The 57,671-nt window shown below is 35.3% G+C and carries 62 protein-coding genes (2 of these 62 only partly in view); 20 read left to right on the forward strand and 42 right to left on the reverse strand.

All coding sequences use genetic code 11. The annotated features are described in order from the left end of the window. From GWK10_RS05190 to GWK10_RS05210, 5 genes are all read left to right on the forward strand, one after another. Window positions 1–15, forward strand: partial view of an outer membrane beta-barrel protein gene (locus tag GWK10_RS05190; RefSeq protein WP_164029898.1) — the 3' portion only. Its footprint begins 582 nt before the window's first position; 15 of the gene's 597 nt are visible here — the last part of the coding sequence; the start codon falls outside the window, past its left edge; its stop codon occupies window positions 13–15. 29 nt (window positions 16–44) lie between these two features. Then, complete coding sequence (locus GWK10_RS05195; protein WP_164029900.1) at window positions 45–1,127, forward strand: DUF6544 family protein; 1,083 nt, start codon at window positions 45–47, stop codon at window positions 1,125–1,127. Window positions 1,128–1,310: 183 nt separating this feature from the next. Next, on the forward strand, window positions 1,311–1,787 hold the full coding sequence (locus GWK10_RS05200; RefSeq protein ID WP_164029902.1) for a hypothetical protein: 477 nt from the start codon (window positions 1,311–1,313) through the stop codon (window positions 1,785–1,787). Between the two features lie 31 nt (window positions 1,788–1,818). Beyond that, on the forward strand, window positions 1,819–2,025 hold the full coding sequence (locus GWK10_RS05205) for a lipid-binding SYLF domain-containing protein (protein ID WP_164029904.1): 207 nt from the start codon (window positions 1,819–1,821) through the stop codon (window positions 2,023–2,025). A gap of 80 nt (window positions 2,026–2,105) precedes the next feature. Next, a complete protein-coding gene (locus GWK10_RS05210) occupies window positions 2,106–2,372 on the forward strand; it encodes a YSC84-related protein (RefSeq protein WP_164029906.1) in 267 nt (88 codons plus the stop codon). A gap of 19 nt (window positions 2,373–2,391) precedes the next feature. Here GWK10_RS05210 and GWK10_RS05215 read toward each other — a convergent pair whose 3' ends face one another. The 9 genes from GWK10_RS05215 to GWK10_RS05255 form a co-directional block, all read right to left on the reverse strand. Continuing rightward, window positions 2,392–2,856, reverse strand: a complete 465-nt coding sequence (locus tag GWK10_RS05215) for a phage tail protein (RefSeq protein WP_164029908.1) — start codon at window positions 2,854–2,856, stop codon at window positions 2,392–2,394. 1 nt (window position 2,857) lies between these two features. Next, window positions 2,858–3,289: a phage tail protein gene (locus GWK10_RS05220; protein ID WP_164029910.1), complete on the reverse strand. Its 432-nt coding sequence runs from the start codon at window positions 3,287–3,289 to the stop codon at window positions 2,858–2,860. A 181-nt stretch (window positions 3,290–3,470) separates the two neighbouring features. Next, a complete protein-coding gene (locus GWK10_RS05225; protein WP_164029912.1) occupies window positions 3,471–3,878 on the reverse strand; it encodes a DUF2541 family protein in 408 nt (135 codons plus the stop codon). Between the two features lie 136 nt (window positions 3,879–4,014). After that, complete coding sequence (locus GWK10_RS05230; RefSeq protein ID WP_164029914.1) at window positions 4,015–4,569, reverse strand: NUDIX hydrolase; 555 nt, start codon at window positions 4,567–4,569, stop codon at window positions 4,015–4,017. Between the two features lie 50 nt (window positions 4,570–4,619). Next, window positions 4,620–5,927, reverse strand: a complete 1,308-nt coding sequence (locus GWK10_RS05235; protein ID WP_164029916.1) for a hypothetical protein — start codon at window positions 5,925–5,927, stop codon at window positions 4,620–4,622. Window positions 5,928–5,972: 45 nt separating this feature from the next. Beyond that, the gene (locus tag GWK10_RS05240) at window positions 5,973–6,440 is read right to left on the reverse strand and encodes a nuclear transport factor 2 family protein (protein ID WP_164029918.1); all 468 of its coding nucleotides are present in this window, start codon (window positions 6,438–6,440) and stop codon (window positions 5,973–5,975) included. 12 nt (window positions 6,441–6,452) lie between these two features. Beyond that, entirely contained in the window at window positions 6,453–7,685 is a 1,233-nt protein-coding gene (locus GWK10_RS05245) for a serine hydrolase domain-containing protein (protein ID WP_164029922.1), read from the reverse strand. Window position 7,686: 1 nt separating this feature from the next. Further along, window positions 7,687–8,901, reverse strand: a complete 1,215-nt coding sequence (locus GWK10_RS05250) for a DUF6596 domain-containing protein (protein WP_164029924.1) — start codon at window positions 8,899–8,901, stop codon at window positions 7,687–7,689. After that, entirely contained in the window at window positions 8,894–9,238 is a 345-nt protein-coding gene (locus GWK10_RS05255; protein WP_164029927.1) for a YciI family protein, read from the reverse strand. Before GWK10_RS05255 ends, GWK10_RS05250 begins: the two co-directional genes overlap by 8 nt. 237 nt (window positions 9,239–9,475) lie before the next feature. On the opposite strand from GWK10_RS05255, the gene GWK10_RS05260 reads away from it, so the two are divergent. From GWK10_RS05260 to rlmF, 3 genes are all read left to right on the forward strand, one after another. Then, the gene (locus tag GWK10_RS05260) at window positions 9,476–9,733 is read left to right on the forward strand and encodes a MarR family winged helix-turn-helix transcriptional regulator (protein ID WP_164029929.1); all 258 of its coding nucleotides are present in this window, start codon (window positions 9,476–9,478) and stop codon (window positions 9,731–9,733) included. Between the two features lie 152 nt (window positions 9,734–9,885). Further along, complete coding sequence (locus tag GWK10_RS05265) at window positions 9,886–11,316, forward strand: serine hydrolase domain-containing protein (protein ID WP_164029931.1); 1,431 nt, start codon at window positions 9,886–9,888, stop codon at window positions 11,314–11,316. A 223-nt stretch (window positions 11,317–11,539) separates the two neighbouring features. Next, window positions 11,540–12,412 carry a 23S rRNA (adenine(1618)-N(6))-methyltransferase RlmF gene (gene rlmF, locus GWK10_RS05270; protein WP_164029933.1) on the forward strand — a complete coding sequence of 291 codons (873 nt, stop codon included), beginning with the start codon at window positions 11,540–11,542 and terminating at the stop codon, window positions 12,410–12,412. An 80-nt stretch (window positions 12,413–12,492) separates the two neighbouring features. Here the strand turns inward: rlmF and GWK10_RS05275 are convergent, their stop codons facing one another. Together GWK10_RS05275 and GWK10_RS05280 are read right to left on the reverse strand one after the other, a co-directional pair. After that, window positions 12,493–14,988, reverse strand: coding sequence for an ABC transporter permease (locus GWK10_RS05275; protein WP_164029935.1), 2,496 nt, complete (start codon window positions 14,986–14,988; stop codon window positions 12,493–12,495). Between the two features lie 50 nt (window positions 14,989–15,038). Then, window positions 15,039–15,725 carry an ABC transporter ATP-binding protein gene (locus GWK10_RS05280; protein ID WP_164029937.1) on the reverse strand — a complete coding sequence of 229 codons (687 nt, stop codon included), beginning with the start codon at window positions 15,723–15,725 and terminating at the stop codon, window positions 15,039–15,041. 54 nt (window positions 15,726–15,779) lie between these two features. Here GWK10_RS05280 and GWK10_RS05285 point away from each other — a divergent pair, with 54 nt between their 5' ends. Both GWK10_RS05285 and GWK10_RS05290 read left to right on the forward strand, forming a co-directional pair. Continuing rightward, window positions 15,780–16,499, forward strand: coding sequence for an arylesterase (locus tag GWK10_RS05285; protein ID WP_239540705.1), 720 nt, complete (start codon window positions 15,780–15,782; stop codon window positions 16,497–16,499). Window positions 16,500–16,631: 132 nt separating this feature from the next. Continuing rightward, window positions 16,632–17,312: a TonB-dependent receptor plug domain-containing protein gene (locus tag GWK10_RS05290; protein WP_164029941.1), complete on the forward strand. Its 681-nt coding sequence runs from the start codon at window positions 16,632–16,634 to the stop codon at window positions 17,310–17,312. Window positions 17,313–17,450: 138 nt separating this feature from the next. Here GWK10_RS05290 and GWK10_RS05295 read toward each other — a convergent pair whose 3' ends face one another. From GWK10_RS05295 to GWK10_RS05310, 4 genes are all read right to left on the reverse strand, one after another. Beyond that, window positions 17,451–19,565 (reverse strand): serine hydrolase domain-containing protein, encoded by a 2,115-nt coding sequence (locus GWK10_RS05295; protein ID WP_164029944.1) that lies wholly within the window; start codon window positions 19,563–19,565, stop codon window positions 17,451–17,453. A 77-nt stretch (window positions 19,566–19,642) separates the two neighbouring features. After that, the gene (locus tag GWK10_RS05300) at window positions 19,643–20,737 is read right to left on the reverse strand and encodes a helix-turn-helix domain-containing protein (RefSeq protein ID WP_317164665.1); all 1,095 of its coding nucleotides are present in this window, start codon (window positions 20,735–20,737) and stop codon (window positions 19,643–19,645) included. A 192-nt stretch (window positions 20,738–20,929) separates the two neighbouring features. Then, window positions 20,930–21,466: a DinB family protein gene (locus tag GWK10_RS05305; RefSeq protein WP_164029946.1), complete on the reverse strand. Its 537-nt coding sequence runs from the start codon at window positions 21,464–21,466 to the stop codon at window positions 20,930–20,932. Between the two features lie 51 nt (window positions 21,467–21,517). Then, complete coding sequence (locus tag GWK10_RS05310; RefSeq protein ID WP_164029948.1) at window positions 21,518–22,621, reverse strand: MBL fold metallo-hydrolase; 1,104 nt, start codon at window positions 22,619–22,621, stop codon at window positions 21,518–21,520. 183 nt (window positions 22,622–22,804) lie between these two features. Between GWK10_RS05310 and GWK10_RS05315 the strand changes: the two genes are divergently transcribed. After that, window positions 22,805–23,416, forward strand: a complete 612-nt coding sequence (locus tag GWK10_RS05315; RefSeq protein WP_164029950.1) for a DEAD/DEAH box helicase — start codon at window positions 22,805–22,807, stop codon at window positions 23,414–23,416. 66 nt (window positions 23,417–23,482) lie between these two features. After that, window positions 23,483–24,493: an aromatic ring-hydroxylating oxygenase subunit alpha gene (locus GWK10_RS05320; protein WP_164029952.1), complete on the forward strand. Its 1,011-nt coding sequence runs from the start codon at window positions 23,483–23,485 to the stop codon at window positions 24,491–24,493. A 13-nt stretch (window positions 24,494–24,506) separates the two neighbouring features. On the opposite strand, the gene GWK10_RS05325 is transcribed toward GWK10_RS05320, so the two are convergent. The 5 genes from GWK10_RS05325 to GWK10_RS05345 form a co-directional block, all read right to left on the reverse strand. Next, complete coding sequence (locus GWK10_RS05325; RefSeq protein WP_164029954.1) at window positions 24,507–25,307, reverse strand: hypothetical protein; 801 nt, start codon at window positions 25,305–25,307, stop codon at window positions 24,507–24,509. 2 nt (window positions 25,308–25,309) lie between these two features. Further along, window positions 25,310–25,729: an ABA4-like family protein gene (locus tag GWK10_RS05330; RefSeq protein WP_164029956.1), complete on the reverse strand. Its 420-nt coding sequence runs from the start codon at window positions 25,727–25,729 to the stop codon at window positions 25,310–25,312. A 274-nt stretch (window positions 25,730–26,003) separates the two neighbouring features. Beyond that, window positions 26,004–26,465: a cold-shock protein gene (locus GWK10_RS05335; protein WP_164029958.1), complete on the reverse strand. Its 462-nt coding sequence runs from the start codon at window positions 26,463–26,465 to the stop codon at window positions 26,004–26,006. A gap of 86 nt (window positions 26,466–26,551) precedes the next feature. Next, complete coding sequence (locus GWK10_RS05340) at window positions 26,552–26,803, reverse strand: DUF1456 family protein (RefSeq protein WP_164029960.1); 252 nt, start codon at window positions 26,801–26,803, stop codon at window positions 26,552–26,554. Between the two features lie 59 nt (window positions 26,804–26,862). Further along, window positions 26,863–29,034, reverse strand: a complete 2,172-nt coding sequence (locus tag GWK10_RS05345) for a DUF5916 domain-containing protein (protein WP_164029962.1) — start codon at window positions 29,032–29,034, stop codon at window positions 26,863–26,865. A gap of 425 nt (window positions 29,035–29,459) precedes the next feature. Here GWK10_RS05345 and GWK10_RS05350 point away from each other — a divergent pair, with 425 nt between their 5' ends. Together GWK10_RS05350 and GWK10_RS05355 are read left to right on the forward strand one after the other, a co-directional pair. Beyond that, window positions 29,460–30,308 carry a sensor histidine kinase gene (locus GWK10_RS05350; protein ID WP_164029964.1) on the forward strand — a complete coding sequence of 283 codons (849 nt, stop codon included), beginning with the start codon at window positions 29,460–29,462 and terminating at the stop codon, window positions 30,306–30,308. Continuing rightward, window positions 30,305–31,012, forward strand: a complete 708-nt coding sequence (locus tag GWK10_RS05355) for a LytR/AlgR family response regulator transcription factor (protein WP_164029967.1) — start codon at window positions 30,305–30,307, stop codon at window positions 31,010–31,012. The genes GWK10_RS05350 and GWK10_RS05355 overlap by 4 nt, the downstream gene beginning before the upstream one ends. 6 nt (window positions 31,013–31,018) lie before the next feature. On the opposite strand, the gene GWK10_RS05360 is transcribed toward GWK10_RS05355, so the two are convergent. The 7 genes from GWK10_RS05360 to GWK10_RS05390 all read right to left on the reverse strand — a co-directional run bounded on the left by GWK10_RS05360 (window position 31,019) and on the right by GWK10_RS05390 (window position 37,817). Continuing rightward, window positions 31,019–32,374, reverse strand: a complete 1,356-nt coding sequence (locus tag GWK10_RS05360; RefSeq protein ID WP_164029969.1) for a DEAD/DEAH box helicase — start codon at window positions 32,372–32,374, stop codon at window positions 31,019–31,021. A gap of 42 nt (window positions 32,375–32,416) precedes the next feature. After that, a complete protein-coding gene (locus GWK10_RS05365; RefSeq protein WP_164029971.1) occupies window positions 32,417–32,632 on the reverse strand; it encodes a VF530 family protein in 216 nt (71 codons plus the stop codon). Window positions 32,633–32,659: 27 nt separating this feature from the next. Further along, a complete protein-coding gene (locus GWK10_RS05370; RefSeq protein ID WP_164029973.1) occupies window positions 32,660–34,120 on the reverse strand; it encodes a nicotinate phosphoribosyltransferase in 1,461 nt (486 codons plus the stop codon). Then, complete coding sequence (locus GWK10_RS05375; protein WP_164029975.1) at window positions 34,117–34,572, reverse strand: nucleoside 2-deoxyribosyltransferase domain-containing protein; 456 nt, start codon at window positions 34,570–34,572, stop codon at window positions 34,117–34,119. The genes GWK10_RS05370 and GWK10_RS05375 overlap by 4 nt, the downstream gene beginning before the upstream one ends. 4 nt (window positions 34,573–34,576) lie before the next feature. After that, a complete protein-coding gene (prs, locus tag GWK10_RS05380; protein ID WP_164030553.1) occupies window positions 34,577–35,395 on the reverse strand; it encodes a ribose-phosphate diphosphokinase in 819 nt (272 codons plus the stop codon). A gap of 111 nt (window positions 35,396–35,506) precedes the next feature. Next, a complete protein-coding gene (locus tag GWK10_RS05385; RefSeq protein ID WP_164029978.1) occupies window positions 35,507–36,190 on the reverse strand; it encodes an NUDIX hydrolase in 684 nt (227 codons plus the stop codon). Window positions 36,191–36,230: 40 nt separating this feature from the next. Next, window positions 36,231–37,817, reverse strand: a complete 1,587-nt coding sequence (locus GWK10_RS05390; RefSeq protein WP_164029980.1) for a class I SAM-dependent methyltransferase — start codon at window positions 37,815–37,817, stop codon at window positions 36,231–36,233. A gap of 186 nt (window positions 37,818–38,003) precedes the next feature. Between GWK10_RS05390 and GWK10_RS05395 the strand changes: the two genes are divergently transcribed. Further along, entirely contained in the window at window positions 38,004–38,732 is a 729-nt protein-coding gene (locus GWK10_RS05395) for a head GIN domain-containing protein (protein WP_164029981.1), read from the forward strand. A 334-nt stretch (window positions 38,733–39,066) separates the two neighbouring features. Here the strand turns inward: GWK10_RS05395 and GWK10_RS05400 are convergent, their stop codons facing one another. After that, entirely contained in the window at window positions 39,067–39,630 is a 564-nt protein-coding gene (locus GWK10_RS05400; protein ID WP_164029983.1) for a DUF4251 domain-containing protein, read from the reverse strand. Between the two features lie 144 nt (window positions 39,631–39,774). Here GWK10_RS05400 and GWK10_RS05405 point away from each other — a divergent pair, with 144 nt between their 5' ends. From GWK10_RS05405 to GWK10_RS05415, 3 genes are read left to right on the forward strand one after another with little or no spacing between them, the layout of a single operon-like run. Continuing rightward, on the forward strand, window positions 39,775–41,328 hold the full coding sequence (locus GWK10_RS05405; protein ID WP_164029985.1) for a M20/M25/M40 family metallo-hydrolase: 1,554 nt from the start codon (window positions 39,775–39,777) through the stop codon (window positions 41,326–41,328). Window positions 41,329–41,344: 16 nt separating this feature from the next. After that, window positions 41,345–41,857: a hypothetical protein gene (locus GWK10_RS05410; RefSeq protein WP_164029987.1), complete on the forward strand. Its 513-nt coding sequence runs from the start codon at window positions 41,345–41,347 to the stop codon at window positions 41,855–41,857. A 9-nt stretch (window positions 41,858–41,866) separates the two neighbouring features. Then, the gene (locus GWK10_RS05415; protein ID WP_164030556.1) at window positions 41,867–42,466 is read left to right on the forward strand and encodes a pseudouridine synthase; all 600 of its coding nucleotides are present in this window, start codon (window positions 41,867–41,869) and stop codon (window positions 42,464–42,466) included. Between the two features lie 17 nt (window positions 42,467–42,483). Here GWK10_RS05415 and GWK10_RS05420 read toward each other — a convergent pair whose 3' ends face one another. The 9 genes from GWK10_RS05420 to GWK10_RS05460 form a co-directional block, all read right to left on the reverse strand. After that, on the reverse strand, window positions 42,484–43,086 hold the full coding sequence (locus GWK10_RS05420) for a carboxymuconolactone decarboxylase family protein (RefSeq protein ID WP_164029989.1): 603 nt from the start codon (window positions 43,084–43,086) through the stop codon (window positions 42,484–42,486). Next, window positions 43,086–44,576, reverse strand: coding sequence for a malate dehydrogenase (quinone) (gene mqo / locus GWK10_RS05425; RefSeq protein ID WP_164029991.1), 1,491 nt, complete (start codon window positions 44,574–44,576; stop codon window positions 43,086–43,088). The genes GWK10_RS05420 and mqo overlap by 1 nt, the downstream gene beginning before the upstream one ends. A gap of 29 nt (window positions 44,577–44,605) precedes the next feature. Then, on the reverse strand, window positions 44,606–45,367 hold the full coding sequence (locus GWK10_RS05430; RefSeq protein ID WP_164029993.1) for an SDR family oxidoreductase: 762 nt from the start codon (window positions 45,365–45,367) through the stop codon (window positions 44,606–44,608). 38 nt (window positions 45,368–45,405) lie between these two features. Next, window positions 45,406–46,341 carry a pyridoxal-phosphate dependent enzyme gene (locus tag GWK10_RS05435; RefSeq protein ID WP_164029995.1) on the reverse strand — a complete coding sequence of 312 codons (936 nt, stop codon included), beginning with the start codon at window positions 46,339–46,341 and terminating at the stop codon, window positions 45,406–45,408. A 44-nt stretch (window positions 46,342–46,385) separates the two neighbouring features. Beyond that, window positions 46,386–47,360 carry a type I phosphomannose isomerase catalytic subunit gene (locus GWK10_RS05440; protein ID WP_164029997.1) on the reverse strand — a complete coding sequence of 325 codons (975 nt, stop codon included), beginning with the start codon at window positions 47,358–47,360 and terminating at the stop codon, window positions 46,386–46,388. After that, window positions 47,361–48,494: a glycerate kinase gene (locus GWK10_RS05445; RefSeq protein WP_164030000.1), complete on the reverse strand. Its 1,134-nt coding sequence runs from the start codon at window positions 48,492–48,494 to the stop codon at window positions 47,361–47,363. It abuts the gene before it with no gap. Between the two features lie 9 nt (window positions 48,495–48,503). Further along, entirely contained in the window at window positions 48,504–50,108 is a 1,605-nt protein-coding gene (locus GWK10_RS05450; protein WP_164030002.1) for a sodium:solute symporter, read from the reverse strand. Between the two features lie 25 nt (window positions 50,109–50,133). Further along, complete coding sequence (locus GWK10_RS05455; RefSeq protein ID WP_164030004.1) at window positions 50,134–51,444, reverse strand: amylo-alpha-1,6-glucosidase; 1,311 nt, start codon at window positions 51,442–51,444, stop codon at window positions 50,134–50,136. An 83-nt stretch (window positions 51,445–51,527) separates the two neighbouring features. Beyond that, window positions 51,528–52,040 (reverse strand): hypothetical protein, encoded by a 513-nt coding sequence (locus GWK10_RS05460; RefSeq protein WP_164030006.1) that lies wholly within the window; start codon window positions 52,038–52,040, stop codon window positions 51,528–51,530. Between the two features lie 138 nt (window positions 52,041–52,178). Here GWK10_RS05460 and GWK10_RS05465 point away from each other — a divergent pair, with 138 nt between their 5' ends. Continuing rightward, window positions 52,179–52,802 carry a TMEM175 family protein gene (locus GWK10_RS05465; RefSeq protein WP_164030009.1) on the forward strand — a complete coding sequence of 208 codons (624 nt, stop codon included), beginning with the start codon at window positions 52,179–52,181 and terminating at the stop codon, window positions 52,800–52,802. Here GWK10_RS05465 and GWK10_RS05470 read toward each other — a convergent pair. The 5 genes from GWK10_RS05470 to GWK10_RS05490 form a co-directional block, all read right to left on the reverse strand. Further along, window positions 52,792–53,718, reverse strand: a complete 927-nt coding sequence (locus tag GWK10_RS05470; RefSeq protein WP_164030011.1) for a hydroxypyruvate isomerase family protein — start codon at window positions 53,716–53,718, stop codon at window positions 52,792–52,794. The genes GWK10_RS05465 and GWK10_RS05470 overlap by 11 nt on opposite strands. A 134-nt stretch (window positions 53,719–53,852) precedes the next feature. Next, window positions 53,853–54,659: a DUF4097 family beta strand repeat-containing protein gene (locus GWK10_RS05475; RefSeq protein ID WP_164030013.1), complete on the reverse strand. Its 807-nt coding sequence runs from the start codon at window positions 54,657–54,659 to the stop codon at window positions 53,853–53,855. Between the two features lie 10 nt (window positions 54,660–54,669). After that, window positions 54,670–55,539: a DUF4097 family beta strand repeat-containing protein gene (locus GWK10_RS05480; protein ID WP_164030015.1), complete on the reverse strand. Its 870-nt coding sequence runs from the start codon at window positions 55,537–55,539 to the stop codon at window positions 54,670–54,672. A gap of 71 nt (window positions 55,540–55,610) precedes the next feature. Beyond that, window positions 55,611–56,393, reverse strand: a complete 783-nt coding sequence (locus GWK10_RS05485) for a HEAT repeat domain-containing protein (RefSeq protein WP_164030016.1) — start codon at window positions 56,391–56,393, stop codon at window positions 55,611–55,613. A 3-nt stretch (window positions 56,394–56,396) separates the two neighbouring features. After that, complete coding sequence (locus GWK10_RS05490; RefSeq protein WP_164030018.1) at window positions 56,397–56,951, reverse strand: RNA polymerase sigma factor; 555 nt, start codon at window positions 56,949–56,951, stop codon at window positions 56,397–56,399. 424 nt (window positions 56,952–57,375) lie between these two features. Between GWK10_RS05490 and GWK10_RS05495 the strand changes: the two genes are divergently transcribed. Further along, window positions 57,376–57,671, forward strand: partial view of an SRPBCC family protein gene (locus GWK10_RS05495; protein ID WP_164030020.1) — the 5' portion only. 130 nt of this gene lie beyond the right edge of the window; only the first 296 of its 426 coding nucleotides appear in the window; its start codon is at window positions 57,376–57,378; the stop codon falls past the right edge of the window.

The raw sequence follows: 57,671 nt of genomic DNA on the forward strand, positions 1-57,671 counted from the left end.
GCCAAAATATTCTAATCAAACAAGTTTCATTAAAAATATTTAAAATGAAATATGTGTTTAGTTTTTTGGTTTTGCTTCATGGCCTAATTCATTTTATGGGTTTTGCCAAGGCATTTCACTTCGCGAAGATTGAGCAATTAACCAAAGATATTTCTAAACCAACGGGAGTACTTTGGCTGATTACCGGTGTATTGTTTATTGTTGCTATGCTGCTTTATCTGTTTAAGAACGATTTTTGGGCGGTATTAGCAATTCTAGCAACGATAGTGTCCCAAATCATAATTTTCTTTTTCTGGAAAGACGCAAAGTTCGGTACCATAGCCAACTTTATTATTCTTGTAGTAAGTATTATTTCTTGGGCAACCACCAATTTTGAAAACTCATATAAAAAAGATGTAGTCATAGCAATGTCATCTATCCCAAAAGAAGTGGAATTGATCACTACTAAAGATCTTCAACATCTACCAGTATCGGTAAAAAAATACTTGAACTATGTAGGAGTAGTTGACCAACCCAAAGTCTACAATTTTAAAATAGTTTTTGAAGGTGAAATGAGAGAAAAAGGTAAAGACTGGTTTTTATTTACATCGGAGCAGTACAATTTTATTGAGACTCCTACCCGACTTTTTTTTATGAAGGGAAAAGTTTCAGGCTTACCTACAAACGGTTACCATAAATACCTAAAGAATGAAGCGAGTATGACCATTAAAGTGTTATCGCTATTTCCTGTTGTAAAAATTGATAGTCCAGAATTATTCCAAACCGAAACAGTAACCTACTTTAACGACCTCTGTCTATTTGCTCCAGCTTCACTAATAAATAAGAACATTCAATGGGAGGAAATTAATGAACGGTCTGCCAAGGCAATTTTTACTTCGAACGGTATTACGATCTCAGCTATTTTACATTTCAATGAAAAGGGACAATTAATCAATTTCGTTTCTAACGATCGCTCTGCTGTATCTGGTATGAAACCAATTCCTTTTTCAACCCCTGCAAAAGAATATAAGAGAATTAATGGTTTGCTTATCCCAACATATGGAGAAACTATTTGGCATTATCCTGAAGCAGATTTTACCTATGGCAAGTTTTACCTGAAAACAATTGAGTTTAATACCGTACAATAAAAATAGTAACTTCATTTAAGATAGGTTAAAATCCTTTTAATCAGTATTTTATAAAGCATCATAAATCGTTTGATTTACAAAGACTGGTCTTAATTTAAAGTAAGTTTTACTGCCATCGTAGATTGACATAGATCATTTCTATACTTCCACTTTGGAATTACATTTAGTTATAATAATCTTCCGATGAAAAAAACAATCTTTATAGCCATAATTGGCTGTGTATTATTCTTTAGTGCCATTGCACAAGAAGAATCAAAAGATGATACGCCTCATTTTGAGGTCAAAGTAATCACAAGTGTAGAATCAATAGTACCCCTTGGGTTGGGTCGATCGCGTCTTGTTTCTACCGAGGCAACACGAGATTATAAGGAGTTCTCATCTGCACAAACAGAGAATGATAACACTCGAAACAAATCAAAACGAAAAAACATTCGAGTAAAAGACTTCGAAGAAACGAAGTTGTTGAACTTCTATAATGTTGGTGGTATCCGCTTTCAGAATATTGCTGCCAACGATGCTGTCATATCATCAAAATTAACGGCCATGCTAGCTGAGGGTTGGGAACTGGTATTTGTAACAAGTGCAGTTGAAAGCGATGCTGGCGAAAATGATGGGAATGGCATATTTATAACGCGCTATATTTTTAAAAGACCACTATAATCAGAAAACGCCTTTCTTTAAATCAAATATCATGAAACTATTTAAACAAAATATAAAAACAGTAGTACTATCTTCATTAGGATTGATCATTTCCTTCACCATGAGTGCTCAAATTGGAGGTTGGAATCCAATGTTAGAAAAAGAGGCAAAAGCTGCCTTGAAAACAATGGTGTCTAAAACACCAACACTTAAGACATTTTGTGATGAAGCCTATGGATATGCTGTTTTCCAAAAATAACAAAGGCTGCTATTGCTGTTGGCGGAGCCATGGGCAATGGTGTTGTTTATCAGGATAATCAAGTAGTGGGTTCTTCAAAATTGAAACAAGCAACATTTGGGGTGCAAATTGGAGGACAGCAATACATGGAGGTTATCTTCTTTTCGAACGAGGATTCTTTTAAACGTTTTACCAATGGAAAATTAAAATTTGACGGACAGGCATCAGCAGTGATCTTAAAAGAAGGCGCCTCAATTGATGTAGCTTATCAGGATGGAGTAGCTGTATTTACAATGACTAAAGGTGGTGCTATGTTAGAAGCTTCGGTTGGTGGTCAGCATTTTAAGTATAAACCAAAGGTGGACTAGCCATAGGCAAAAGATTTGTTTACCTAGCTTTTCGACTTCTTTTTAATGGGGCTACATTACGAGCTTTACTATTTAGTACATGAAAGCGTTGATATTTTAATTCAATAACCTCTATCAAAATTTTAGGGTTTTGCGCGTGCAACTCTTCAACGCCCCAAGCAACTGGAATAGCGTTTTCAACTTCCCAAGCACTTATTAGCTCATGCTTACTATCTAACAATTGTATAGTCATATTTTTTGATTGAAACACCTTATTGTTGATAGCTTGCATGCACCAGGTAACAATATTGGAATTAGGGTTGTAGGCACGGCGTAAAACAATGTTTTCGTAAACTGCAAGAGGATTCTTATCACCTTCTTCTTTAATCAGTTTTGCTTGTAATCCAGTTATGGATTGAAAAGGCTCAACTTCTATTTTAGTCTTAGCGCGAAACTCAATATTGAAGTGGACATTTAAAGGTGGATATGTATGTAAGCTCGGCATCCTAAACGTGTTCTATTTGAATCCCCTCGTGAACGATCTCTAAAGTTTCTATTGCCACTTCGCAATTGGTAGAGTTTAGTAATGGCGATTCAATACGGATTGGCCATGCAGATTTCAACTTCCATATTATTGTAGGCTCATGTTGCTCATTTAGAAGCTTTATGATAATATCTCTTCGCTCTACAGTATTTAATTGAATAGTCTTATACCATTCAAAAAATTCATTGTCACCTTTAAAAACTCCACGTTTTAATATAACATTGGAATACTTCTGTAATCCAGGTATTTTGCGAGTGCTAAAGAAAGGATCACTGCCATCTCTATATTCTATAACCTCAGTCTCAAAATCAAGCCCAGAAACTTCTGAAAACCCAATACGACTGCCTCCCCACTCTACACTAAAATGAAAATTAACTAATGGTAGATTATTCATGATATCAGAATTAAATAGTTACAACATAAAGTTATGATATGTAGATGGTTAAAAGCTAAGGGTATTCCCTGATTTTTAAGGGATAATACCCCTTCTAATACCAGTGTGAAAGAACTTATCTAATACAAATAGGAAGACCACCTTGATGGGTGGTCTTTATCAAATATCAGTTGTAATATGGTTATTTACCAAAAACATGAATCTTTGCTCTTCTTTTAGAAGCATTTTTAGTGTCATATATAAAGTAAATCTGTTTAATAAATCGATTCTTTCCGTTTAGGTCAATCACCCTAGAAGAACTTAGCTTGCTAAACTTATGTCGTAGTTGAATTTCTTCTGTATTTCCATTGGCATATCGCACCATCATTTTGTGCATATTGATATTACCTCCTGAAACTACAAGCTTTAATTTATTAAATCGACCATCTTTTGCACCAACATAGATAACGTCTTTATCTATTTTAAAATTAACTTTCTTAGATCCAAGTCGTTTCCAATCCTTGTCCGCAAATGTTGAATGAGAATCAAAACTTGACAATCCAACGAATAGTATAACGACTAATAAAACATTACTTATTTTTTTAAACATAATAATTTAGCTTTAGAGTTAATACTTGATTTATAGGTATTAGGACTAAAGAAAATTGAAAAGGTTTAATTGTATACGGCGAACACTAGAAAAAACTAGCGTAAAAATGAGCATTCAGGTTCAGAATTATTGACCTCTATTTACATATTACAGACAGCTCATAAAATTCCTCTGTTATTTTTGATTTCCACGAACCATTGTCCCTAAACTGCAATAAGCTTCCACCCCAAACCTTGTTGTCTTCTTTCATAACTTTATCAAGCATCAAGTTAATATGCGGAAAGCTTATTATTGTTAAAGCTTCGTCAATTTCAACCCATTTTGTTTTCTCAATTATTTCAGGGGTTTTCAACTTACCACCTGGATATGTAGCAGTAAATATATTTCTTATGGATGTTGATTTTTTGTTATTTAATTCTCTATTGAGCGTAAAAATTCCGTTTAGTTTTAGCTCTTTGATTTTGATACCATAGGTCATTGCTATACTATCTAATCCCTGCCTCATTGTTTGTTCACTATTTTGATATAAGCCGGGAGTAACCCAAAAGTCTGTATTCTTAATTTTAACAACTAGTATTTCATTATTTGAATTTTGAAAAATCAGCCGATTAAAAATCTGAATCTCATTAACAGATTGAGCACTTGTGTATTGAAAAAAGGAAAAGAGCAGTATAGAAAGAAAAAGTTTCATTTTTTATGTATTAGTATGCATATTCTATTATGACCGTTATTAATTGCTTTTTATTCAGTCCAGAATTCTATTAAATATGGTTTCAGTTGTACTCCTTTGTCATTTATAAATCCGTCTGTAACATATAGCTGATAGTGTTTTCCCGATTCTAAATCCATCGTAATGCTCCAAGAAGTATTCTCATTAGACCATACCCTTTCTCCAACAATTTTGGGCAAAGTTTTTTCACCTTCACTACCGTAATCTAGGCCTTGATTTTTGCCATCTAAGCCCTCCGAAAAATGTAGCGTTAATTGTAGTCGACCAGCCGATACACTTTCACTACCATTCTCTAAACCCGTTATATTGGTGACCTTTGGTCGGTAATTTTCATAATCTTTATGCAATTGATTCAGAGGCTTTGAGAGATAGCCGGATTTGTCAACGAAACTTATAATTTTGTCTTCATCGGTAAATTCGAGCTCAATCATTTCTTTGATTGCTTTTTTCTTATCTGAAGCTTGGTCGTAGTTTCTTTTTGCTATTGCATATCCTACTCCATAACCTAAATCTCTTTCTCCCATTATTTTACCAGATGACCAAAGCCAATTAGTGAAGTACGTTTTATATAAGTCCTCTTCAAAACGGTTTCTTACTTCTTCATAGTTCAATTGGGCAAACTGTATCGCATTTAAATAGGATTGTTTTCCTGTGGCTGTTGTTGCAATAAACTCAGCAATGCCCTCATAAAGACAATTGTTTAAAAGATAGTATTCCATTTCCTTCTGTTGCGTATGTACATATTCATGAGTACACAACAAAGGCAAATCTTCAATGGGATTTTGAAGCCTATGAAATTCCTGAATATGTTTGGGGAGTTCTGAAACATCAATGTCTTTTGATAGTAAAGCCATTTCGGCACCTATCAATACGTTACCATTCTTTATTGTTCCGTTAGATCTAAATACGCCGAAAGAGAAATATATTGGTGATGGCTTGAGGTCAGGATATAATTGTTTTAGCTTTTCAATATCGCCATTTATTTTCTTGAAATGCTGTTCTAAATTCGTGGTATTCGTTCTTATAGACTCCCAGAATTTCGGATAATTATTGATGGCTGCTATATATTCATCTGCACTATATCTTCGCGCATCCATTAATAGTTTTAAGCCTTCGGTGGATTTATCGATGTATCGCTTTTGAATTATTTTTTTTCGTTCAACTGAATCCTTTATAGCGACAATTGTATCATAGACCTCCCAAAAGTTAGCGATGTCTTCTGTTATAAATTCCTGGCTATAATCTTGACTATTGCATGAAAAAGTATAAAAGAGATTGGCCAATAATAGCGCTATAAAAACATTCTTAAAAATTCTCATTGTAGCAGTTTTGTACTTTTTATTTTTTTAGAACCACCTTTCTACTTAGATGTTGGTTTCATCAAAATTGTCATAGTAGGTATAATCTTTAGTAATAATCCCGTTTTCTATTGTCATTATGGTACAAATTGGCAACCTAAATGAGGTACCATCTGGCGCTGTGCCTGTCGAAATAAATTCAACTATAACATGTTTTTCTCCAGATGGATATATGTTCACAACTTGATCATGAATATTGGAAAAAACTTCATTTAGCGCCTTATACTTTGCTATCGTTTCAGTTCTAGTTTGATTTACTACCTCTAGCCCTAAGGATGGATCTAGTATCTCGGCATTTTCAGGATACATTCCTGCCATTTTTTCCCACTCATGATTATTAAAGTGAAGAAATAATTGTTTTGCAACTGCCACATTCTGTTCCTGAATATCTGTTAATGTATGTGCCTTCTGTTTTTTTTCAGTACTACATGAACAAGCACATAACAGCGTTAGTATTACAATTTTAATTCTCATTACTCATGTTTTTTATTGATTTATGACATTTTCATTAACCACCTTATGTACAACCGCATGTATAAATGCTAAGGACTCCTGTTCTTTGAAACTACTTTCATCATTTGTAGTTCCGTAGTTATTGTTGGCTGCTGTTTTAACAATGACAATCTTTTCACCAGGATTTATATAAATCATTTGGTTATAAATTCCCATTGCAGCATAAGTATTTTTTGTGTTATCTAGTAGCCACCACTGGAAACCGTAACCATATTCATTATTTGAGTTGGGGTTTTGACCGGGAAGTAAATGAGGTGCATCCGGTGTTATCGATAGGTTAATCCACTCGTTATTAATAATTTGATTATTGTTCCATTTTCCATTATTTAAATACAACAAACCAAATCGAGCCATATCTCGAGCACAAGTACTCAAACCAGCGGCCGCAAATTCATTACCTTGATCATCAACAAGCCACAAGGCGGTTTGTTCCATCCCTAAAGGCTTCCATATTTTTTCTTCGAGATATGCCGAAAGACTTTTTCCTGTCGAGCGTATTAACACCATTCCTAGTACTTGGGTGTCAGAACTATTATAACGATTGTAGGTACCTTGAGGTTTATCTTTTGTTAGTGTCTTTACGAAAGACTCAAACGAACCTCCCAAGGCCAATGTCCTACCAAAGCGATTAATATCGGAATTGTCATCGCTATAATCTTCATTCCAACTAACACCAGATGACATTTGTAACAGATTTTTTATCGTAACTCCTTCATATGCTGTTCCTTTTAGTTCCTCCACATAATCTGAAGCAGCGTCTTTTATACTTCTAATATGACCTTCATCAACTGCAGTACCAACTAAAGCGGAAACTATTGATTTAGTTACAGACCATACTATTGTATGATCTTCTCTAGTAAAACCTTGATAATATTCTTCGAAAACAATCGCATTATTTTTCAAAACTATAAGACTCGTTACATCCGTTTTTTCTAAAAGCCCTTTGGTATTAAAAGATTCATTTTCATAAGTGTAAGTTTCAGGTAATGCAATTGTATTGGCCGTTTGTATGGCTGAAGATTCGGTCACTGTATTTACCGGATTAACCGGGAAATAATCTTCAACTGCTTTAAATCGTTCAACTTGTTCTACCCCTGAAAACATTTTTAAGGCAAAATGAAGCCTCCATAGCTCATCGCGAAAGAAAAAAGCAATACACCCTAACAAAATGAATACTATACCAGTAATTCTTATAAATCGTTTCATATTAGTTTTTATAAGCCGATGCTAAATTTTCAAATATGTATTCAGTTCGTATTTTTTGATTGATGTTTTCAAGTACCGATTTGATGAGTTCGGTTGATTTGGCTTTATCTGTGTCCTCAACTAAACTTGCTTTTACTAGATTGAGATAAATATGTTGTTTGGGTAATTCACTTTCAACATGTACTAAACACTTCTTTGCCTCTGACCACCTTTCTGATTGGCATAGGCAATAGCAATAATTCAGTTTCGTAATGGGTGAGCTAGAGAATTTTATCAAAACCTCGTACAAATTGGCAATATCATTCCAGTAGTTTTTATCATGATTATCAGATGTCATATGCTTACTAGTAATTAGCGCTTCCAGATAATACTTATTCAATTGAGGTGGTTTTTCTAAATACTTAAAACCTAAATGAACCAAGTTCATATCCCATTTTGAACGGTCTTGCTTAAAAAAGGGAATTAACTTTCTATTTTCGAATTTTGCAGGTACTCTTGCCAAATGAAAACAAAACACGGCTAGTAAGTTTTTTACGGTATCTGTTGGATGTTTTCTCTTCAACATTTTTGCTAATGCAAGTGCTTCAAGGCATAGATCCTCATTAATAATTGCTTTAGTTTTTTCGTTGAAAGAGTCAAACCCAATAGTAAAAACACCATAAAGAATTTCTTCTACTACTCGCCCCATAACATCTGTAATAGTAATGGCTGAGCTAAGAGTATTAGGATATAGTTGTAGTAATGAAAACTCTTTCTTAGTTCTTGTTATACTTTTATAAATTGCATCGGGCGCTATTAGAGTGCATGCGCTAATCTCTCGGATATTAAGACCAAAAATATTTTTAAGAATGAAAATTACTTTGGCCTTGCTCGATACTGTTTCACAACTTGCCAAATAAAGAATTGTTTGTAATCGCAGGTCCTCTATGGATTTTTCTTGAGCCACGCTATCCGCGTCAACATCCAGCTTAATTAATATCCCTTTTTTCTTTATTTGATTTAGAACATCATTTTTAGCAACAATAAATAACCAATTTAAGCGATCATTTGGTGATTTTTCATTCTTCCAGTTCTTAATTGACTTGTAGAAGGTGTTTTGAAGTGCATCTTCTATTTCCTCTACATACTTAGTTCCAAAAATGTTAGTAAGTGAAGTGAATAACCGACCATAGAATTGGCGATAACTGCTTTCAACTATTTCATGATTATTAGTCATACTGCATTATCGGTCTAATTTCGGTGGTGCCTCCCCATAAATGGCATGGACATTCTTTTGATAGCTCAATAATTTCATCTAAACTATTTGCCTGCAGCAGGTAGAAGCCGCCAATCATTTCTTTTGATTCTAAAAAAGTGCCGTCTTTTATAACACTTTGTTTGCCCTTGATTTGTATGCTGCCTTCTTCCAATCCTTCGCCTGCTATTAGATGACCAGCAGCATCTAGTTTTTTAGTCCAATCCATATGAGCTTGAACAAGTCCTTCCATTTCCTTTGGTGACAAGTTTTGAATGGTTTGTAAATCATCATGAAGTAGTAAAAGATATTTTTTCATATTTGCTTATTTATTATAAAGACAATATAACTTATCAAATTTGGACATTTTTTTGAATATTTATTAGCTGCTCTATTTTCACTTAAGGATTTTGGGTTCTTCCATTAAAGGCACATTATAAGGGCAACACCTATAAGTAAACCCAATATCCTTTCGGAAAATATAAATTTATCAATTCAATTTGTTGATTGAATAACTTGTATCCAATATCTATTTCAAATGATAATCATTTTGTAATTGCAGCACTATAACCTCAGGAGATATGACGGCGCATTGTTAGATAGATTGACTAAAATCGAGCTCATCTATCGCACGGTAGACGAAAAGGATAAACGTGTCAAACGCGCTACGCTTACCAAAAAAGGTATTAAAACTATTGAAAAGGTCATCGGAATACGATTTAATGAAGCTCATGATGCAATATATTGTTTATCTGAAAGAGAAAAGGCACAACTTGGCCAATTATTAAAGAAAATGATGTTCGCTCTCAAGTAGTTCTATTTATTAATTAAGTTCAGAAGACTTATTACATATCCTTCCATATTTTGAATATCATAAATTAAACACTTATCTTAACCAAATGAGTGTGTATTTTCATTAAAAGTACATTCAACATTAAACAATCATCAATTAAAATCAATCAAAACATGCGTACCTCTTTTTTCTTTATCACTTTGCTATTAATCCTAACTAGCTGTGCTCCTAAATCAGAAACTGATCAGGAACTATTACAAAAAAAGATTACAAAAATCGAAAACGGACTTAAGCCAAACTTCCAAATTACTGGAGATAGTATTCCTTTATATAATATCGAAGAACGAATGCAAGAATTAGGTATTCCAGGAGTAAGTATTGCAGTTCTCAATAAAGGTGAAATTGAATGGGCCAAAGGATATGGTATGGCCGATAAGGCAGAGAATAGAAAAGTTACTGCCAAGACAATGTTCCTTGCAGGATCTATTAGTAAACCCGTGGCTGCACTTAGAGCGCATCAACTTGCTGAAAACAATGTTATAGATTTAAACGGAGATATAAACACCTATTTAAAAAGCTGGCAAATACCCGAAAACGAGTTTACTAAAAATGAAAAAGTAACGACAAAACGAATATTAAATCACACAGCAGGATTAACCGTATGGGGGTTTCCTGGCTATGATTTGGGTGATACAATTCCCAGTGTGGTTGATGTTCTAGATGGAAAAGGAAACACAGATGCTGTTCGTGTATATAAAGAGCCAGGCGAAAGTTGGATGTATTCAGGCGGTGGTTATACAATCATGCAGCTAATGATGACCGATGTTGAACAAAAAGATTTTCCTGAGCTTATGCAAGTTAATGTACTAGATCCGTTGGGAATGACATCAAGTACGTTTGAAAACCCACTACCTGATAAATACCACTCCATTGCAGCTACAGGTTACCGAAGTAACGGAGATGAAGTTGAAGGAAAATGGCCTATATATCCTGAAATGGCAGCCGCAGGGCTGTGGACTACTCCCTCTCAACTAATTCTGTGGGCTAAGGAAGTACAACATATATCACAGTCCGGTGAAGATGGATTACTGAAAAATAAAACAGTCAAGGAGATGCTTACACCGGGTATGAACGATCATGGACTTGGTCCTGCAGTTAAAGAGTATACTTTTGGACACGGAGGTGCTGATGAAGGATTCAGAGCTCAATTAGTGGCTTGGAAGGACAGCCCAATAGCGATTGTAATAATGGTAAACTCTGATAATGGAAGTATTATGCAAGAGATCCTTTTGAGTTTTGTTGAGGAATATAAGTTAGCTGGTATCGAACCCAATATTCGAACGATCATGGCGATGTCAGAAGAAAAGCGAATTAAATACACCGGAAAGTACAGCTTTCCACGTCTAGGTGATGCTCAAATAAGCATTAAAGAAGATGGTTTAGAAGTAGTGGCAGAATTCTTAGATGAACCTGTTTTTGTTGTTTCTGAAAATGATTCAACATTTTTCGACAAAAAAGATGGTACTTACCTCAAATTTTCGCTAGAAGGAAATACTGTTGTAGGTTTAAGTGTGCAAGGGTATGATGCTAAGAAAGTTGAATAAGGAAGAGGAAATGTAATTGATTGGACAGATAGCTTCTACAATATCAGAGATTTTAACAATACACTTATACTCTCTTTTTATAATGAGATATGAACAATTCAAATTTGACCTAAAACATACATTTTTTTTAAAGTACTAACCCCTTAATTCAAGAAGTCTGGAAATCCATAGGAAATGGATATTACCTATATATATCAAATGGAGTTTCTATACCTTTTACCAAATGCACGCTCAAAACCCATATGATAAACGCTATGACCTTAAAAGGTTAACCAAACATTATCTCGAGCTACAAGAACATATAGTTTTGAATCCTGCAGGAGAGGAGACCATTGATTTTAGCTCATCAAGCGCAGTTTATGCTTTGAATAAGGCCATTTTACTTACCGATTTTGAATTGGCAGATTACCATTTACCAAGAGGCTATCTCATTCCTCCTATTCCAGGACGTTTGGATTACCTGCTGTATATACGAGATTTTCTCTCAGAACATTTTAAAAGTACAAATACTAATCTACGGGGATTAGATATCGGAACTGGAGCAAATGGTATTTATTGCATTCTGGGCGCACAGCATTTTAAATGGAATATGGTTGGCACAGAAAGTAGTGCTAAGGCTATAGATATTGCTAGAATGAACGTTCGGTGTAATAAAAAAGTACTACAAGACACGGTAGAGTTGCGATATCAAGAAAATAATGGCTTCCTTTTTAAGAATATAATTCAACCTAGTGAGCAATTTGATTTTACCATTTGTAATCCGCCTTTTCATAATTCCAAAGAAGAAGCCATTAAAGGTTCTATTAAGAAACTTGAGAATTTAGGAGGAGTCGATAAAAAAGAATATTCGCTTAATTTTGAGGGTCAAGCCAACGAACTTTGGTGCAACGGTGGAGAAACACTATTTATTAAACGATTAATAAAGGAAAGTGTGTTATTTAAAGATCAAGTGAAATTATTTAGCAGTCTTGTCGCTAAAAAAGACAGTCTCTTTAAGATTGAAAAACAATTAAAGAAAGTCAAGGCAAACTATCATATAATTCCAATGGTACAAGGACATAAAAAAGGACGCTATGTTTTATGGTGGTTTGACTAGCATTGTTTAATTCATCGGCTATTAGAGCTTAAATAATTGGGGAAAAGCCGCAAGTATTAATGGGCTTTATTACAACTTACCTAGCCTACTTTTCTAAGAATTTCTAACGGAGGGCTTTGTAACACACTCCTAATATTACTCAAGCCAATTGCCAATACTAGAATAGTGATACCTGGTAAAAACAGAATAAACGGAATACCCGATGGCACAAAAGGCTCATTAAACAACAAAGTTGCTAGTAACTGGCTACTTATTAATGATAAGATAATGCCAGTAAGACTACCTAGTAATCCCAAATACAAATACTCCAATGAGGTGATGTTTAAGATCTGCTTACTCTTGGCTCCTAAAGTACGTAGTAAAACACTCTCTTTAATCCGCTGATATTTACTCGTGCGAACCGAGCCAATTAAAACGATAAGCCCCGTGAGTATACTGAAAAAGGCCATGAAATTTATTACCCATGAAATCTTATCTAAAACATCTTCAACCACAGTGTATATTTGCCTTAGGTCTACCACAGTGACATTAGGAAATTTAATTACCAAGTCACGTTGTAATGATGCGGAGGCAGCTTCATCAGGCACGTTGGTTGTTAAGACATGAAATTGAGGTGCTTTTTCTAATACACCTTCTGGAAAAACCACCATGAAATTCATCTGCATGCGCGCCCAGTCAACTTTTCTGATGCTTCCGACAGTAGTTTCCATCAAAATACCTTGAACATTAAAAGTAATTTGATCTCCTACTGCTAAGTTTGCATTTTCTGCAAAACCGTCGGAAACAGAGATCTTAACAGCCTGCCCAGGCATAATTTCGGGAATCCACTTTCCTGCTGTAATTTCTTCTGAGGAGATAAGCGAATCTCGAAAAGTTGTTCTGAATTCGTGATTTAGGACCCATTCATTAATATTTGAGATGGTGTCTTTACGAATGTCATTGGATAATTGTCCTCTAATACTATGCACTCGCATAGTCACAATAGACAAGTTATCTATAATTTCTAAGCCAGTTGGCGTAATACTCTTAACTACAGCATCCCTTTGTTCGGGTTGTACATCCAGTAAAATAATGTTGGCACTATCAGTGCCATTCTCTAAAGATGTCTTGGCCAAGAGTATGTCTTTTGTAAAGTACAAAGTACTAATTAGAAAAGTTCCCAAACCAATAGCCAGAACAAGCACAACAGTTTGATTATTGGGCCTAAACAAATTTAATAAACTGGTTCTAGCGGTGAAGCCCCATGATGATGGAAAATATTTCTTTATCCCTTTTATAAATAGAGATGAAATGCCTGCTAGTATAGCAAAAGTTACAAAAATCCCTACCACAAATGCGAGGGCAAAAAGAATATCTTTTAATATCCAAAATGAAAACAAAAAGATAAAAAGTAAGATCGCCCCAAAAGTAAATAATCGCACCTTTTTTGACTTTAATGGTTGCTCTTCTGACACTCTTAATGCTTCTAAGGGAGAAACATACCAGGTACCTAATAAGGGCAACAACGCAAATAATACAGACATAAAAACTCCCATTAACACTCCCATAATTATTGGTTGCGAACTAACTGAAATTTGTACGTCAAAGGGCAAGAAATCCTTTAATAAAAATGGGAACGCCTGTTGCAACCCAATGCCTATAGCCGTACCTAAAACACCTCCAATAAGGCCCATAAATGCAATTTGAATCAGGTAAATCAAAAAACTTTGCTTCCTGCTAGCTCCTAAACATTTAAGAATTGCTACAGCACCTAATTTTTCTTTTATATAAATATGCACCGAACTGGCGATGCCTATACAGCCCAATAATAGGGCTATAAACGCTGCAAGGTTCAAAAACTTACCAAGGTTTTCATAACTTCTTCCAATTTGTCGACTAGTGCTTGTATGTGTATCTAGATCGGCATTTTCGGCATCTAAAATGGGATCCAATTCTTTCTCTAATAGTTCTAAATCTGTATCCGGGGATGCTACAAAAAAATATTGATACTCTTTTCGGCTTCCTGGTTGTACCAGTTTGGTTTGCGAAATAAAACGAAAAGGAACAAGAACCGTAGGGGCAACAGATGCTGAAATAGCCGAAGAGCCCGGAATCGATTTAAGTGCACCAGCAATAGGTAATGTAAGCACACCTAGCTTAATTGAATCACCTGGCCGAACGTTATATTGCAACATTAGGGTTGCATCAACTAGAACGCCTCCTTCCCGTAAATAGGTTGAAGCTGCTTTTTGAGGCTTGGTTTCAAAGGTTCCATAAAGTGGAAAATGACCTCCTATACCACGTACTTTAACAAGTCTAGCAGCTCCACTCTTTGGAAAGGCAGCCATTGATGAAAAATTAACTTCATAGCCAGCAGGTCCTAAAGAGTCAATAATAGCTTGTACTTTTTCATTAGGCAATTGCCTACTGTCAATAATATAATCGGCTCCGGTTAGGGCTTTAGACTGTCGCTCTATATTCTGCTTTAGGTTTTCGCTAAAGAGCTGTATAGAAACAACTGCCGCAATACCCAAAATGATCGACGCCATAAAAAGTAGTAGCCTTGAAGTACTTGCTCTACTATCGCGCCATGCCATTTTTAGCAGCCACTTTACTCTGGTTTTTGAATTTGCAGTTTTCTTGCCCACTATGATGTTGTTCGCTCGTTGGTCAATATCCTTCCGCCTTTTAATCGAAGAATCTGTTGTGTTCTATTCGCTAAATCTAAATCGTGAGAAATAATAATTAGGGTGGTTCCCGCTTCTTTGTTTAACTCAAAAAGTAGTTGTATTACCTTTTCGCCTGTAGCTTCATCTAAGTTTCCGGTAGGTTCATCAGCAAATAATATGGAGGGTGAATTTGAAAAAGCCCTTGCCAAAGCCACGCGTTGTTGTTCGCCACCTGATAATTGCGAAGGGTAATGGTGAAAGCGATCTGCTAATCCCACTTTATCCAATAACTCCATACCATGCTTAGCAGGGTTTTTAGCGCCTTGTAACTCCAAAGGCACAATCACATTTTCTAGAGCCGTTAAAGTTGGTAATAATTGGAAGTCCTGAAAAATGAAGCCTACCTCTTTATTCCTTAGTTGTGCACGCTGGTCCTCATTTAAATTTTGCAAGTTCTGGCCACAAAGTTCGACCGTGCCTGAATCTGGCTGATCTAAGCCAGCACAAAGGCCAAGCAATGTAGTTTTGCCACTGCCAGATGGACCAACGATGGAAAAAGTGGATCCTTTTTCAACATCAAATGAGATATCATTTAGGACTGTTAATTTTTTGGAACCGCTGCTGTAGTTTTTAGTCAGCTTATGAATCTTTAATATCTTTGGCATATTGATTTTGAATAACGCTATCTATAGAAAATGATAAATACGAAAAGTAAGCAAATGATTTCAGATTTATATCGCTGCTGTAAGCAGTTTTTCTTAAAGCTTTGTTATTTTTTATGGGTCGTTTTACTATTCTCCTGCGGAGATGGGACTTCTAAAAAGGAAACTACAAAATCTGATAAAGATGAATTAATAGAAGTAGCTGATACTCCAAATACGGTAACTAAGACCATATTATGCTTTGGTGATAGTTTAACGGCTGGATATGGGCTTGATGATATGAATGATGCCTATCCTGGGATATTACAGTCAACGATTGATTCTTTAGGATTAAAATACACGGTTATCAATTCCGGAGTAAGTGGAGAAACAACTGCAGGTGGAAGAAGCCGTATAGAATGGGTACTTAATCAGAAAATTGATGTTTTTATACTAGAATTGGGTGCTAATGATGGCTTACGCGGAGTTCCTCTTACTAAAACGCGAGAAAACCTCCAAGCTATCATTGATGCCGTTCGGAACAAAAACCCGGAAACGGTTATTATATTAGCAGGTATGCAGTTACCGCCAAATATGGGGCCTGAGTATACTACTGAGTTCAAGACCATTTTTCCCGATCTTGCCGAAAAAAATCAACTAGTACTAATACCATTTCTATTAAAAGATGTAGGTGGAATTACCGAGCTAAATCAGGCAGATGGTATTCACCCTACAGAAGAGGGACAAAAGATTCTAGCCAATAACGTATGGGCAGTTTTAGAGGCAGTGATCAAATAAGATAGCTTCAATTTAGTTTTACCCGATTTGTTTCTTAGCTCCTATATAGGTATGGCAAGGGCTTATTCTTTTAGTTTTAAAAAATACACTATCTTTTATCTTCTTTAATAACTCAATATAACAATCTTTAAAATGAAAAAATCATCCTTACTTACCGTCATGTTATTTTTATTTTTTGTAGGGTCTGTATTCGCACAAACTAAGGTTTCTGGTACGGTTTCTAATAACAAAAATAAACCTATTGCTAAAGCCCTGATTTACTTAGATTCGATTAATTCAAATGTAAAAACAGATAAAAAAGGAAATTTTGAAGTTGTTGTACCTGAAAATGTAAAAGCACTACATGTTTATTCAAGTAAATATGGTTTGCTATCCCATAATTTCAACGGAGAAACAAGTGTTAATTTTGTTTATATCCACGGTAAATTGCCTTCAAAAGATCGACTTGCCCAAAAAGATAAAGTCTCGATAGACTATGATGAAACAAGTGATAAGTATGTCGCATATAAAGTTGAAACGGTTGAAGCAGAAGAACGAATTGACGCGGTACGGTTTTTAACGATATATGATTTAATCCGTGATCGTGTTGCTGGGGTTATTGTAAGTAGAGATAATCGAATTGTAATAAGAGGAGTTAAGTCATTAAGCGCATCGCAGGACCCCTTGTTCGTAGTTGATGGTACAATACTAACTTCCATAAGCCACATTCTACCGATAGATGTTGATACTATAAGCGTACTTAAAGGTGCTGATGCGGGCTACTATGGTACGCAAGGAGCAAATGGGGTATTAGTTATCAAAACTAAGAGTTAGACAGAAAAGTATTATCCATTCTGGATATATTGAAACTGATTCTTAACTAGTCGGGTTTAGTTTTAGTCACTCCGTTTTACTTAGTAAATAGATATATTCTTAAACTTTTGGATAAGAAAAACGTCCAAATTTGCTCCGCTAAGAGTCGATTTCTTCCAAAACCTTATTTGAAATTTCATTGCCGTTTTTATCGGTAGTGATAAACCAAACATTTGTTTTACATGATCTATTAAACACATCGGAGTTTGAGGAACATTCTTGAGTTGTTCCTTTAATTATATAACCCGTACTTACTTTCTCGATTGAATAGCCATAATCATTACCAAACTTTCCATATGTTTTTTGCCATTGCTTTTTACCCTTTTTATCAGTTTTAATCAATAGTATATCATAATTACCCACTCCATAAGAACTAGTCGACCCAACGATTAAATATCCATCTTTTACTGCCATAATTGAGCTTGCCTTATCGTAACTTTTTCCACCGAATTGTTGTGACCATATCTCATTACCATTGGGATAATTTTTTGTTAGTAAAATTTGTGATGGATCCTCTTTACTACCTCCAATAGTAGTAACGTTAATAGAACCATCTTCTGTTTCTATTTTTGGTTGAAACTTTAGGTTTGTCATTTTTCTAAAAACATTATTCAAAACACGATTGGTCGTTAGATTAACTCCAGTAACACGATTAAACTGATCTCTCTGTACCTTTAGTATATAGTCAAAAACTAGTAATTCATTCTTATTAAGAACTTCAATTTCCTGATCCTCATCCCAGCCTTTTAAAGTGATCATTAATTTATTATTCTTATGTTTTATCGAAAAAAGCACATCTAGTTCTCTACTGTAGTAATCACCTTCAAATCCTTCTAAATCGGCAAGAGTTACCTTTTGCTGCGGAATTTTCGTGTAAATACTTGTCTTACCCGATGGGTAGAATAAGATCAATTCATCTTTGAAAAAGCCAATTTTTAATTTCGGATTTTCTGAAAATTGGTATCCCTTCACTCCGTTTTTAGAAAGTGCTATAGGGTTGTTATTGCCATTCCGCCAAAAGAGATTATCATCACTATTTTCAATTCGTATTAGATAATCATTTGGGGAGAGGTATTGCCCTACAATTTGACTTTTCAGCGGTTTAGCTATGGCTTTATCTAATTGCTGATCATATGCTATTTTAGTTTCCTTTTCTGGCAAGATAATTTTTGCTATTTCATCAGCAATCGCGCCACTCCATAACCTACTATTACTACTCATTACAAATATGGACAGCTTTTCATCTGGGTAACGTACCACCTGGGAATGATAAGAGCCAGTCCCACCAGAATGATGTACTGCTTTATATCCTAATCTATCTTCTAATTCAAGTCCGAAACCATAGCTTTTAATTTCACTATTTGGAATAGACTCTTGACTTTTTAATAGTAGATCTTTATTACTGTTCTCGGCATTTTGTATTGCCTTTTCAAATAAAAGTTGATCCTCCAGAGTTGTGAACAAAAAACCATCTCCATAAAGATTGGTAATCATTGGATATTGCTGCCATACGCCATCTCCCCAATCAGAATATGGCAATGCTTGGTTGGGAATGACATGCATATAGTTTTTCAGAAAAGTGGTATTTCGCATACCAAGTGTTTCAAAGAAGTTTTTTGAATAGTCATGAAATGATTCACCTGCTGCAATAGCAATAATTTTTGTTAGTATCGTATAACCTGAATTACTATACATATACCTAGAACCAGGTTCGAAAGCTAGATTTTCTTGTTTTTCTAGTAATGCTATGGCATCCTTGTTATCAAAACCTACATTTCGCCACCATGGGTTCTGTTGTATACTCATTAAATCATAAAAATCTCTTATCCCGCTCGTGTGATTTAATAGATGTCGAATTTTAATCGGTTCTTTAACTTTTGGATAAAATGTTGGTAAATACTTTCTAATATCATCTTCGAGACTTAGCTTCTTGTCCAAGGACAATTGTAGTGTCATTAAAGCAGTAAATTGCTTGGCGGTTGAAGCTATGTTTGACCGTGTTTCTTCGCCAACCTTAACCGAGTGTTGCAAACTAGCGAGACCTTTATAGTTTTCATAAACAATAGAACCATCCTTAACAATACCAACCATCAAACCTGGATCTGTAGCTTCTAATTTTGAATTTACTACTTCGTCAATTTTTTTCAGAATTTCAGATTGTGCACTTGCGAATGTTGCAATAAGTAATAAAAGTGGAAGAATGAAATTTTTCATGTCGAGCGTTATATATTGAGACAAAAGTGGAGTATTTCAACTTGCCAAACGCTTCAAATCTTGATTTGAGACCTGTTTTAAGATATTTTTTCAATATAGTCTTTAGGAGATAAGGAAGTACTTTTTTTGAAAGCCCTATTGAAAGTTGCTTTGCTGTTAAAACCACAATCGAAAGCAATGCCTAGTAAGGTTGTGGTCTGATGTTCTCCCCTAGCTAGCTTTTCTTTGACGGCTTCAATTCTATAATGATTTACAAAATCATTAAAATTCATTTCAAAACCAGTGTTGACTACTGAAGAAATTACTTTGGTGTTGGTTTGCAATTCTTTCGCCACTTGAGAAAGTGTCAACCTCGGATTCTGGTAATGATTCTGATCGTTAATAAGAGACAACAGTTTTGCTTTCCAGAAATCCATATCTATTTCTGATGATTTCTCTGTAAAAGCAGTGGTTGATTGATTTTCATCATCTTCAAAAACATTTGTTTCTTCCGTTTTTTTTTCCTCTAATATTCCAGTTTTAATTGCATGTGAATAACCATTTATAGAAATATAATAGAAGACAAAAGAAAAAGAAATATAATGCCAAAATTGACTTCCAAACTCACCCCAATCAGGATTTAGAATAAAGAACAAAACACGTAAAACTAATATTCCCAAGAAAGCAAGCATGAAATTGCGAATCCATCTAAACAATATAGATTCTGCATAGCTCACTCGGTTAAAAACGAGCTTTTTGTATTCAGCATAGTACCGAAGGCTTAAAACTAAATAAAAAGACATTGAAAATAAACCAAACGCCTGATACCAATTGGCCAAGTCTTTATCCCGACCATCAGCATAAAAATAGTAATCATCTAAGACAAGCTTGTCAGTAATAAAAATGGCTAAGCTATATACGAAATAAAGTATGGCAGGGATGAAATGGATGATTTCTTTTTTAGAAATCCTAAAACTACCATTAAGTAGACTTTTGCAATAAAAAAATACCACTGGGCCAATTAACAACACCTGCATAAACGGCACAAAAAAGAGAATTTCTCTAGTAAGTTTTTCGGAATACCAATTGGCATACCCAAGCATATATGGAGTAATGTACATGGCATATAAAAACAACAATAAGCTCAACCATTTACTTGCTCTGTTGCTATAAATTATTCCATTTCGCAGCACTAGGAATGAAAATATTATTCCATGAAAAAAGAAGATAAGTAACAGGGAGCTTTTTTGCCCAAAGCTAAATGGAAAGTCGATTAAGAAATTGATGATTGATGAGTTTGATATTGCAACATGAAAATAATACTATTTTTCTGATTTTGCCATTGACCTTAATCTAATTATTATTCAAAGGCTTAGGCGCATTAATTACCACGTATACTCCGGTGGTTGAATATTATTCATTCGAAGATATAGATTTGCCTTTGCTCTATGATTCGCCATATGATCTTGCACATAGAAGAAAGCAAAGGCCCTGCTCACGGTATTCCCGCTATGATACATTTCACAAAGCTCATCTAATTGTTCTTGTTCTATTGTATTAATTACTCGGGTGGTATAAGCAAACCCCATTTCTAATAATTCGATGATCTCCGCTTTTTTCATTTTAGTAGCATCAGGAGTATTTGGTTTTACATCCATGCCTTGCACATATCGTTTTGTGAGCAGTTCCACCGTATATCCAATATGAACCATTTGCTCAGCGAAGGACTTGCTAACGGCTGTTGGCTTATATGAATATAAATTTTCCGGCATCGCGTGAGCTACTTCTAAGCAATGTTTAGTGGCTTCATTCCAAACAGCTAAGTACATTTTAGTAAAAGGTGTTTTTGGAGTGGTTTTAGCTTGTCCAAATGTTATTGAGAAGGTCAATATGAAAATCAATGATATAATTATTTTTTTCATGGTGCAAATAGAATTGAATAGTATTACAAGATATATATCTTGGCGAAAGTGTTACTGCCTCCACCATTCATTATTTAGTGTTCCATCTCCTTCCAGAAAGATAGATTCACCAATTCTCGGTATTATCACCTCTATATTAAGCTCTTTTGCTTTTTTGGTGACACGTTCAACGGGATCTGTCCATGTATGCATCGCCAGCTTAAATGCTCCCCAATGAATTGGCATTATTTTTTTGGCTTTTACATCTAATCCCGCTAGGACTGTTTCTTCTGGAAACATATGGATATCCGGCCACTTTTCATTGTATTGACCACATTCCATCATTGCAAAGTCAAAAGGACCGTACTTCGCTCCTATTTCCTTAAAATGATCAGCATATCCACTATCCCCGCTAAAGAAAATATTTTCAGTATCAGATTGTATGACCCAAGAACTCCAAAGCGTTTTGGCTCTATCACCAAAACCGCGACCAGAAAAATGTTGTGCAGGCGCGCATTTAAATTCCAATCCTTCAAAAGTCGTTTCTTCCCACCAATCTAACTCAACAATTCGATCTGCATTTATTCCCCATGCTTCCAAATGAATTCCAACTCCTAACGGCATGTAAAAAGTTCCAACTTTGTCTTTCAACTTTTGAATTGAGCCATAGTCTAAATGATCATAATGATCATGAGAGATTAAGACAGCGTCTATTCTAGGAAGTTTTTCAATATCAATTGGTAGATCTTTGCTAAAACGCTTACTTCCTAACATCGGGTGAGGTGCAGGAACCTCCCCAAACATCGGATCAATTAATATATTCTTATTGTCAATTTGCAGCAAAAACGAAGAGTGTCCAAACCAAATAAGTCTTGTCTTACCAGAATAATCTGCTATGCTTACTGAGTCTGCTTTGGTTACAGGAATATCATTGCTAGGTGTTGTATTAGGTTGAGATCTTAGATAACCTACAATACTTTTCCCCATATCCTTTATGCTCATATCCATTTGCACTTCTTTGGTATTTACAAATACACCATCACGGTAGTTTTTTGATTTTTGATATACTTCTTTCTGTTGATCAGAGGCTTTTCCACCGAATTGAGGACTTAAATTGACAAATAAGATAGTTGCTAACACAATTACGCCAAGGATGATACTGATACTTATGATCATTTTTTTTAGAAATTTTAAAATTTTCTTTTTCATTTCGCTAAGATAGTACTCGTAACATTAGAGGAATTAAAAATAGGTTTTTCCTAATAAGCAGTCCTAGTATTGACTTTTGACCACAGTAGCAGTAATAGTCTAGCGAATACTTTGTAATTTCGAAGGCAATAGTCATCTTTTATAAGCCTTATGCCTTTCAAAAAATTAAATGCCGATATACAAGAGGTATTAATCCATAAAGAAATTACCACCCCAACGCCTTTTCAGAGTAAAAGTATTCCTGTAATAAAAAGTGGCGCCAATGTTTTTTGTACAGCCGGAATTGGTAGCGGAAAGACAACTACACTAATTCTTACTACACTTCAAAAGTTGAAATTTACCGCAGAAGGCAATGCTCCAAGGGCAGTAGTTTTGGTAGAAAATAAGGAAAGTGTTATGGGATTATACAACACATTTTTGACCTACACAAAACACACGTCTTTACGGGTTTATGCGAGTTATGAGCAGCTGCATATCGATGTACAAAAATCAGAAATCTTTATGGGGGTAGACATTCTTATTTCTACACCCAGAACCCTAAACAAGTTGGTTTTGTTGAATGGTGTAAGTACATCTCAATTAAAGATATTAAGTATAGATGATGCGGAGTTTCTAATTCAAAAACTAAATTATACTGCTCTTTTGTCAATTACGCAAAGTATTAAAAAATGCCAGTATGTGATATACTCAGAAAAAGGGCATCCAAAATTAAAACGCTTTGAGTCCTATTTTATGGAGTATTCTAAAACAGTTTCTTCATAAGGCACCTGATATTGATAAATAAAAGAATATTCTCTAACTATTAAATTCCGTAAATTTCAAGAGAATATGAATGATACAAAAAAGAAGGGCGCTAACTTTCCAGAGCGGTTATATGCTTGTTGGCACCCAATCGGATACAGTCATGAAATAAAAGCTGATGTTCCTTTTGGGACCTTTCTACTAGACGAAGCTGTTGTTGTATGGAGAACGGCGGATGGGCAGCCACATGCAATGCGTGATTTATGCATTCATCGAGGTACAGCTTTATCATTGGGTTGGATTAAAGATGATTGCCTAGTATGTCCATATCATGCTTGGCAATATGATAAAAAGGGAGCTTGTGTTCTAATCCCGCAGGCTCCAGACATGGATATACCAACAAAAGCAAAAACCACAACATACCATTGCAAAGAAAAATTTGGTGTGGTATGGGTTGCCCTAAAAGATCCTGAATTTGAATTACCTGAAATCCTGGAATATGAAAACTCGGATTGGAAATTTGTAAATACTGGTCCTTTTAATTGGAATAGCGATAGCTCAAGACAAGTGGAGAATTTTACTGATTTTGGCCACTTTCCATGGGTGCACCCCGGATTATTAGGAGATCCTGAAAGGCCGGCGGTACCCGATTGTAAAGTGACTATTAAAGATACTGTTTTACACTATTCAATTATTAGACCTGAAGCACCGAATAGTGATGATTTTCCCATTTTTGCTAATAAAAATGTCATACAACCGGAACGAAGAAGCGTTTATGAACTGCATCTACCTTATACAATTGTGCTTCGCTTGGGTTGGGGAGGAACCAAAGGCATGGTCTATTTCTTTAGTTCCCAACCAATTTCTGAAAACAAATGCCGAGGTTTCTGTATAATTGGTCGCAATTATGATCATGATGAACCTGATACAGTGTTACAGAATTTTGAGCAAGTTATTTTTGATCAAGACAAACGGATTGTAGAATCACAACGCCCTAAACAAGTGCCTTTTGATTTTACCGAGGAACTTCATTTAAAATTTGATGCTGTAGCAATGAATTATAGAAGGGCAATGAAAAAACACAACCTCAATTATTAAAATCTAATAAAAATCAAAGCTTAACTAACGGAATTCCTTGCTTTGCTTGATAAAAAGTAAAGCCAATCCATGTAGCGAATAGCAGTCCAAAAACAGTAACTGCCAGCACTTGATTTACTGTTTTAGTGTTCCACTTTTTGCTAATCAATACAGCAAATAATGGGATTATTTGAATGGCATGCAGTCCAAAAAAGTGGGCAATTCTTAGATCACCGCCAACCGTACTCCAGTTAACTAATGGTAATCCATCTCCTCCATCAGCTACTCCAACATTATGAGCAACTTGACTTATCATCTGCCCTCCTACCCAACTGCCGAATACCACAATAATCCATCCTAATAAAATAGCCCATTGTACTGGTTTAGAGGTATTCAACTTTAAACGGATAGTATCAATAGCAAACAACACCATGATTAGTACATTAATAGCAATTAATATTCCCATAGCCGAAAATAATAGTGCGTCAAATAATGAACTTTGGTTATAGTGCGATTGTACACCTCTAGCTGCCTGGTATGCTATAATTCCTATTTCAAGTAATAGGGTCCATGCAACAATGTTTCTGATAATATGCTTCTTCTTTGTTGAATATGGATATAAAGTGATTAGATAGCCCAGAGTGAATATATAAATACCGCCCGATATGAAGAATTTCAAAGGTTTAATCCAAACACTCACCCCCATTAGTGTTCTGTCATCTATAAAAAAGGCAATAATACATGCTATCGCAGAAATAAAATGAAGCTGTACAATGCGATATAAAATTGGACTTTCAGTTTTAACTGTTCGTAATGATTGATTGATGATGTTCATGCTTATTTCTGTTTAAATGCTCTCATTATCATAAAAAGTAGAAAGCCCAAAGGCCCGAACATAAAAGTTCCTACTAGACAAGGAGCGATTAATACTTGATGAATTTTTGTTTGCTTGTTTTGATTCAGGATCCACATACCTATTAGAAGATCGAATGCCAAATAATGTACCCAGCCAGCAAGCACAGCATTTTCTTTTGTGAATAGGTTCATTACCGATTCAAGGCTTCCGAAATCCATTCCTCCGCTTGATGACTGCAAAGAGATGGCTATATAGATTACATAAACAACTGATAGTAGTATTGGAATAATTTTATAATCAATTAGAAACCGAGTAGCTTTCCATTTTGGGAGAAAGATCATCAGAATCCACATTGGTAGTACGACGGTATTTGCAATAGAGAATACTTGAGTTGGTGTCATGATTAGTTGTTTAAAAATTAATAAGCGTTAATGTACTGCTTATTTCATTTTCAAATATGGAAATAATGATGCGTTAGATAAATAAGAGTTTACTGAATTGTCGAAGATGTGGGTTGAGTTGTCTAAGTTTTATGCTGAATTAAAATAAAGCAGTTTTCTTCTAAGTCTGCCAAAAAGTTGTTATTGTACGTGTAATTTGTCGGAAACAATAAAACACAAAAAAGCCTCTAATTAATAGAGGCTTCGGTAGTATAAAATATAGGGTGTTGAAAATCTATTTAATCAGAGTAACTTTAACTGCATTCATCCCGCGCTGCCCTTTTTCAAGCTCAAAAGTTACTTTATCATTTTCAGCGATAGTATCAATAATACCACTAACATGAGTAAAATATTTTTCTGAATTCTCACTATCTATAATAAAGCCAAAACCTTTTGACGAATCGAAGAAAGAAACTTTTCCTTTTCTTACCGGGTCAATTTCCTCTTTGTCAGACTCTAGTGTTTTAGGAACACTAACGGCAATGCTTTCAAGCTCAACTTCAATTTTTTGAGATGGATCTGGCGGAGTGTCCGTCAAATTTCCATTATAGTCAACATAGGCAAACTCAATTCCTTTAGTTCCGTTTTCGGCTTTTTCAGCTTTACGGGCCTCCATTTTTTTGCGCTTGTCTTCGCGTTTTTTTAAACGTTTTTTTTCTTTTTCACTCTTGTTGAAAGTCTGTTGAGATTTTGCCATTAATTACTTTAAAGGGATTTTGTTTTAATACTTGTTATAAACATACAAGCCCAATTGTTAGCCTGTTGTTGCTTTTGCAAAGGTAATTATTTTTTTGTATTGTTCTTTTTTGGCATCGGACCGCGAAGATGTATAATAAGTCCGTTCAAAAAATTACGCAATATCTGATCCCCTACTTCCATATATTTCGGATGATCTTCTTTTCTAAAAAATGCATTGATCTCGCTTTTAGAAATATTAAAATCCACGAGTTTTAATATGGCTACAATATCATCATCTCGTAATTTATGTGCTACTCGTAATTTTTTAAAAACGTCGTTATTTGTTAGTCCAGGCATAGACTGCAAAAGTAATTATTATAAAGCGTTTTAAATCATTTGCTTTCTAAATTATCAATCTAAAAATCGAGTCTATAATTCATTTTAAATGCGACACCCCAGTTGGTTCGATTAATCTGCTGATTGAAATTATCAGTTACCACTAGATATACGTAAGATAGTGGTCTGTATTCCCATTGTAAACGACTATTAATATTGAAATTATCAATTTGGGTATTGTACTGTACATAAGTAGTCCAGTTTAAACGATTATTGAAAAACACTTCTCCTGTAAAACGCGCCAAATGAAAAGTATCTTTGCCTAGTTCATTTAAATCAAGATAATTTATCTCGTAGGCCGCTTGCAGATTGGCAAAAGGAAGTAATCTGTATTGAAAGCTTGCCGAGGCAGTTGTATTTGTGCCATTATAAAATTGACCATATTGTACAAAAGTGCGGTACACCAACTTGTTATTTGTAGCCGAATTAAAGCCTATTCTCGCTCTTAAAAATGAGTATTCGTCAGGAACTAGCACATTCCCATTTCTTAATGGATCGAATCCGTATTTTAAGTTTACATAGTCATGGTACAAACTAATGTACATGGCGGACAGGTTTTTGAAAAACAATGCTTGATTAAGAAAAGAAGAGGTTTGTTGCAGCTTTCCCTGCTCATCCCAATACACAAAGGTTCTCCCTAAAAAATATCGATATGAATTGAGTTTTTTTGATTTTTGGAAAAATTTGGTGAGACTTATTCTTGCTGTCGCTTGTGTATACCCCTCCCTTACAACGGTTTGATTTATTGCATCAAAATTGAAAAGCCTTGGCGTAAAACCAACATCTGTTAGATAGTTTCTACCTATTGTTCTTAATGAGGCATTCCAAAACATTCCCCTCTTATTATACCAAATACCAGCATGGTAAAAATTAGAATCTCCTTTTTCTCCATTCGAATAGCTCTTTGCGATATTAGCCAAACCGATCCATCTATTGTTTGTTGATTTATAGTTAAGATTCGCCCCTGCCACCCTATTGTAATTCCCGACAAAATTAAAATTGTCGGTTTGTTGTCGATTAATTAGAAAACCAGTTGCTGTAAAATTGTTGGATAATTGTTGTTCTCCGACCAACACTGCGTAATTCTGGGAATCCTCATCTTCGTCCTTCTCCGTTTGAACATTGAGAACGCCAATTCGTGTTTTAGGTGAAACATTTCCCGATAGTTTCAGTCCAAATTGAATAGCAGAACGACTACCTATGCGCCGTGAATAAAATGGATTTATGCCTTCTATTCCTAAGTTGGAGAACAGATCGGCATTTTCAAGAAAGAAATTGCGACGTTCGGGAAAGAAAATAGAAAAGCGGGTGAAGTTTGTTACCTGTTGATCTACATCTATTTGTGAAAAATCTGGATTGATCGTGGCATCTAATTTAAGTGATGAAGTTAAGTTGTATTGCACATCAAGGCTTGGTTGAAAAGTTGTTTCCTTTATATCGCTTAAAACGTCCTCTTGATGATTAATGGTAACAGACGGGGTAACTGCAAAACGAGAATTTGAGTTTTCAGGAAGATTATTTATCCTAAATGATTCAGTGAACCGAAGGTCAAAGAGGCGGTAATTTCTACTTACATCCTTAAAAATTGTCCATGAATTTTTCTTGATGTCCCTAACATAAAACTGAATGCCAAATTGATCATTATCGGTTTTAAAATTTAGGTTTTTTAATGGTATTGCTATTTCATAATGTTTATTAGTACCTTTTGTTGTTGTCTTGGCATTCCATACTGTATTCCAATTGGTATTAATAGAAAATCCATCATTTACACGTTCAATTAAACCATCAACTTGGGCTGCGCCGATATTTACAGCAAAATAATATGCGCTTTGTTGTTGATGTTGCGTGTCTAAAATGAGTACAAATGTCTCACTTCCTACTACTGTATTACTTAGATCATCTCTTTTTAAAGAACTAATTTGAGCTCTTGTTTCATTATCTTGATATATAGCCGATACAAAGAGGTATTCTCCATTATGAAATATCTTTACTTTGGTTTGCTGCTCCGCAAGGCCCTCGTCGCTGGGTAGATAATTATGAAAGTTAGTATATTCTGGTAAGTCTTTCCAAATTGTTTCATCTAGTTTTCCATCAAGGGTAATACTTAGATCGTGAAAAGTAATCTCCGAATTTTGTCCATGTATCCTAGAAAAGAAAAGAAAAAACAAGGTAGTTATTATGATCCTGCTCATTAGTTTGAATATTTAGTTGGATTAAAACTAGACTTGTAATAGCAGCCATAATTGAATTGTAGCTCAACATACCATTATCGTATACTAATGAGAAATAGCTATTTCATCTTCTAAAACAAAGGATTGGTAGACTTTTGGCCAACGATGATCGTTTTCGAACATCATATTGAAGAATATTAAAGTATTTTTATTGATCGAGTATTATGCAAACAACCGCTAAATTTTCAACTTCGACTATTTTAAAGCACATACTGTTTTGGGTGGGTGTTTTCTTGTATTTCGCTCTTACTGCAAACCAGGTGTTTTATTCTGGTTATGTACATTTAATTGAAAATTTTTCCCTACTGGTTGGTTGCCAAATTATTGCTACATATATAGTGCTTTATGTATTTATCCCTGTTTATCTAGACAAAAAAAAATACCTAATGTTTGTGCTATTATCAATTGTACTTCTAGCCATGATTTTTGTTCTTTATTCAAGTGTTAGAATGGGATATTTTGATGTGAAATACTATGATACGTATACCCAACAAGCAAAAGTTTATGCAGACTGGACCTTTTGGCAACGAATTCTAGATATTCGAACCTTTTTTAGCAAGGCTATTAAGTTTATAACCCCTGCAGCGATATTATTGATGTTGCAGTTTTATAAAAATCAACAGCAATTCTTGAAATTAAGAGAGCAGAAAAAAATTGCCGAACTTAACGCCTTAAAAAATCAGTTAAACCCTCATTTCCTATTTAATACACTTAACAATTTATATGCTTTAGCGGTTGAAAAATCGAATAGTGTACCTGAGGTAATCGAACGTCTTTCTGATATTCTGGATTATATGTTATATCGATGTAACGACAAATTCGTATCAATACATAAGGAAATTGAGCTTTTACACAATTACATTGCTTTAGAAAAAATAAGATATGGAGACCGTGTTAAGCTTACCTTTAAAAATGAAATAGAAAGCGATATTCAAATTGCCCCCTTATTACTACTCACCTTTGTAGAGAACGCATTTACACATGGTGTGACTCAAGCCCTAAAAGATGCAACCATTGATATTTCCTTGACTTATTATGGTGATATATTTATATGTTGCGTAAAAAACAGTAAACCAGCCAATTTATCTACAAAAACAGACTTAAATCAGCGTGAGTCGGTTGGTCTTAAAAATGTAAAAGAACAACTTGCCCTGCTCTACCCTACTAATCATAAGTTAGTAATACTGGATGAAGAAAAAAGTTATACTATACAATTAACTATTAAGAGTATATGAAATATCGCTGCATAATAGTCGATGATGAAGAACTTGCAAGAAGATTGATCAAAAATCATTTAGATCAGCTCGAAGACTTTGAAATCGTGGCCAGCTGTGCAAGCGCTATTGAGGCAAGCAAAATACTAAAGAAAGAAACCGTAGACCTGTTGTTTCTAGATATTGAAATGCCGGTACTTCGTGGTACGGACTTTTTTCAAAACCTTATTCAAAAGCCTAAGGTAATATTTACTACTGCTTACAGAGATTATGCAGTTGATGGTTTTGAGTTGAATGCGGTTGATTATTTATTAAAGCCAATAACGTTTGGCCGGTTTTTTAAAGCAATCGAGAAGTTTCTAGCACAGCAGCAACAGACGAATTCTGCTATCGACGAAATAAAACAGCCTACTGCCGACAAGAACTACGTTTTTGTGCGAAAAGACAGAAAACAGGTAAAGGTCTTTTTTGATGATATTTTATATATACAAAGTGTAAAAGACTACATAAATATCATAACCCAAGCTGAAAATCATTTAACAAAGCATAGTATGAATGCTTTCATTGCTGAAATTGATTCTAGATTTATTCGTGTACACCGTTCCTATATCATTAATAGGGATAAGATGACAGCATTTACTAAAAATGATATTGAAATCAATCAGTTCGAAATTCCCATTGGAGATAGCTACAGATCAAAAGTTGAGGAATTAATTAAAAAGTAGATAAACTTACTTTTTCTTGTTCCTTCTATTGTAGTTTTTATCGCCTCGAGTTTTTGGTTTTTTGTATTTCTTCTCGATTTTTCTTTTGTAAGAACCTCCTTGATTTGTTTTCTTATTCTTCTCCGATTTTTCATGAAAACTAGGACCAGGAGCATCTTCGGAGGACACTTTATGCGGATTATTTGGTTCAATGACCTTGGGTTGTTCCTCTCTTGTCAGTTGTTTTGATATTTCAACCTCCTCTGGTAGTATTTCAATCGGGATTTTATAATCCATCAGTTCCTCGATAGCTTCTTTAAACTCCGCTTCCTTTTCGGTATAAAACAGAATAGTATTTCCCTCTTTTTCAGCTCGACCTGTACGACCTATTCGGTGCATATAGTTTTCAGGAAAACTTGGCGTATCAAAATTAATTACATGAGAAATAGCATCTAAATCTAATCCCCTTGCCATAACATCGGTAGTAACCAAAATGCGATTTTTACCCTGATCAAAATCTTGAATTGATCGAATACGATAGTTTTGTGTTTTATTAGAATGAATAACACATACTTCTCTTGTAAAAAAATCATCTAACTCCTGAAATAGAAGATCAGCACTCTTCTTGTTTGAAACAAATACTAATACCTTATGAAACTGCTCAGTATCTTGAAGTAGCTTTTTTAGCAGATTGGCCTTTGTGTAGAAATTTGGAACCTGGTAACATTGCTGTTTAATATTATCAAGAGGTGTACCACTTACGGCTACTGATATTTTCTTAGTTCCTCTAAAAAAATCATGAATCAAGGCTTCAATATCATCAGTCATCGTAGCAGAAAACATGATGTTTTGCCTTTTGGTTGGTAGTAGCTCGAAAATATTAATCAGTTGAAATCGAAAACCTAGATCGAGCATCACATCTACTTCATCAATAATCAACTTCTTAACTGATTTTAGCTGAAGTGCTCTGGACAATACAAGATCGTACAATCGGCCAGGTGTAGCAACAACAATATCGCAACCTTGTGCTACTAACTGTTTATGCTGATTAATATTCACTCCGCCATACACACCTATCACCCGTGTATTCATATAAGCAGTGAACTTTTCAATTTCCTCAACAACCTGTAGCACCAATTCGCGTGTTGGTACTATTACAAGTACTATTGGGTTAATCTCTTTCGAAAACTTCAAATTTTGAAGAATCGGAAGCATATAAGCCAATGTTTTACCAGTTCCCGTTTGAGAAATACCAATAACATCGATACCAGAGGCTACTACAGAGTATGCCTGCGATTGAATGGGAGTTGGTTTTTCAAAACCAAGATCTTCAATGGCATAGTGTAGCTGTTTCGAAATAGGAAATTCTTCAAAAGACTGCATGTTCTAATTTTGATGCAAAAATACAGTATTGTAGTTGAGCTATTAGATAGAATTTAAGTAAAGTCGTTCTACCTTTTCACGAGCCCAAGGAGTTCTCCTTAAAAACTTCAGACTTGATTTAATGGATGGATCATGATTAAAACACCGTATATTGATTTTAGAACCCAAGATTCCCCAACCATACTTATCCACTAGAAATTCCAGTATATCGGCAAGTTTTACTCCATGTAGTGGATTGTTTGGCTGCTCTGTACTCATATATTGACGTCTACCAATTTAAAAATGCTAAGTTAAAGAATTGTCATGTTGAATGCGTTTTCTAATTTCAGTTAAACTATCCTCAACCAGCAACTTTCCATTTCTAAAAACAGTTTTTAGGTTACCTTGCTCCTCTTCTTGTGGTGTAACCTGGTCTTTAAAGTTAACTATACCATCAACTTCAAATAAAGTAATCAATCCTTTAGCTGATTTCTTTGTACCATCGTCGGTAACAGGATCTTTGAAAATCTCCCTGCCCTCTCCATTTACCTCTACATAAGTTGCTTTCATAGCAAAACCAAAGGTGTCCCTAGTGTTATATTGATAGGTAAAACTTCCTATTCCCAACACGATATTGGTAGTTGCAAATCCTTTTTCCTTAAGGCGTTCACAAATTTGTGTGGCCCGTTCAATAGTAATACTATCTCCATAGATCGCTCCAATTTTTGGATTGAGCACTTTATACCCTTGGGAATTGATCGTTCCCCCAAACGCATCCCATAACAGTTCAATAACTCCCTTTGATATAGAGGGGTTTTCATGCTTAAAACCACAAATAATATCAACGGGGTTTCCAGAATCAGGGCGAATTACTAACTTTCCATCTCGGCCTAAAATCTCATTTTTAAGTATGGGTAAATATTCAGTAAGTACTTTCCACAAGTCCCAAGTATCTGATACTACTGATAAAATGCCACTGGGATAGGTTTTAAGCAATCGTCTAAATGTGCCTATTTCATCATCTTTGCTACCAGCACACATCACACTATGTTCAGTAGCATTTACACTACCTATAACTAATTCCTTTGTAATATCAGCATTGTAATACTCTTCTAAAGTTTTCGCAACTGGAAGTGTATCGCTTCCTGAAAAGGATAATGCATGGCCCATACCACTTAATATTGAAGACTCGGTACCTGACATTCCCCGCATTGAGAAATCGTGACCTTGCCATGTAACAAAATCCATATTCCTAATATCAGTTTCCTGAGCGTACTTGTTTAAAATAGTACGGTATCGCTTGGCTATTGTCGCCGATGTGCAAGGCTGCCAGATTATTGTTGATAATAGTGTTTCTAGATAGTTCGTTAACCAGAAGAATTCTGGAAGTGTGTTAACAATAGTAAACATTGGAACACGAAGCGGTACTGCGCTACCTTCTTCAATTGCCTTTATCTCTATGGGTAAATAACCAAGATCATGTAAAGCCGATATATGAGAAACATCGTAATCTATACCTAGATAGTTGTCGACGTACTTTTTATATTCCTTAACTACCATTTCCTTTGGCTGGCCGAAGAATTCATCATTAAATTGTTTTATTAGATATTCTTTTATGAAATATTGAAGACCAAAAAATACCACTTCATCAACGCCCTTCATTCTGCTTTTTCGTGGTGTCCAATTAGAGTATACTAATGTAGTCCCTTCTGGATACTGTTCCTTATGCCCTAGTTTGTAGCCGTCTGTTAGCAATAATGGATTCATATCAATTTTGTTTTAATTTTATTAATTAATTCTTCTAAGCTATCAACCTGATCTACGGTATATCGTTTACAAACCACATCAACATTCCCTTTTCTCCAGAATCCGTCCGGGCAACAAACTACTAGCTTTCCACTTTGTGCGAATAAACCCAACTCCAAAAGCGATATGGGCGATTTAGTAGATGGATCAAAATACATAATGACCATATCACATTGTTCCAACCCCATCAATTCCCAATTAACCTGTTCTTTAAACTCAGTATTATTAATTGATTGTTCCCAACTATTATCCCAGCTAGCCCTACGTGGGTTTAGTATCGTTATTGCATTATCCTTAAGAGCATTAATTATTGTTTCCTGCCAACGTTCGGCTTTATCACTTTCAATACTACCCGCAAGAAAAACACAAAAATGATCTAATTTATATGAATTGGGTGCCGTTATAAGTTTCATTTTTCTATTCAACATTTAATTGATAAACACCAGATGCTTCTATTTTCTTTATAGAATTAGTTGTAAAAACCGTGTCAAATACCTCAGTTAATATTTCAAACCCTTTACTGAATATACCATGACTAACTACCAAGCTTAACTTTCCGGCATTTTTCTCTTTTAAAGCTTCAGCAAGGCCCAAAAAAGTCCCGCCCCCATCACAAATATCATCGACAATAACACATTGTTTTCCTTTCAAGTCTTCTTCATAGACTCTAAATCCGGATAATTTTCCTGTTTTTACATCTCTTTTTTTTGAGCATTCAACTACTTCAATTCCGCCTAGAAAAGCAGATAACTTATAAATCTTTTTCAGCGCACCCCCGTCTGGAGCTATTAAAACCACTTCTTCTTTTATTTGATCAATACAGTTTTTTACAAATTGATGATTATCAATGATTTTTACATTATTTAGTAAGGCCGGTGCAACTTCGGAATGTGGATCAAAAATGATCACTTCATCATACTTTTGATCATTGATGATGTCAGCATATACTTTGACAGATAGTGCTTCGCCTTTAACCATTACCCTATCTTGACGTGCCGCTGGGAAATACGGAATAAAGGTTTTTACAACCTTCACTCCCATTCGCCTAACTGCATCTGTAGCGATTAGTAATAAACCTAGATCATTAAATGAGTTTATGCGGTGAGTAATCGTAATTTCATTTCCTAAATCTTTTTCTAATATCTTTATATGAGGTTCTCCACCGTTAAATGTAAAGGCATTAAATGAAATCGATTTACCATAAGGTTTGAATAGTGGATCAAGGTGTAAAAACATCATTATTGCGTTATTTAAACGCAAATTTAAAAGATAAATATGTTTCAACCTAATGTTTTGCGTAAAAATTACATAAATACTATTTAAATTGACTAATGAAGATGATTTACCCTATTTAATATCAAATAAGAATCCGTCCTTTTTATGCTTGAAGTATTGCTTTTTGTTAAACTTGAACAAGTTTGCAGGCCTTCCTCTACCCTCAGACACACGCTCGTCTAGTTCTTCTAAAATGTTAAAACTGAGAATTTTTTTACGAAAGTTTCTTCGGTCAATCTGCTTTTGTAGGATCGTCATATAAAGCTTTTCCAAATCAGAAAATAGAAACTTTGTGTTTAGTAGATCAAAACCTATTGGCTCATAGGTCAACTTACCTTGCAGCCTCTTCTTGGCGATATTGATAATCTCCTTATGGTCAAAGGCCAATTCTGGCAATTTATTAATATCGAACCAAGCAACATCATTAGCATCCGTATCTGCCTTAATCGTATGATGTTCCGGTTTTACTAAGGCAAAATAAGTAATACTCACTACCCTGTTTCGCGGGTCTCGATCTGGCTTTCCAAAAGAATACAACTGCTCTAAGTAATCGACGGTCACATTGGTTTCTTCCTTCAATTCGCGCTCAACGGCTTTTTCTAAACTTTCGTTTTCTAAAACCAAACCTCCCGGTAATGCCCAGGAATTCTTGTAGGGCGCTATATTCCGTTTTATAAGCAGAATATTTAGTGTCTTGTCTTTATAACCAAAAACCACCGCGTCGACCGCTACCTTTATATTTTGAAGTGTTGCCATCTACCAAAGTTAATTATTTACGTATTAATTACGCAAATAATTATCGTTTTCTGGCAATTATAAGTGCATTTGTTGGTGGGTATTTCATTTTATTTAATGACAAATCATAAAGCTCGACCTTATTCGCAAAACGATTATCTACAATCCAAGGATTTGAATAGGCATGTGTTGCGCTATCAATAGTAAATCCTACTTTTTGAAGTGCTTTTTTCCAATCCACGATGCTCCAAAAACAAAACCTTTCGTGCATTTCGCTTTTCCAGTTATCCGTGTAATCTTTAGTTAACATAAAATCGGCAGCATCTCTATGTTTTAAGCGTATATATTCAACTTCATTAACTTTTTCAATTGTATATTCAATCTGGTCTTGTTCCTCCTTTCTAAAATCAGCTGCAAAGCGAAGAAAACGCGAAAAGGTTGATAAACCATTAAGATAATTCTTAAGTTCTTGTTGGTCCTGACAGCCTTTAAAGGGGTCATTATTCGAGCCATCATCTTGTCTTAGTTTCATCAATACTAATTCGTTGCCATTTTCTGGTCCGATGACATCTCGATTGATCCAAACGCCATTTGGGGCTAACTCAGCATATCTATTTTCAATAAATTGTAATAAGTCGTTTCTATTTCCGTATGATTCTATTTCATGAGTTAAGGAGGATGTATGAATAGTATTCATAGATTCTTCTTCAAAAACTAAGGAGGTAACAGCGTTCTTTTGAGCAAAAAAGACATTCGGATTGGCAAATTCTCCATTGTGTTTTCGTTGATTACAAATATCAAATAATTGCCGAGCTACCTCAATCCCATAAAAGTCAGACTCAAACAAGGTTGTAGCTTCACTCGCCTGCTTGATCCAAGAACCTACAGCGCAGCCGATATCCCCTATTCTACCTGCTTGTATAAACGAACTTGTTTCCTGAAACTTGATCTCTGCAATTTCATCCATTTGCCGGACATATGAATTGTAATCTCTAGACTCTGTAATGTCCCCATCATCACCGATTATAGGATCGGACAATATGTTTTTCACCTTTTCTTCTAGATGATAAGTTTTCCAGACCTTATAACTTCCTTTGTGAATTTTATTGCGAAACGACTCTTCATCAATAGTCAAATTAGAGTTGGCCATATGTTCAATGAGTTCCCAAGGCAAATCTGCATTAAATAATTGTTTATTTGCATCAGCTAATTCTGCGGGAAGAATTTTGAATCCTAATTTTTGATACATACTCATCACAGGGGTTGAACAAATTACTATTGTGTTAGCAGGATTAAGATCCAAACGTCTATCACTTTGGTGTTTTATTTGTTTCAATGTATATGAGGCAAAATCATCTAAAACACCTACGTCATCTATGCCATAGACGTAAATGGAAGCATCTATACTAGCATTGGAAAACTCCTGCGCCATCATTGCTCTTAAATAAAATGGTATTGGATTTCTCTTAGTGCCACTATGGTTAGCAGAAGTTATAGCGAACACTACACCCGAAATTTTATGCGTGGTATTAATTTGTTTATTATCTACATCTTTTATCCCATTTAATCCAGAATTAACTAATCTGGATATGTAATTATACTGGAATGAAGTAAAAAGATGATGACGACCTGGGAACAATAAATACATAAAATGCTTCAACAATTTTTAGTGAGATAAAACTATAAATAAATTTAGCCACTCGTGCGAGATACAATGTAAATACGCAATAATACGCTTCAATATTGATTTCAAAAAGATAAATGAATATAGAAACTGTAACAATCTTCAACTAACCTACTCTTTAGAATATCAATCATATAAAACCAACAAATTATGAAACTTAGTAACTTTTCTCTCTTTATTTGCGCATTATTATTCAGTTTTAATACTCAAGCCCAGAAAATAACAAACCTTTCTAGATCAACAAGCACAAAGACTTTTGAGTTTGATAATTATGATGCAATTGATGTGTCAGATGATTTTAAATTAACAGTTAGCTTTTCAAGTAAAAATTCACCCATTACTGTGGAGGCTAATGATAATATTATACAATATGTGGATGTCTATAAAGAAGGATCCACCTTGTATTTCAGACTTAAAAAAAGGCTTGGTTATACTTCTTGGAGGGGCAATCTAATTTTGAGAGCCAGCCTTACTACCACCAATATCGATGCTTTTTATGTTTCTTCAGACGCCACGGTTGAATTGACAAATACCCTATCGAATTCAAATTTATCGCTTAATATTAAGGGTGATGGTGTTTTTAATGGTAAGCTGAACGTTGATAATTTTGAACTCAACGCTAAATCAGATGCTCAAGTAAATATATTAGGAAAAGTAGCTACGATGAAGGCATATTTATCATCAGATGCACAATTAAAGGCTAGGGATTTAGTAGTAAATGATTTAGAAATTGAACTAAAAAGTGATAGCCAAGCAAGAATTCAAGTACGAAACACAATAGATGCTTATGCAACAAGTGATGCTAGTTTAAGATATTTGGGGAACCCAAAAGTACTCCGTAGTAAAGCGACAGGAGATGCTCACATACGTTCGATGTAGAAATCTATTCACAATAAGAACTTTTTAAACCTTGCTCTACGGCAAGGTTTTTGCTTTCACAACAATCTAACTCACTTGATATCAACACAATAAGTTAGCATAAAAAATACATTGCTGTTTGATTGTCTTGAATCAAACTTGCATGTCACACAATTTTAATGTAAATTTAACGTTAATAAAATGTATATTAATTGTAAATTAATCCAAATGTTTTTAATAAAACTAAGAGATCACTATCACAATTTACTAAAGAAGTACTTTGCCAATTTGAAGAAATATGGCACTAAATGTCGTGGTTGTTATCAGGAAATTCTTCGAGCCTAAAATTCAAAAATCATTCTATATTCTCTGGTAAAGCGCCCACCCTACCGCGATAACTAATTGTGCGACGATGGCTGCTAGTAATAGTAGCACTTACACTACCGTTAGGATACATAATTCCGTTTACAACAAAGTTTTCAGTATTATTTTTAATGGAATAATTCATATTGTAACTCCCATTTTTTTCATTTTTTGCAATTGTCAACTCGATTGGTGTACCGTCATAATTGATGCCAACATCTTTACTATTATTATAGGCACCTCCTATTTGTCGTTCGCCATAATATGGTAAGCTGGCAGATACACTATCTCCCACTCTTCTCATATAATTTGGATTCCCAAGAAGATCAATTCTGGCTAAATTACTTCCAGGAGCTAATAGGCCTGCATTTGCTACCGCCTGCATTCCTGTGTTTGCCATCGGGTGCGCCGATACAAAAACAATTTCAAATTTTTCAGAGTTGATTAAATCATCAAATTCCTGTTGCTGTTGTGCAGTGATATTTTTTGTAGTGTTTGAAGCACAACTTAACATTGTAAACACGACTATCAGTAAAACCAAGCAATTCCTTTTCATTACATCTTATCTTTATTGCTTATTAAGATATGAAATTCCAAGCTTTAGTGATAAGTGTTTAACAATCCATTTTGATTTTTATTTACTAAAACATCGTAATTTCATCACTCTAACATTAAACAACTAACCAAAACCACCTAATCAATGAAAAATTCACTTAGATTTCTACTATTACTTTGTGCACTGCCTTTGGCGATAATTGCTCAAAAGACAGATACGGTTGTTGAGAACATCATCAAAGAGGCGAATGAAAATTCTCATCTTGAAAAACTTGGCCATGAATTAATGGATCAGATAGGTCCTCGCTTAGTAGGTACTCCACAAATGAAAAATGCACATGATTGGGCCGTAGCGAAGTATGCTGGTTGGGGAATTTCTGCTAGAAATGAGAAATGGGGAGAATGGCGAGGTTGGGAACGCGGTATTACGCATATAGATATGGTACATCCAAGAATTCAAAGCTTACGAGGTACGCAGCTCGCTTGGAATCCTAGTACTTCTAAAAAAGGCGTGACTGCCGAACTTGTTGTGCTTCCTACTAATTTGAAAACTGAGGGAGATTTTAAAAAATGGCTACCATCGGTAAAGGGAAAATTAGTAATGATCTCTATGCATCAACCGACAGGAAGACCCGATTATAATTGGGAGGAGTTCGCTACAGAAGAATCATTTACCAAAATGAAGGACGCACGTAGTGCCCAAAACAAAGCATGGCGAGACAATATGCGCTTAAGCGGTTATAACCGCAGAACACTACCCCAAGCACTAGAAACTGCTGGAGCAGCTGGAATAGTGGCTTCTAATTGGTCAAGAGGATTTGGTGTAAATAAGATATTTAGTGCTCGGACCAAGAAAATACCGACAGTCGATTTAGAACTAGAGGATTATGGAATGCTCTACCGTTTAGTTCAATCAGGGCAAAAGCCACAAATAAACATCGTAGCACAATCCAAAGAATTGGGAGTTCAACCAACATTTAATACCATTGCCGAAATCAAAGGTTCAGAAAAACCAAATGAATATGTCATTTTATCTGCCCATTTCGACTCTTGGGATGGTGGTACTGGTGCTACAGATAACGGAACTGGCACCCTCGTTATGATGGAAGCTATGAGGATTTTAAAGAAGCATTATCCAAATCCGAAACGCACTATTTTAGTCGGACACTGGGGAAGCGAAGAACAAGGCTTAAATGGCTCTCGCGCTTTTGTAGAAGATCACCCAGATATTGTCAAGGGCTTACAAGCTAGTTTCAACCAAGATAATGGTACCGGTCGTGTAGTACGTTTATCTGGTGGTGGGTTTTTGCACGCTTATGACTACCTGTCTCGTTGGTTAAATGCTGTACCAAAAGATATCACCAAACATATTGAAACGACTTTTCCTGGGGCTCCGGCAAGAGGTGGATCTGACTATGCTAGTTTTCAGGCTGCAGGTGCACCCGCTTTTAGTTTGAGTTCATTAAACTGGTCCTATTGGAATTATACTTGGCATACCAATCGAGATACCTACGATAAAATCATTTTTGATGACGTACGGAACAATGCAATCCTAACCGCAATCTTGACCTATATGGCTAGTGAAGATCCTGAAACAACTTCACGGGTCAAAGCAGAGTTGCCAATTGATAGCCGCAGTGGTGAACAACGCAAATGGCCATCGCCTAGAAGTCCAGTTAGAAAAGGCGGGGTCGATTGATTTAATAAATAAATTGATGAATAAAGTTCGATCGTTTATTGCAGCAGCTATCTGTCCATTATGTATGTGGTCACAGAATGATATCAAGAAGGAAAAACCTCCTCAAGAAATCGCTGTTACATCATTTGCCTATGCCAATACAGCTTTTGTAAGCGAGCAACATTCTAATTTTGTAATGAACAAGCCATTAGGCAAGGGGCTTTCGTTTCAGTTGGCTGGTCAATATGATACCTATCTGACTTCTAATATTTTTAAGACAAATATGACATTTAAAAAATACTTCGGTCGAAAGCTATATCTGTTTTCTGGTTATGAGTTAGAAATGGAGCAGGTAAAATCAAATCCTAATACAGGTCTGTTTGAATTTATCAATACATTTCGAGGTAAATACACCAACGGCGTTGGTTATGATAATGAGAAAAAAAATCTGAATATAGAATTCAAACACGATCTCAATTTTAGCAAAAATAATTTAGGAAGTTTTGGCACGCCATCAATGCTCACTCTGAAAGGAGTTTACAAATTCTAATCTGCTTTGATTCAACCCAATCACGCTCACTTTAAGATTTATAAGCCTTTTGGGATGTTAAGTCAGTTAAGTTCTAAAGACAAACACCAACTAAGAAAAAAGCGTTTTCTATCAGAATTATATGATTTTCCCAAAGGAACTATGCCAATTGGAAGGTTAGATGAAAAGTCAGAAGGGCTTCTCTTGCTAACTACAGATGGAAAATTAAGTGATCATATTAATCGCTCGGGAATCGAAAAGGAGTATTATGCACAAATTAACGGTGCAATAACAGATGAAGCTATTCATAAATTACAAAACGGAATAGTCATTGGTTTTTCTGGAAAGAAATATAAAACAAAACCCTGTGTAGTAACTCGTGTTAGCCATCCTCCTGAACTACCCGAACCAAATAACAGTATACGTTTAGATAAGCATAGACCTAGCACTTGGATATCGATCACTATTAAAGAAGGTAAATTTCGTCAGGTACGAAAAATGACCTCTGCCGTTGGCTATCCTACCTTGCGATTGGTTAGAATACGAATTGGTCGCATCTCAATATTTGATCTTGATGAAGGAGAGGTAAAACCCTTAGACATTGGATTTGAAAATGGAGTATCTATCTGATTAGAATATTCTGTCCTTTATTTATGCGACCAGTCATTGCTATCGTTACTCTGTGGGGAAAGACCAATATTATCTTTCTCTAATTGGACACCGAGTCCGACTACCATTCTATTTACATAGTTAAAATAACATACCACTTGGTTGATTTCAAGAATTTCTCCATCGTTCAACCCCATTTCTCTCAAGACTTCTAAATCATTTCGAACAATTGTATCGTGAGAATTAGTGAGCTGCACAGCATAATGTACACCAGCAATTTCTTTTGAAGTTAGTACCTGACTAAAATCCTCAGAAATCATAGCTTCTTTTAACTCCTTGTACTTAGCAGGATCATTTAAATTATTCTTCAGCCCTACAGAATGATGCTTTTCGCAATAATCACAACTATTTAATCTGCTAACATAAGTTCCTAAAAACTCTAAATACCATTTATCAAAACTATTATCAGGATGATGCAAAACATTTTTATACAACATCATATGCCCTTGTAGGGTATGCGGTCGAAGACTATGAATGCTTAATACATGATCAATGCTATCGTTTGGACCTTTAATTCGATCATACAATTTCTTTAGCTTACCCGTGGCTTCTTTATATCCTATTACTTTAATCCAACTCATTATACATTTAAAATACTTTTGGTTCTTGCCAATTCAGCCTTAAAGTGGTCGGCATCTATTTCTTTTTTATAGGATGGCACTATATCATTAAGTAACGACTTTCCTTCTTTACTATTAACTAGTTCTGGAAAAGCTGTTTCTAGAACCTCTAGCATAATACTTACTGAGGTTGATGCTCCTGGAGATGCACCAAGCAGACATGTAATATTACCATTATCACCATGCACTAATTGCGTTCCAAATTCCAATTTACCTCCTTCAAACTCATCTTTTTTAATAGTCTGTACGCGTTGTCCTGCAACCAGAATTTCCCAATCTTCGTTTCTGGCGTTTTTCACAAACTTTCGTAACGACTCCATACGATCATCAAAGGTCATTGTTACCTGTTCAATCAAGTATTTGGTTAGGGGAAGATTGTGCCAAAAGGCGCCAAACATTGATGGTAGATTATCATATTGAATTGAGCTAAAAAGATCTGTATAAGAACCTTCTTTTAAGAATTTGGTATTGAAACCAGCAAAAGGACCAAATAATAATTCCCTTTTTCCATTTATGTAGCGAGTATCTAGATGTGGAGTGGACATAGGGGGATCTCCTATCCCTGCCTTACTATAAACCTTTGCGTCATGTTGTTTGATAATATCCGGGTTGTTGCATACAAGCCATTCCCCACTCACTGGAAAACCACCATAACCATTTTTCTCTTCAATTTCTACTTTTTGTAATAACAATAGACTGCCTCCTCCTGCGCCAATAAAAATATGTTCAGCATCAAAATAAGAACGCTCTTTTGTTTGCAAGTCCTTTACTTCCACCGACCAATCTACATCAGGGTTAGGATCTATATCTAACACTTCTTTATTGCATTTGACTTTAGTATCATACTTCGATTCTAAAACTTTGAATAGTGATTCTGTCAAAGCACCATAATTCATTTCTGTGCCCCGTTCAATTCTTGTTGCAGCTAACAATTCATCTCCATTTCTGTTACTCATAATTAGTGGAAACCACTCTTTCATTTTGTTAAAATCCTCTGTAAAGGAAATCGAATCGAACATAAAATGATCCTTCAAACTTTCGAAGCGTTTTCTCAAAAAGTTCACATTTTCTTTACCGGTAACCCAACTGTGGTGAGGCACTGCAGTTATAAAACTTTGCGGATCTTCTATTAAACCATTTTCTACTAAATATGCCCAAAACTGTTTGGAAATTTCAAATTGCGAGCAGATTTTCAAGGCTTTTGATATATCAATGCTTCCATCTTCATTTTCAGGAGTGTAATTTAACTCGCATAAAGCGGAATGCCCTGTTCCAGCATTGTTCCATGCGGCGGAGCTCTCTTTCGCCACATTTTCTAGTCGTTCTAGAATTAGGATTTTTAGATCAGGTTTCAGTGTTTTTGCTATAACAGCTAGTGTTGCACTCATAATACCACCACCGACACAGATTAAATCATACTTTTTAATCACTTTTTCTTGATCTACATTCATTTATTCTAGTATTTTTTTTGCTTTTCAGGCTATCTAATATGGCTTCCTGCATTTACATCAATTGTCGCACCAGTAGCGTGATCCATTAAACCACTGCACATTAGCGCAATTAATGGAGCTAAGTCTTCCGGCCGTGTCAAGTTGTTTAAAGCGATCTCATTAAGCACACGTTTTTCACCATATACTTCTATAAAACTTTCTGCCATTTGTGTACGAGTAAAACCTGGGGATACTATAAATGATTTAATATTTTCTTTCCCAAAAGATCTTGCTACACTTCTAGCCAATGAAGTTAGTCCACCTTTTGAAGCTGCGTATGCTAGGTACTCTTCTGTTTCTCCTCTAAACACTGCCCTACTACCTATATAAACAAACCTCCCATCTTTGTGATTTCTAAAATGGTCGATTCCCATTTTAGTCAATAAACCTACGGCATCTAAATTGATAGAAATCGTCTTTTTCCAGGTTTTATACCAATCATCAACATTTTGATTTGTTGAGTGTGATATAAACACCCCTGCATTCAATACAATGGCATCAATTCGACCGAAATACGAAGCTACATCGTCAAAAAGCTTAATGACTTCCTTTTCAACTGATAGATCTGCTTGAAATGCCTTAGATCCATTATCAAATTGTTGAACGAGTTCAATTGCTGATTTTTGATTTCTGTTATAATGTACAGCCAATTTTGCTCCACTTCTCATTAAGTATTCTGCTACACTTTTTCCGATACCATCGGAAGCACCAGTTACCAAAATGTGTTGCCCCTTTAGATTAATATTCGTCATTTATAATTCTGATTTTCATATATCTTCATAAACATATTTCAAAAAGGCAGATTTTGAAGATCCACATTTCCTCCTGAAAGAATGATACCAACTTTCTTATCTTGAAAAACTAATTTTTCTCGAAGGACTGCTGCTAGAGTAACTGCACTCGAGGGTTCTATAATAACTTTTGTGTACTGCCAAAACAATTTCATAGCATCAACAATTTCCTCTTCTGTAACGCGAATAATGGAATCAACATGATCTAAAATAATGGGAAAATTCTTATCGCCTAGCTGTGTTTTAAGTCCGTCGGCAATGGTGTTAGTAGTTTGATTTGTTTCTATTTGCTTAGAAATCAAAGATCGATAAGCATCATCAACTTCAAATGGTTCGGCTCCGATGACCGTACAATTTAAATTCATATCATTCACTGCCAAGCAGCTTCCCGCGATAAGTCCGCCTCCGCCAACGGGGCAAACAATGATATCCACACCGGTATGATCTTCTAACAATTCTAGGCATGCCGTGCCCTGTCCATAAATAACATCAATGTCGTTGGATGGATGAATGAATGTAGCTTTCTTAGTTTGTACTATTTCAGCTGCCGTCGCCTCTCGAGCTTCTAATGTAGGTTCACATTCTATAATATGACCTCCATATTCTATCACGCCAGCTTTTTTTACTTTAGGTGCATTAGACGGCATTACGATATAAGCTGGGATTCCTAATAAATTAGCAGCTAAAGATAATGCTTGGGCAAAATTACCTGAAGAGTGTGTTACTACTCCCTTTTCGCGTTCTTCAGTTGTAAGGTTTAAAATAGCATTGGTTGCGCCACGTATTTTATATGCACCCGCTTTTTGGAGGCTTTCGCATTTAAAAAACAACTGACTATTAGCAATCTTATTCAACAAACGTGAACGTAGTATTGGCGTTCGATGTATGTGGGATGAAATTATTTTTTTAGCAGCTATGACTTTTCCAGAATGCATTTTTTGGTTGATTAATTACATCAACTAAAAATACTGCTAAAAACTTAAACAGTCACTTCTAAAATATCGGCCGAATCACCTTTCAAAGTAATATGATTAATACAAGCGGGCAACAGCAAAGTTTCGCCTTTATTAAGCTGGAATGAATCACCTTGACATGACAATTCCGAAGTGCCTTCAACACAAATGAAAATTACAAAAGAATCGGTATTTGAATAATCTTTATTTAGTGATCCTCTAAGCGGAATAAAGCTAGTCTTAAAATAAGGAGTATGAATAAGTTCATTACTTTCATTTTCATGTGAGGGGTATGCGGTTTTATAACCGTTCTCTTCTATTTGAAAATCAATTACATCAATGGCTTTATCAATATGCAATTCTCTTTTTGTTCCAGTTTGTGTGTCTACTCTATCGTAGTCATATACTCTATAGGTTACGTCAGATGTTTGTTGAATTTCAGCTAATAAAACTCCTGCGCCGATAGCATGAATTCTCCCTGTCGGAATATGAAAGACATCTCCTTTTTTAGTCTTTTCGCTATTTAGTAATTCTATGATACTTTTATCTTTCAATGAAGCGGCAAAAGATTCCTTGTCTGATTTTTTATCAAAACCAACAATAATTTCAGCATCATCATCAGCTTGCATGATGTACCACATTTCATTTTTTCCAAAGGAATCATGATATTTTTTCGCGTAATCATCGTTAGGGTGCAGCTGTACAGACAATGGTTTAGCGGTATCAATGAATTTTATTAACAAAGGAAACTCTCCTCCAAATCGCTTATAAACAGTTTCGCCAAGCAAGGCTTCTTTATACCCCTCAATTAATTCAGGAAGAGTCTTTCCTTTTAAAAACCCTTGCGAAACCTTGTTTTCATCACCTGATACTGCCGAAATCTCCCAAGATTCCCCAATATTCGATTCAGAAATAGATTTGTTAAGGACGGTTTCTAATTTATTACCGCCCCACATTCTGTATTTAAAAATCGGTTCAAACTTTAGTGGGTACAATTTCATTTAATAATTAGCTTTCAAAAGCTGGGCAAAGTTATAACTTGTTTTGACTAAATTATCATAGCTTGACGAAATTGCTGTTTTTAAATCTGCCACCTCATTTAAAATTGAAGAAACATAGCTTAAACCTAGCTCATTTTGTTCTTGAATTGTAAGGTCAACTACTCCGCAAAAAGCAGCCACTGGTATTTTATTTTTTTCAGCAGAAGTTTGAACTCCTTTTACTGTTTTCCCGGATAGTGTTTGATTATCCAGTTTACCTTCTCCTGTAATAATCCAATCCGCTCCCGTAATTTTAGCTTCAAAATCTACTATATCCTTTATCATTTCGATCCCAGAAGTAAGTTCCGCTTTTAAAAAAGCAATGGCGCCAGCTCCCATTCCGCCTGCAGCTCCCGTACCTGGTATATCTTGCAGACCAATATTTAGGTCACTACTAATTACTTTAGCTATATTTTGTAACCCCTTGTCTAAATGGGCTACTGCTTTATCATCAGCGCCTTTTTGAGGCGCATATACGTAAGCCGCTCCATTTTGGCCATGCAGGGTATTGTTGACATCACAAGCAACTTTTACTTCAATATCCTTTAAAAGAGGTGATACATTGGACGTTTCAATATTTCTCACACGATTTAGGTTCTTGCCAATTGGATGAACTGTCTCTCCATTTTCATCTAAAAACCGAAACCCTAAGGCAGTTGCCATTCCTATTCCTGCTTCGTTCGTTGCGCTGCCTCCGATTCCTAAATAAAGATATTTAACGCCTTTTTTGAGTGCATCTTTGATAATTTCACCTGTGCCATATGATGATGTATTTAAACAATTTATTTCATCTTCCTTCAACAGCCTTAAGCCTGAAGCCTCTGCCATTTCAATAAAAGCGGTTTTAGATTCCGCATTAAATAAGTATTTAGCTTCAATGGGTCTAAATACGGGATCATTAACTTTGACTTTGATGATTACTCCATCCATAGAATGCTTGAGTGCTTGTAAGGTGCCATCTCCCCCATCTCCCAGTGGTATTTTTGTAATAGTAGCATCAGGAAAGACCTTAAGCAGGCCCTTTTCGACAGCATTACAGAACTCAACACCAGTCAACGAACCTTTATATTTATCTGGAGCAATTACGAATTTCATAGATAGGTTTTATTTAAAAAAGCTAGGTAGCTGCAAGCAAAAAACAACGATTGCTATAAAAAAACCTATTAGAATAAGTACTTCTTTCTTTCCTGTATAAAAAGTAACTTCCAGACCTTCTGATGACTTTTTAGTAATTAAGCTGCTTACAACTATTGCTGTCACGACTGTCACTAAACAACCTATAGCATTCCACCAAAACCAGAAAACTTCAGGGACATACAACCACAAATACATATTGAATAAAACGCCTGCAACAATTCCAATATTAGCTCCTATTGCATTCGTCTTTTTTGTTAAAATCGCGAGCATAAAAACGGCCAAAATAGGTCCGTAAAAAACAGAACTAATCTTGTTAATCACTTCGATTACTGTACCTTCAATATTCCCAGCAAAGAATGCGAAGAACAAGCAAACAAGCCCCCAGAATACAGATAAAAAACGAGAATAAGAAACATAGGTTTTATCTGATAATTCAGGCTTGAAACGTTTTACAAAATCTTCCATTGTAACAGCTGAAAGTGAATTCACAGTGGAGCTTAAGCTGGACATTGCAGCGGACATTATTGCTATTATTAAGAGGCCAATCACACCATTAGGTAAATATTTCATTATGAAAACCGGCACCATTAAATCAGCTCTTTTTCCCTCAAGAGAACCGATATTTGTTTGATAAACGGAATCAATCATTTCATTAAAAGAGGCATCTTGTAACACTAAAGTCCCTAGTACTAAGCCCATAATACAATAGGTTAAGGTCACAGGAAAACGAAGTAAACCGTTCGCAAACAATAGCTTCTTTAAGGAATTCATATTCTTAGAAGAAAGTAGCCGTTGTGACTGGGTCTGATCAGTACCATAGTATGAAGCATATAAAAAGACTCCACCGATAACCATTGGCCAAAAGCCGAATTCATCATTCTTATCAGCGTTATTAAAACCCCATTTATTAAAATCAATTGCCGTAATTCTGTCCTTATCCACATGCGTAAGGAAATTTTCAAAACCGCCTAGTTCACTAATTCCATAAATAAGGCATATAACAATCCCCAAAAACAAAATAGACATCTGGATGACATCACCCCAGATAACCGCTTTCATACCGCCTTGAAAAGAATAAATTAAGGTAATGACACCAATCACAAGTACTGATATCCAAAACTCTAACCCAATGGTCGCCTGGAGAATAAGTGCCATGGTATACACCATAACACCAGTTGCAACTGATCTGCTTATTTGAAATACAAAACTTATAAGCAGCCTAGAGGATGGGTCAAAACGTCTTTCTAAATACTCATATACGCTAACAATACCAGATTTATAGAGCGATGGTAAAATTGCAATTAGCAAAAATGCCATCGCCAACGGAACACCAAATTCATAGGTTAGCCATTGCATGCCGCCTCCTTCTCTTAATCCCACAAAGGCAGGTGCTGAGATAAAACTTATGGCTGAAAGCTGCGTGGCCATTGTTGACAAGCTTAAAGGCAGCCAGGAAGTGCTTCTACCACCAAGAAAGTAGTCTTTAGAAGTTTTATTTTCTTTGAATAAGAATCCTATTCCTAAAAATCCAATTAGATAAACTGCGATTAGTATGTAGTCGATATAATTCATTATGAATTGATTTTGTCAAATTTACCTATTGGTTAAGCATGTCAATAATTAAAGCAGCGCTCCATGAAAAGTTGTTTCCCCCATATGCTCCATTCCCTGAGCTAATAACATCCTTCCGGCAGTCGAAATACTCATAAAATCCATTTTGAGTTATAAGTTCAATCGAATCTGCTTTTACCCTATTTGCTATATCCTCAAACCCATACCTCTTTAAACCTTTAAACAAGATCCAGTTTAAATTTATCCAAACCGGGCCGCGCCAATACTTCTTTGGCTTAAAATGCTCGCTGGTCGGATCAAAAGAAGCACATAAATAATGGTCGTCTCCTCCGAAATTAGAAATCAAGGTGTCGATTAACTTTCGGGCATCTTCTTTTGATGGGATACCCGCAAACAAGGGAGTGAAAGACGACGAAGAGATTGACCTAATTGGTTTTTTATTTCTTAAATCATAGTATATATAGGCGTTTAGTTCGTTGTCAAAGAGTTTATTGTTCATTTGAAAAACGGCTTTCTTTTGCCATTTCTCTAATTTTTCAATCTTATCATCATTACTTCCCAATAATGTATACAGCCTAATCAACGATTCATTTGATTTGATAAGCATTGCGTTGAACAATGGATCCTGTACTAAGAATGGGGAATGCTGAGCTATTTTTTGATCATCATAATTATATTGTTTAGCAATTTCAATAATATGCAGATAGTGATCGTATTCGCGTTTAGTCGGCCGCTGTTCAGGGTCTACGTGTGATGTATCCCTTCGCTCGAACTCATATTCTGGAGAATCCATAGTCTCAAAAATGCCATCCCAAACAGGTGAATTATCTGTCCCAGATTCCCAATTATGATAAATATATACCAGACCTTCATTTAAAGGATCTCTATTTTGATAAAAATACTGATGATTATGAAATACCTTATCTATTTGTCGACCTATAAACTCTAAGCTTCTTGTCTTATCTTTTGAAATATGGTATATTTTTTCAAGTACAAATCCTAATACCGGAGGTTGCACCAATCCAGTAGACCGATATTTTTTTGACGACATGGGATGCAACTCTGACTTGTGAAAATCTGCTCCCGGAAAATAAGTATCTGTATCAGTATGAAAAATGATATGTGGGATAAAACCGTTATCCCATTGTGCATCTAACAAGGTTGAAATTTCACTTTCGGCCTTATTCATATCATAATGGGCATAGCCAATTGCTATGAAGCCAGAGTCCCATTTCCACTGAAAGGGATATAAGTTTTTGCTTGGTATAGTGAAGCCTCCTTTTTGAAAATTTTCGTTCAGCACCTTTTGTGCCTCAGTGAGTAACTGATCCTTCATTTAGATATTTTCGAACTAAAGCGAAAAGATATTGAAAATATCTGTAAAGCAAATAAAGTCCATTGACTTAGATGAAATGTTTACTAAAAAGCACACCCGCTTGGTAGTGGTTGTTGTTCTTCTAGATCCTTTGCGAAGTCATTGTCAATGATAGTTTTTTCAAATCCATCTTTAATTGTCCCTTTGAATATAGTTGTTCCGTAGCCAGAATTATTCATGTGCCCACGAATAATCAAGATTTGATCTTCAGTTACTGACACTGGGCCTCCAGACCTTGTAAAAGGCTGTTCGGTTACATGGCTATGTCCTAAAATTCGTCTGTAAACCAAGTCTCCATCTTCTGTAATGATTTCCCACCAATTTGCATATTGCTCACAACCAGTATCTGGGCTTTTTATTCGAACACTAAAGGTGTAATCGTTTTCATTCTTAGTGAATGTAACCTCGGTTACTTCAGCTTCACCTCCCAATGTAGTAGTTTCTTCGACAGCTTCATCAGCAACTAGAGAATTGTTATCAGTGTCATGACATGACAAAGTCGAAACGAACGAAAACAGTATAAGAAATAATAAAAGCCTTTGAGTACCTAATTTCATTTGAATGTTTTTGATTTTATAACACTTTAAATTAATTATTTATTTGGTTATACGAGGGAGAAATACGTTGAGAACTGAGCTATTTATAAATTATATCTGAAAAAGATAAAATCCTATATTTGGATCATAACTAACCCTATGTATAAAGAAACTTTTGAAAAAGGTCGCGTCATTAACTTTAGTGATGCTGTGTTTTCTATCGCAATGACCATTTTAGTACTTGAAATATCTGTACCAGGCTATGAGGTGATTCAAAAATTAGGTACGTTGAAGGCACTACAATATCTTATACCAAATTTTATTGGTTTTTTTGTGAGTTTTATGGTGATCGCACTGTATTGGATAGCACACTTAAAAACAATGCGTTTTGTAGACAACTTTAGTAAACGGCTCCTTTGGCTCAACATTTATCTATTACTGTTTGTTGTTTTGCTTCCTTTCTCAACCTCATTTTTTGTGGTATATGTACCAGAAATAGGCCCATTCAATTTTTATTGTCTAAACTTGATTGCCATAGGATTCACCATGTGGCTTAATGTTCGCTATGTTCTTAAAACGACTACTCATCAAAATGAGGAGGCTGTACTTCAATTAAAATGGCAAAAATGGAGATCCATTAGTGGACCTATTATATGGAGCTGTGCTATTGCAACTTCATTTATTTCATTTACGACCGCAGTCATTGTATTCTCGCTCATTTTTATTTCAGGAGCAGTGATAAATAGAATTTATAAGAAAAAGCTCAATAACATCAGTCAGTAAAATTATCCGATTCTTTGTAGGCATCAATCACTGCTTGTTCTCCTACTTTCCCGACTTGGCTATTACCATGTTCCATACCTAAAACACCTTCAAACCCTTTTGAATGAATAAACTTGAATACGTTCTTGTAATTGATCTCACCTGAGGTGGGTTCATTTCTACCAGGGTTATCGCCTATTTGAAAATAAGCTATCTCATCCCAACACGACTCGATATTCGGAATTAGATTACCTTCTTGAATTTGTTGATGATAAATATCGAATAATATTTTACAAGAGGGTGAGTTAACCGCTTTACATATTTCAAATGCTTGGGGGCTTTCTGACAAAAATAAGCCTGGATGGTTACGAAAATTAAGTGGTTCTAGAACCATTGTCAAATTATGAGGTTCCAGAATAGCAGATGCGTGTCTTAATGTCTCAATTACATTAGCAGTTTGATAGGCTTTGTTTAATCTTAAATCGACATGTCCGGGTACGACGGTCATCCACTTAGCATTTACTCGTTTTGCTACTTCAACCGATTTTTTTATTTCATCTAAAAATTCAGCTCTTTTTTCTTTACTCCCACTTGCCAAATTGGGTTCTTTCCAATAAATGGTATGTGCCACAAAAACCCCCATTGTCATATTCCGCTTTTCCATGACTTTACTCATTTGAGATTGAAGCTCAACAGTCCGATTTCTCATTCCATTATCTTCAAAAGCCGTGAAACCTTGATCAGCCATAAAATTTAATTGATCTATCGGATCACTACCCGCCAAATTTTTAAACATACCTAAATGGGGTGCGTATTTTAAGTTGAATTGATGCTTGGTAGTTGATATGGATGGTTGGCTTTTTATAGAAGCTTCATTTGCCAAAGAAAGTCCAGCTACCCCTAGACCGGCTGATGTGATAAAATTACGACGTTTCATTATCAAAAATTTATTCAGATTAAAATTACAGAATTAGAATTCAAAACTTACAGTTTACACTTATTTAATATGGTTAATAAAAAAGCCCCATCCGTTTAAATCAGATAGGGCTTTAGTCTTTTGCAAATGGTTGGCTATTTCTTTCTTATATATAAATCGCCATTAAATGATTTCATTAAAATTTCAGGACCTCCACCGTTAATTTTCCCATAAGTCCACTGCTCTATCTTCACCTTATAATTGCCACCGTTATCTCCTTTTTCGACAACGGGTTTTCTAGAATCAACATCCATATCAAAATCGGTATAAATATCTCCTCCATCGGTTTTAGCCTTAATATTTGCTTTAATTAAAGCTGGTAGTGTAATATCTACATTCTTGTTGAAACTACTAAATGCCATATTCGTATTTGCTGACACCTTATTAAAAACAACCTTAATGTGTCCGTTGGTGGTATTAGCAACTACGCTTCCGCTAACATTTAGCATATCAATACTACCATTAATATTGCTTACTTCCATTTCTCCGTTAACATTTTCTACATACAATTTCCCCTTATTGATGCAACTCAATTTCAATGAAAAGTTCTTAGGTACTTGAATTTCAAGGTTAATAGCGTTTTTCCAAGAATTTGAATGAATAGAAACTTTGTTATTTCGCTCCTCAGCTCGCAAATCAACTGAACCACCAGAAATCTTAGTCATTCCATTTGTGGTTTTCTTAGATACTTTCTTTTCTGGAGATTCTGAATTAATAATAACGGTATCGCCATCATATCCCTTTACTGTGATAGATCCTTTAATTAAGCCTACTTCCAGTAAACCTGGCTCATTCGGGCTACTTAAAGGAACTACCAATTGTTCGTTTAAACTCTGTGCTATGCCGGTATTTGCTAATAGCAACACTAAGCATGTCAATATATATTTTTTGATATTCTTCATATTCTTCTTTTTATATTCTTTTAATATATACATCACCATTTAAGGTCTTAAAATCATACGCTGTGCCGCCTTTTCCAATCTTCATTACAGGCTTTGTCTTAATGACATAGGCAATATCTCTTTTTCCAGATTTTTTTGATTTTGTTGTGTTAGAAACTACTTCGGTTACATCAAAATCAGTATAGAAATCCCCATGCATACTTTCAAAACTAACATCAGCTCCTAGGTTTTTTAAACAATGTAGGGTGATCTTGCCATTAATCGTGCTGTAACTTGACTTTGCTCCTGGGTTTTGCACATACACCACATCAATGTTACCGTTAATCGTACTGATTTTTGATTTGCCAGAAACTTTATCGAGTGTTATTGCGCCATTTATATTATTAATGTCCAGTTCAGAAGTCTGTACGTTACTAACTTTTACATCTCCGCGATTAATGGTACTTACGCTTAATTTCATCTTTCGTGGAATTTTGATGGTATACTCAGCATAAAAATCATAATCAGGACCTTCGTTACCACAACCATTAATTTGTAAACCCCATTTTTTATTGTTGTTATACTGAATAAAAGGTGCATCTGGATACAGGACGATACGATTACCTTTTTTCTCCAGCTTATAGGTCAATTCTTCCATTCCCCTGTCGACATCTTCTTGATCATCTGCCTTAATTACTTTGTTAATGGTTACCTGAACGGAGTTTCCTTCGTATCCAGTGACTGTAATCGGGCCATTAATGTTTTTGGCAATCAATTCATATTCACTAGCATTATTAGGAATACTTACTTCTTTATTCAGGGTCTCTTCTTGCTTTTGTGCATTTGCCTGTATCATGAACCCTATGGATATGACAAACACGATTTTTTTAAAACTGTTCATTTTTTGATTTTTTTAATTGATTATAATTCGATTTTAGATTGATGATCATCGTATGTACTAACTAGTTACTTTTATATAATTTGCTTAATAGATTTTTCGAGTCTATCCTTGACCGTTGCATTTGTTTCTTCTTTATCTAACAATTTTTGAAGTGGTTGTTTTGCATTTTTTTCCTGCAGAAGTACCATGGTGTTCGCCAAGGTAATTTGCACTAGTGGTGATGTTTGATTGGATATTGATTCTATCAAACCTTTTCTCACCATAGGATTGTCGGCAAACTGAACAAGTGATTCTACAGCCGCAATACGCACATTATCATTGGTGTCATTATTCAATGTTTTTAAAAGCGCGGTTACAATCTTAGCATCAACCTCCGTGAATCTACTAACTTCACTTACAGCTTGCAGCCTTTTATTTGCAGCAGGTTGTTCTAATAAAGTCAACACCAAATTCTCTCTGACGTTGGTTAATTCATCGGTGGAGTTCGAATTAACAGACGAATTGTTCATCCAAAATCCTAAACCAACGCCCACAATTAAAAATGCGAGTCTGAACATTAGTTGCTTGGTAATAACGCGCTGTAAAAATGATTCTAACTCTTGAAGCAACGAACTTTTTGGATTGTTTTCGGCTACGGCATTGTTGAGCATGGTAAAGAACCTATTATCCATTTGTTCCGATGGTTTTGGGTCTTTCCAAGTATCTGTCAGACTCCAAGCATCTGCCAGTTCATTGAACTCATTTCGAAGTAGTTCATCTCGCTCAAGTTCATGTTTTATATTCTGGCTCTCTTTATCAGTAAGCTCGCCCATTAAATAGGCTAACAACTCCGATTTCTTCTCCTCGCTTATCATACCTTACTCGTTTTCCAATTTTAAAAAGGCTGTTTTCAAATCCTTCAATGCACGGTGAATTTTCACTCGAACTGCTCCTTCACTTAAATCCATCAGTTGCCCTATTTGACTGCATTTTAACCCTTGATATTTACTTAACACCAATAATTCTTTTTTCTCTTTTTCTAATGTATTCAATGCCTTTTGTAACTGTTGCTGTTGCTCTGTGGCATTTATTTTTACTTCAACCGTATCATAGCTACTTTCCTTATTTACTAAAATTTCGACATCTGAATTGGCTCGCATCTTTCCATTTTTTCGGTAATGGTCATTGTTCACATTAATTGCCATTCTGTGAATCCAAGCAACGAAATGCGCTTTGTCAGAAAATGATTCTCTATACTTTAAAATTCTCTCGAATAAAGTGTGAACCAAATCTTCGCTCAACTGTCTATCAGCATTCATTTTGAAAAAGAAACCAAACAATTTATGCTTATGGCGTTCATATAACAATCCAAGCTTATCTAGCTGGCCGGCTTTTACCTGTAGCATTAAACTGTTATCGGTTATAGTATTCAAAAATTGGTTTGTTTTGCTGTTAGTTTCAATAGAAGTACTGACATAAAGATAAAACGTTACAGTATTACTAACTTTTTTATTCTAAATTGATGAAAATTAAAACTCAATGTTTCAGGTTATAAGTCCTTGGCAAATTCTAATAGTGCTTATATTCTTTGTCTTGGGTCCCTTATTCTTCTTTTTAATCCGCTATTAGTTTGGACGAATAAAAGGGTTAAAGGTAGCAAATCAAGATGCAATCAGTAACATAGGCACTTCTTAAGCTAAACTGTTTCTACTTCAATTTAAGGTTATTATGCACCGATAGAAACTTACCTTCTCCTCCCTCATTTAGAACATTCAAAATTACGCAACCATATAGTTGCTTTTTATTCTATTTTAATTATATTTGCAACCATATAGTTGCATTTTAAATAATATACACATGAAAGATTCAATCATCAAAGAACATTTATTCAACAAGGACATCGACACGATTTGGAAAGCAATCACTGAAGCTGATGAAATTTCTGCTTGGTTCCTAAAAGCCGATTTTCAACCTGAAGTTGGATATCAATACACTTTTAATTCTACCGGAGAAAACTGCTCTCCCATTACTGGTGAAATTAAAGAAGTGAGTCCTTATACCTTAAAGTACACTTGGGTAGTTATTGAAAACCCTATAGAAACGTTGGTTACTTGGAAGTTAGAGGAGCAAAACGGTCAAACGAAGCTAACCCT

This window comes from Spongiivirga citrea, from assembly GCF_010671565.1.
GTDB classification, from domain to species: domain Bacteria; phylum Bacteroidota; class Bacteroidia; order Flavobacteriales; family Flavobacteriaceae; genus Spongiivirga; species Spongiivirga citrea.

Bases quoted from the DNA above. Each gene is read 5' to 3' on its own strand.
- GWK10_RS05370 (WP_164029973.1), bottom strand. From the start codon at position 34,120: ATGAATCCATTATTGCTAACAGACGGCTACAAACTAGGGCATAAGGAA.
- GWK10_RS05485 (WP_164030016.1), bottom strand. From the start codon at position 56,393: ATGATAAGCGAGGAGAAGAAATCGGAGTTGTTAGCCTATTTAATGGGC.
- rlmF (WP_164029933.1), top strand. From the start codon at position 11,540: ATGCACGCTCAAAACCCATATGATAAACGCTATGACCTTAAAAGGTTA.
- GWK10_RS05195 (WP_164029900.1), top strand. From the start codon at position 45: ATGAAATATGTGTTTAGTTTTTTGGTTTTGCTTCATGGCCTAATTCAT.
- GWK10_RS05455 (WP_164030004.1), bottom strand. From the start codon at position 51,444: ATGAAGGATCAGTTACTCACTGAGGCACAAAAGGTGCTGAACGAAAAT.
- GWK10_RS05240 (WP_164029918.1), bottom strand. From the start codon at position 6,440: ATGAGAATTAAAATTGTAATACTAACGCTGTTATGTGCTTGTTCATGT.
- GWK10_RS05265 (WP_164029931.1), top strand. From the start codon at position 9,886: ATGCGTACCTCTTTTTTCTTTATCACTTTGCTATTAATCCTAACTAGC.
- GWK10_RS05395 (WP_164029981.1), top strand. From the start codon at position 38,004: ATGAAACTTAGTAACTTTTCTCTCTTTATTTGCGCATTATTATTCAGT.
- GWK10_RS05320 (WP_164029952.1), top strand. From the start codon at position 23,483: ATGAATGATACAAAAAAGAAGGGCGCTAACTTTCCAGAGCGGTTATAT.
- GWK10_RS05405 (WP_164029985.1), top strand. From the start codon at position 39,775: ATGAAAAATTCACTTAGATTTCTACTATTACTTTGTGCACTGCCTTTG.
- GWK10_RS05430 (WP_164029993.1), bottom strand. From the start codon at position 45,367: ATGACGAATATTAATCTAAAGGGGCAACACATTTTGGTAACTGGTGCT.
- GWK10_RS05235 (WP_164029916.1), bottom strand. From the start codon at position 5,927: ATGAGAATTTTTAAGAATGTTTTTATAGCGCTATTATTGGCCAATCTC.
- GWK10_RS05250 (WP_164029924.1), bottom strand. From the start codon at position 8,901: ATGACTAATAATCATGAAATAGTTGAAAGCAGTTATCGCCAATTCTAT.
- GWK10_RS05310 (WP_164029948.1), bottom strand. From the start codon at position 22,621: ATGATCATAAGTATCAGTATCATCCTTGGCGTAATTGTGTTAGCAACT.
- GWK10_RS05410 (WP_164029987.1), top strand. From the start codon at position 41,345: ATGAATAAAGTTCGATCGTTTATTGCAGCAGCTATCTGTCCATTATGT.
- GWK10_RS05330 (WP_164029956.1), bottom strand. From the start codon at position 25,729: ATGACACCAACTCAAGTATTCTCTATTGCAAATACCGTCGTACTACCA.
- GWK10_RS05385 (WP_164029978.1), bottom strand. From the start codon at position 36,190: ATGGCAACACTTCAAAATATAAAGGTAGCGGTCGACGCGGTGGTTTTT.
- GWK10_RS05285 (WP_239540705.1), top strand. From the start codon at position 15,780: ATGATTTCAGATTTATATCGCTGCTGTAAGCAGTTTTTCTTAAAGCTT.
- GWK10_RS05450 (WP_164030002.1), bottom strand. From the start codon at position 50,108: ATGAATTATATCGACTACATACTAATCGCAGTTTATCTAATTGGATTT.
- GWK10_RS05295 (WP_164029944.1), bottom strand. From the start codon at position 19,565: ATGAAAAATTTCATTCTTCCACTTTTATTACTTATTGCAACATTCGCA.
- GWK10_RS05465 (WP_164030009.1), top strand. From the start codon at position 52,179: ATGTATAAAGAAACTTTTGAAAAAGGTCGCGTCATTAACTTTAGTGAT.
- GWK10_RS05220 (WP_164029910.1), bottom strand. From the start codon at position 3,289: ATGAATAATCTACCATTAGTTAATTTTCATTTTAGTGTAGAGTGGGGA.
- GWK10_RS05475 (WP_164030013.1), bottom strand. From the start codon at position 54,659: ATGAAGAATATCAAAAAATATATATTGACATGCTTAGTGTTGCTATTA.
- GWK10_RS05375 (WP_164029975.1), bottom strand. From the start codon at position 34,572: ATGAAACTTATAACGGCACCCAATTCATATAAATTAGATCATTTTTGT.
- GWK10_RS05390 (WP_164029980.1), bottom strand. From the start codon at position 37,817: ATGTATTTATTGTTCCCAGGTCGTCATCATCTTTTTACTTCATTCCAG.
- GWK10_RS05255 (WP_164029927.1), bottom strand. From the start codon at position 9,238: ATGAAAAAATATCTTTTACTACTTCATGATGATTTACAAACCATTCAA.
- GWK10_RS05440 (WP_164029997.1), bottom strand. From the start codon at position 47,360: ATGAAATTGTACCCACTAAAGTTTGAACCGATTTTTAAATACAGAATG.
- GWK10_RS05305 (WP_164029946.1), bottom strand. From the start codon at position 21,466: ATGAAAAAAATAATTATATCATTGATTTTCATATTGACCTTCTCAATA.
- GWK10_RS05225 (WP_164029912.1), bottom strand. From the start codon at position 3,878: ATGTTTAAAAAAATAAGTAATGTTTTATTAGTCGTTATACTATTCGTT.
- GWK10_RS05345 (WP_164029962.1), bottom strand. From the start codon at position 29,034: ATGAGCAGGATCATAATAACTACCTTGTTTTTTCTTTTCTTTTCTAGG.
- GWK10_RS05480 (WP_164030015.1), bottom strand. From the start codon at position 55,539: ATGAACAGTTTTAAAAAAATCGTGTTTGTCATATCCATAGGGTTCATG.
- GWK10_RS05290 (WP_164029941.1), top strand. From the start codon at position 16,632: ATGAAAAAATCATCCTTACTTACCGTCATGTTATTTTTATTTTTTGTA.
- GWK10_RS05335 (WP_164029958.1), bottom strand. From the start codon at position 26,465: ATGGCAAAATCTCAACAGACTTTCAACAAGAGTGAAAAAGAAAAAAAA.
- GWK10_RS05350 (WP_164029964.1), top strand. From the start codon at position 29,460: ATGTTTGTGCTATTATCAATTGTACTTCTAGCCATGATTTTTGTTCTT.
- GWK10_RS05280 (WP_164029937.1), bottom strand. From the start codon at position 15,725: ATGCCAAAGATATTAAAGATTCATAAGCTGACTAAAAACTACAGCAGC.
- GWK10_RS05420 (WP_164029989.1), bottom strand. From the start codon at position 43,086: ATGAGTTGGATTAAAGTAATAGGATATAAAGAAGCCACGGGTAAGCTA.
- GWK10_RS05205 (WP_164029904.1), top strand. From the start codon at position 1,819: ATGAAACTATTTAAACAAAATATAAAAACAGTAGTACTATCTTCATTA.
- GWK10_RS05315 (WP_164029950.1), top strand. From the start codon at position 22,805: ATGCCTTTCAAAAAATTAAATGCCGATATACAAGAGGTATTAATCCAT.
- prs (WP_164030553.1), bottom strand. From the start codon at position 35,395: ATGTTTTTACACCTTGATCCACTATTCAAACCTTATGGTAAATCGATT.
- GWK10_RS05365 (WP_164029971.1), bottom strand. From the start codon at position 32,632: ATGAGTACAGAGCAGCCAAACAATCCACTACATGGAGTAAAACTTGCC.
- GWK10_RS05460 (WP_164030006.1), bottom strand. From the start codon at position 52,040: ATGAAATTAGGTACTCAAAGGCTTTTATTATTTCTTATACTGTTTTCG.
- GWK10_RS05340 (WP_164029960.1), bottom strand. From the start codon at position 26,803: ATGCCTGGACTAACAAATAACGACGTTTTTAAAAAATTACGAGTAGCA.
- GWK10_RS05200 (WP_164029902.1), top strand. From the start codon at position 1,311: ATGAAAAAAACAATCTTTATAGCCATAATTGGCTGTGTATTATTCTTT.
- GWK10_RS05445 (WP_164030000.1), bottom strand. From the start codon at position 48,494: ATGAAATTCGTAATTGCTCCAGATAAATATAAAGGTTCGTTGACTGGT.
- GWK10_RS05275 (WP_164029935.1), bottom strand. From the start codon at position 14,988: ATGGCATGGCGCGATAGTAGAGCAAGTACTTCAAGGCTACTACTTTTT.
- GWK10_RS05435 (WP_164029995.1), bottom strand. From the start codon at position 46,341: ATGCATTCTGGAAAAGTCATAGCTGCTAAAAAAATAATTTCATCCCAC.
- GWK10_RS05355 (WP_164029967.1), top strand. From the start codon at position 30,305: ATGAAATATCGCTGCATAATAGTCGATGATGAAGAACTTGCAAGAAGA.
- GWK10_RS05230 (WP_164029914.1), bottom strand. From the start codon at position 4,569: ATGAAACTTTTTCTTTCTATACTGCTCTTTTCCTTTTTTCAATACACA.
- GWK10_RS05360 (WP_164029969.1), bottom strand. From the start codon at position 32,374: ATGCAGTCTTTTGAAGAATTTCCTATTTCGAAACAGCTACACTATGCC.
- GWK10_RS05215 (WP_164029908.1), bottom strand. From the start codon at position 2,856: ATGCCGAGCTTACATACATATCCACCTTTAAATGTCCACTTCAATATT.
- GWK10_RS05400 (WP_164029983.1), bottom strand. From the start codon at position 39,630: ATGAAAAGGAATTGCTTGGTTTTACTGATAGTCGTGTTTACAATGTTA.
- GWK10_RS05470 (WP_164030011.1), bottom strand. From the start codon at position 53,718: ATGAAACGTCGTAATTTTATCACATCAGCCGGTCTAGGGGTAGCTGGA.
- GWK10_RS05245 (WP_164029922.1), bottom strand. From the start codon at position 7,685: ATGAAACGATTTATAAGAATTACTGGTATAGTATTCATTTTGTTAGGG.
- mqo (WP_164029991.1), bottom strand. From the start codon at position 44,576: ATGAATGTAGATCAAGAAAAAGTGATTAAAAAGTATGATTTAATCTGT.
- GWK10_RS05325 (WP_164029954.1), bottom strand. From the start codon at position 25,307: ATGAACATCATCAATCAATCATTACGAACAGTTAAAACTGAAAGTCCA.